Here is a 43,268-nt window from a genome sequence, read left to right on the forward strand (position 1 = left end):
TCTAGCTCGACTCAAGTCAGCTAAACCAGTCATTCCTTGCTCGCGGAAACGGTTGATCCATTTGTAGCCTGTTTTACGAGCTATGCCATAACGCTGGCACAGCTCGCTAATAGAAAATCGATGGCTAAGCCAATCTTCAATGAAAAGTTCTCTTTGGCTCATGATGCAAGTCTCTTCCCATGGCATAAGCTTCTCCTCTTCGAAGCTTACACATTAGCACTTGTTACCCATGTGCCTGGTTAGAACTGTTACCTATGAGCCCGGTCAATACCGCGCGCAGTAGACCCCTGCCTGCGCAGGGGTGACGAAATTTTAGGGTAAGACAAATCCAAAACGTACGTCATTCCTGCGTAGGCAGGAATCTAGTTTGGATGCGATCGAAATTACGATAGAACTCTGTTGCGATAATTATACGTGCTGACCCGCCACAAATCCTGATGACCAGCACCATTGGAAGTTGTAACCCCCTAACCAACCCGTCACGTCCATGACTTCACCGATAAAGTACAAGCCCTCAATAGACTTACACTCCATCGTTTTAGAAGAAAGGTGGTTAGTGTTCACTCCGCCCAGCGTCACCTCTGCAGTGCGATAGCCTTCGGTGCCATTAGGCGCAATCGTCCAGTTTTCTAGTGACTCACGAATCGCCACCAGCTCTTTCGGGTTGTACTGTTTAAGTGGCTTATCCGCAAACACCTTACGCTCAATCAGCACTTCGACCAAACGCTTTGGCAATAATCGTGCTAAGGTATTTTTCAGGCTTTGATTAGGATGTTTCTCTAGCGAGCGCGTCAGAAGCTCTTCAATATCTGCCTCTGGTGCTAGGTTCACCGACACGTTTTGTCCCGGCTTCCAGAACGAGGAAATCTGCAGCACCGATGGACCAGACAATCCACGGTGAGTGAACAGCAATGCTTCTTTGAAGAGCGTACCATCATTCGCCGTAATCTCTGCTGGAACGGCAATGCCAGAGAGCTCCGCAAAATCTTCTTTGTCTTCTTTGTGCAGCGTAAATGGCACTAAACCCGCTGTCGTTGGCACAACTTCAAGGCCAAATTGCTCGGCAATCTTATAACCAAACGGCGTCGCACCCAGTTTTGGCATTGAAAGACCACCCGTAGCCACCACTAAAGAGTCACATTCAATCGTGTCGGTATCGGCATGCAAAGAGAAGCCTTGCTCGGTTTTCTCGATGCTATGCACATCGGTTTGGTAGCGGAACTGAATGTTTGGAGACTCACACTCAGAGAGCATCATTTTAACGATGTCTTTCGCTGACTCTAGGCAAAACAGCTGACCGTGATCGCGCTCTTCAAACTCGATGCCGTATTTACTGACTAACGAGATAAAGTCCCAGTTAGTGTATTGCGACAGCGCCGATTTTACGAAGTGTGGGTTTTGACATAAATAGTTGTTTGCCGACACATCGTAGTTAGTAAAGTTACACTTACCACCACCGGAAATCAGAATTTTACGACCTGGTTTTTTTGCATGATCCAGCACCAGCACGCGACGACCTCGCTTGCCCGCTTCTGCTGCGCACATCAACCCCGCAGCGCCTGCACCAATAATCACCACATCAACTTTCTGATTCATCACGGTTTTCCGACAAAATTCAAATAAAAAAAGGATGTGCGTATTGCACATCCCTTCAACAATCTGGCGCTATTCTAGCGGCTTCATCGATTAAAGCCAACACTTCCAACGCTACTAAGCAGCCGGAGACTGACACCAAGTTCGTTGCGCCGTACACGAACGCAACCGGCTCACTATTGTCAGCTATCGTCTAAAGCATAAAGCCAGCAAGTAAGGTCACACCTGTCAACGCCACACAGAGTACAAACAACTCACGGACGCGATCACACTTACCTGTAAACACCGGATCATGGTGGTGATGGTATTCTTTGCTTTTGAGATAGTGATACAGCCTCACTTGCTTCGACATATTGCCGTGCGTCGTGAAAAAGCCACGTCCGTCGACTTGCTGATACAAGAGCGGATGTGCCTCACGCATGATGAAAATTAGTGCGCGTAGTGCTGTCAGATACCTCGCCATATTGACTGAGGTAATGAGCATCAATGCTAATAGAATAGTGTCTCCACTGATCATCTTTTCCTCCCTACGTCTTCCTAGACACCCAAGAGAAAAAGACAATCAATGGTCTTTTAAACGCTGATGTTACTCAGCAGGGGCGTCCATAATGGAAGAAGAACCCTCTTTTGCTAACGTTGCTAAATCCTTGTCGATGAAGAATAACGCCTGTCCATTTTCACCTACGAGTTCTAGCTTATCTAAGATCCCTTTAAACAATTTTTCTTCTTCATGCTGCTCCGCAACATACCACTGAAGAAAGTTGAACGTTGAGTAGTCTTGAGCCGAGAAGGCAACATGCGCCAGCTTGTTGATTTTCTCCGTAATCATCTGCTCATGTTTGTACGTTTCGCGGAACACATCGCCAAGGCTTTCAAAATCGTGACGAGGTGCCTCAATACTGCCCAAAATTGGCAGTGCACCGGTTTCGCTTACGTAGGTAAACAATCTTTGCATGTGCTGCATTTCTTCGTCCGCATGCTTACGAAGAAATTCTGCCGCGCCTTCAAATCCTTTGTCTTCACACCAAGCACTCATTTGTAAGTATAGATTGGATGAAAAGAATTCGAGGTTAATTTGCTCGTTCAGGTGTTGAACCATAGATGGAGAAAGCATTTACGACTCCTAATTTCGTAACTGGAATTAACGCCACTATAACATAACTAATTGAGGAGTCTTCTGATCTCATGCCCAAACCTGGCAACAACTGTGCACTCAGCGCTTACTTTGATTCTAGAAAACTTTGGCGACTTTGCTCACATTTTGTCGTCTTGTAATTGAGAAAATTATTGAGGGAGACTCGTTGTATTTAGTCACGACAAGGCAGAGTTTTATAGCTATGACGACCGATTTGGGATCACATCAGCATAATTTTCAGGTGTTAAATGCTATGTTTTTAGTAGGACGAACGTCAGGAGGAGTGCGTTATGGGTTACAAACATATTATGGTCGCATTAGATCTCTCAGAAGAAAGCAAAATGCTCATAGACAAAGCGGTCTCACTTGCGAAACCATTGGATGCCGAGATATCGTTTATTCATATCGACGTCAACTATGCCGAGCTTTATACCGGCTTGATTGACCTCAATATGGCAGAGACACAGCATCAGGCCATGGAAGCCTCGATGACTCAGCTAAGAGAATTTGCTGAGTACGCGAATTACCCGATTAAACATTCATTGGTTGGCAGCGGTGACTTAAGTAATGAGCTGCGCGATACCATTGGTGAATACAATGTCGATTTAGTGGTGTGTGGTCACCATCAAGACTTTTGGAGCAAAATCCTGTCGTCTACCAGACAGCTTATCAACACCTCACCCGTCGATATGTTGGTCGTGCCGATCAAAGACTAAAAATTGCAAAAGGCTTCTTCGGAAGCCTTTTTTGATCGGATCTCTCATCGTGACGAAAAGTGTTACACTGACGGCATTTGTTATTAAATGATAATTGTTAACTATGGGTTATCTCTATTCTGTTACCCTGCTTTGGGCTTTTTCTTTCAGCCTAATTGGGGTTTATCTCGCGGGTCAGGTTGATTCTTGGTTTTCGGTACTAATGCGCGTTGTCCTAGCGGCACTGGTCTTTTTGCCGTTCACTAAGTTCAAGCAAGTTCCCAACAAGCTCAAGGCCAAACTGATGGCGATTGGTGGTATCCAGCTAGGACTGATGTACTGCTTCTACTATCAATCATTTTTGCTGCTTTCGGTGCCGGAAGTGCTGCTGTTTACCGTTTTCACACCAATCTACGTCACCTTGTTCTATGACTTGCTCAAAGGTCGCTTTTCGCCATGGTACTTGGTGACGGCGGCAATTGCGGTCGCGGGCGCGGCGTTCATCAAGTTTGCTGGCATTAACGATAACTTCTTGATGGGCTTCTTGGTCGTGCAAGGCGCGAACCTCTGTTTTGCTATTGGTCAGGTGGGTTACAAATACGTGATGGAGCAAGAGCAGGTTGAGCTGCCGCAGCATAGCGTGTTTGGTTATTTCTATATTGGCGCGACGATCGTAGCCACCATCGCCTTCTCGATTTTTGGTAGCTTCGATAAGATGCCAACAACGGGCGTGCAGTGGGGTGTGCTTATCTACTTAGGAACCATTGCTTCTGGATTGGGTTACTTTATCTGGAACAAAGGTGCGACAATGGTCAACGCGGGCGCACTGGCGGTAATGAATAACCTTCTGGTGCCAGCGGGGCTTATCGTTAATATTGTGATTTGGAATCGCGATGTGGACTTGGTGAAACTGTCGATTGGTGGTGGGATCATCTTGCTATCACTCGTGGTCAACGAGCTTTGGGTCAAACCAAAAGCAGAAGCCCAGCTGGCAAACAGCTAGGCTTAGCTCGAAATAAAGATCTTATTAGTGCAGCTGTTCTGGCTGCACTTTCATTACCTGCTTTTCAACCGTGGCTGCCGCTAACTGGTACTTGTGCTCAAGTTTGCTCTGCTTACGTAACAACTTCTGACTTTTCTTCAGTACCTTACGCAATTTCTTCTGCGCTTTTTTCTGCGCTTTGAGTGCTTTTTTCGCACGCTTCAGTGATTTCTTATCGATAGCATCTACGCTCAACGCTTCGGTCATTTCCACGTTGGCCGCTGGTTTAGGCTCGGCTTTGTTGGCAATCTTGGTTAGTTTCGGCACAGTTGTGGTCGGCAATGCTTCAGCCAACACACCACATTGCTGCTGTTCAGCTATTGGCTTGCTTTGGCAAGATGCTGGCGGGATAGCCGCCGGTTTGCAAAGTGTGGATTTATCGGCGGATGAGCGTGAGCAAGAACGGCACAGGAACTTAGGTTCTGCGACCAAACGATGGATGTCACCAAGGTTGTCACTGATGTCACGACGATTTAACTTGCACAGTCGCTTCTTTCCAACAGATACGGTCATACCACTTAATCTCCAACTAACCACAACGAAAACAGGAATGATTCTTAGTTAGATATAACGTCAATTGGCAGCGGTTGCAAGTAACTTGCTCCAGTTACACCAGAGCAAGTTACTCAAAAAACATATAGGAAAGGATTAACTCATTGATGCGTTAACGTAAACATCGAAGCGATTTTTTTTGGTCTCAATCGCCATTGTCGGTTTTTTCTCATCCAGCCACTCGGCGTAGTCTGGACGTTTGACCACAACGCGTTTTGCCGCAAGCTTAAGAGCAGGCTCAAGCAGTCCGTCTGCATCGGTATCTGCGCCAACCAAAGATTGAAAAACACGCATCTCTTTTTTCACCAGCGCCGATTTCTTTTTGTTCTCTGGATGCGGATACATAGGGTCTAGATACACAACATCGGGCTTGATAAAGGCGTTGTCATCGGCAAGTTCACTTAAGGCATCTAGGCTCGACGCATGCAGCAGCGACATACGCTCACTGACCCACTCGCCAATTTCAGAGTCTTGTTTGGCGCGCTCAAGGCCATCATCCAGCAATGCGGCGACCACAGGATGGCGCTCTACCATCTGCACCTTGCAGCCAAGAGATGCGAGCACAAAGGCATCGCGACCTAGACCAGCAGTACCATCGAGCACCGTAGGTGTCGCCCCTTTGTTTAAACCTGCTGCTTTAGCAATAGCTTGACCTTTACCACCACCAAACTTACGCCTGTGCGCCACTGCACCACCAGCAAGATCGACGTAAATCGCGCCCAGTTTCGGTTCATCCAGCTTTCGAAGCTCGAGTCTTTGTTCGGTCAGCACCAATGCAAATTCGGAATCGTCAGACGCCACCAACCCCCAACGCTCGGCAAGTTGCTGAAGCTCTGGTTGACGTGGTTGATGTTCGCAAATGAGTTGAATGTGCAAAGTGAAACTCCGAAATAAGACAATGGGCGCCAGTGTACCTCAAGTCGATAGCACGACCAATAAGCGTGATCGACACAAAGACGACTGCGCAAAAATAGTGATAAGCTTGTGCACCAATGAAACGGCACGTGTTCAGCGATGTCGCCCACTCACTCAGACAAAGGATTCGATATGCACGGTACCAACAATCTCGACGATCTGGATAAAGCGATCCTAAAAACCTTGATGGAAGACGCCCGTCGCCCGTATGCCGAGATGGCAAAACAGTTTGATGTGAGCCCAGCGACGATTCACGTGCGTATCGAGAAGATGAAAGCGGCCGGGATCATTGAGGGTACTGAGGTGGTCGTGAACACCAAAAAGCTCGGCTATGACGTGTGCTGCTTTATCGGTATCAACCTATACGCTGCGCGTGACTATCACTCGGCGCTGGAGAAGCTCAATGCCTTGGATGAAGTGGTCGAAGCCTACTACACCACTGGGGCGTATAACATCTTCGTGAAGTTGATGTGCCGCTCGATTGAAGAGCTGCAGCACGTGTTGATCGATAAGCTGCAGGCGATTGAAGAGGTGCAATCGACGGAGACGCTGATTTCGTTGCAGAACCCGATTAGTCGAAATGTGAATCCTTAGGTTTGGTGGACGTTCAGTGAACACGCGCTGTTAGTAGATTCCTGCCTGCGCAGGAATGACGACATGGTTGAGTGTGATACCTTTTATTAGTGCGTCACCAAACCCAAAAAAGGCGCTCATCAGAGCGCCTTTTTACTATTTCAAGTGAGAGATTAAACCCACTTAGTCTTAGTTGCTTCTTTCACTGCAGACATAACCAGCGTTGGTAGTGATGCTGCCATGATGACACCAAATAGGTGACCTGCTGCCAGTGCTTCAGTATTGAAGATTAGCTGGCCTAGACCTGTGTAGATAACCCCTAGCGATAGAATCGCTGACACCGATACTGCACCTAGTAGGTACTTGTTGGTGAAAGGGTTTCTGCGGTATAGCGACGTAAATGTACGTGAGTCAAATAGATGCCATAGCTGAGCAAAGACTAGCATCGCAAATGCCATTGTCTGTGCGTAGTTCGCAGAGAAACCATTGGTCAGTGCCCAGTTGAACGCCATGTAGCTCATGCCACCCAGTGCTAGACCACGAGTTAGGATACGAGTACCTAGGTGGTCACTGAAGAAGCTCTCGTTACGTTTGCGAGGCTTACGCTCCATCAGATCTTTCTCTTCTGGCTCAACACCTAGCGCAAGCGCTGGTAGACCATCCGATACCAAGTTGATCCATAGAATCATTAGCGGTGTTAGCGGCAAGATAGCCTCTGGCCCCATCATTAGGAACGCAAACAGGATAACCGATACTTCACCCACGTTCGCTGTCAGAGCCTGACGGATGAACTTACGAAGGTTATCGAAGATTTGACGACCTTGGCGTACCGCTTTCACGATAGTGCTGAAGTTGTCATCCAGTAGGATAAGGTCACCTGAGTCTTTCGCTACAGACGTACCAGTGATACCCATAGCAACACCGATATCTGCACGGCGCAGTGCTGGTGCATCGTTCACACCGTCACCTGTCATCGCTGCTACTTCGTTGTTGAACTGCTGAGCCTGAACGATACGTAGCTTGTGCTCTGGTGTTACACGGGCAAATACTGCAACTTCCGGACAGATCTGACGAAGCTTGTCATCGTCCATCTCATCAAGCTCTGCACCCGTCACAACCAGATCTTTCTCGCTGCGGATGATACCGATATCACGTGCAATCGCTGCTGCTGTTAGCGCGTGGTCACCGGTGATCATTACCGTTCTCACACCTGCTTGGTAGCAGCTTTCAATCGCATCGCGTACTTCTGGACGCGGTGGATCCATGATGCCGTAGAGACCCAATACCGTAATATCTTTCTCTAGCTCTTCAAAGTCACGCTCTAGGTCTGCTTCTGTTAGCTCTTTGAAGCCAACGGCTAGCGTACGCAGTGCGTCTTGAGCAAAGTTTGCAATCGCAGCTTCGTAGTTTGCAACGATCTCAGCACTTGGGCTAGTCGCTAGCGCAAGGTTGCCGTCCGATGCTGTTGGTGTGTGCTCAACAGACGTACCGTCAACCATGAAGCCTGCTGCGTTGCGAAGAATCACATCTGGCGCACCCTTGATAGCAAGGAAGTGATTGCCTTCAGGACCTTTCACGATAACCGACGCCATCTTACGAGAAGAATCGAACGGGAATTTCTCAACGATAGAGTAGCCACCTGACGTTAGCATCTCAGACTGGTTCAAACCCGCCTTCGCAGCTGCCACAATCAGTGCACCCTCTGTTGGGTTACCACGAACAGCCGACTTGTCGCCATCCATGATGTACTCAGAATCGTTACATAGTGTCGCGACGACTAGACCCTTCATCATCTCTGGGCTTTGCTTGGCATCTGTGCTGTGCGATAGCGGCTTGAACTGACCTTCAGGGCTGAAGCCTTTACCGCTTACTTGCCAGTAACGACCGCTTGCATCGTACGCCTTCATTACCTGCATTTGGTTTTGAGTTAGCGTACCTGTCTTATCAGAACAGATAACCGTGGTTGAACCTAGCGTCTCAATCGCAGCCAACTGCTTAGCCAGAGCATTGTTCTTCACCATGCGAGTAGAACCCATGGTTAGAACAATAGTGATGACCGTCGGAAGACCTTCAGGAATCGCAGCGACAGACAGAGAAATACCTGTGTTGAGGATCTCTAGCCAAGGCATACCGTAGTAAAGACCGATAGCACACACAACCGCTACAACGCCTAGGGCTACTAGCATTAGCGTTTTAGCAATGGTGTCCATGCGCTCTTGCATCGGCGTCTTGGTTTCTTCAGTGTTCGCCATTAGGTCAGCGATGTGACCCACTTCGGTCTGCATACCTGTCGCAACCACAACACCTAGACCTGTACCCGATGTCACCATCGTCGTCATAAAGCCCATGTTTAGCTGGTCGCCAAGGCCTACGGTTTCGTCTTCGATAACCTTAGACGTCTTGTCTACTGGCTCTGACTCACCCGTTAGCGCTGCTTCGTCGATAGATAGACGGTTGGCCTCGAGGATACGTACATCAGCCGCTAGGATGTCACCTGTGCTGATTTTTAAGATATCACCTGGAACGATGTCGCTCGCTGGGATGTCAATCCACTCACCATCACGCTTAACCTGCGCCGACGGTGCCGCCATTTGACGTAGCGCTTCCATACCTTTCTGAGCTTTGAACTCTTGCCAGAAAGCAATCAATGCGTTGATAAAGATGATCGCTGTAATCGCGATCGCATCCACTAGGTGCCCGGTGAAATAGGAAACAATGGCACCGACGCCCAGAATGAAAATCAGTGGATTTTTAAATTGGTGGATAAACAGCTCAAGCGCAGATTTGCCAGCCTTCTCTTGCAGCTCGTTTTTTCCGTATTGTGATTGGCGCTCGGCTACTTCCTTTGAAGTCAGGCCTTGCTCCGCCGACACACCCTGCATCTGCTGAGTGTTCTCAACGGTTTCAGTAAACCATTTTTTAGTCATGGGGGTAACTCTCCAAGTAAATTCAGTCGACATCGGTAGAATGACAAACCGATAAAAAGCAATCGCTGAATAAAATGATGAAAATGCCCCGCCTTTAATTTGCATTTTTATTAACATTTAATGCGTAAGCGGAAAGCCAAATTAAGTTACCCGAAACTGAATATCCCTGTAATTAACTTTCGGAGAGCTGGCATGCACTCTAGGACGCTTCTTTGACTCAAAACAAACTTAGATTTTATTCGAGTCTCAAACGTAGCAAGGCTTTGTAAGCAAAGTTAAATAACACCTAATTTTGGCTGAAAGGATACTTCTGTTTTTTCGAAGTGTGAAAGTGGGTGACATTATTGGGAAGGTGATTGGGGGATACATTTTGGCAACCAAATGGGGCCGAGAGGGTTTTATTCAATAGTTATTCACTGGGGATATATCATTTGAATTGGAGGAATGACCACGTTGCGATGCGACGATAGGAGCTAGCATACGTTCTCCCCTTTAATAACGGGGCGCGTAGCCGGGGGAGTTAGAGGGGGGTGCTCTTGGGCTCTTTGCTTTTTTACTTTAATGGGCAAAAACAAGAAGAGCACCCCTCCCAGCCTCCCCTTATTAAGGGGAGGAGCTACTGGCTCGCTCGCGCGTCGCCCTGTTTTTCTCAATAACACAGTTTTGCGATGCGACACCAGGAACAAAGGGCTAACTAAGCACTAATCCCAGAATGACGCAGCAATGCATCAATCTCTGGCTCACGGCCTCGGAAGCGCTTAAACAGCTCCATCGGCTCTTCACTGCCACCCATCTCTAGGATGTTGTTTAGGAAGCTTTGGCCAGTCTCTTTATTAAAGATGCCCTCTTCTTCAAAACGTGAATAAGCATCTGAAGACAACACCTCTGCCCATAGATAGCTGTAGTAGCCAGCACTGTAGCCACCAGCAAAGATATGGCTGAAGCTGTGTGAGAAGCGGTTCCACTCTAGGCTTGGCAATACGGCGACCTTGGATTTCACATCCGCAAGGGTTTCTAGAACGCGTGCGCCGATGTCTGGATCGTATTCTGTGTGCAGCGTGAAGTCGAACAAACCGAACTCAAGCTGACGCAGGATAAACATCGCCGATTGGAAGTTCTTCGCTGCCAGCATCTTGTCGAGCATGGCTTTTGGTAGCGGCTCGCCGGTTTCATAGTGACCAGATATAAATGCCAGCGCTTCTTCTTCCCAGCACCAGTTTTCGAGGAACTGACTTGGCAGCTCGACCGCATCCCATGGCACACCGTTAATGCCAGACACAGCACCAGTATCGATCTTAGTCAGCATGTGGTGAATGCCGTGGCCAGTTTCGTGGAATAGTGTCACCACTTCATCGTGAGTGAACATGGCAGGCTTATCACCCACTGGTTTGTTGAAGTTGCACGTTAGGTACGCCACTGGGGTTTGCAGTTCACCTTCAGCATTGGTGCGGCGCACTCGACATTCGTCCATCCATGCTCCGCCACGTTTGTGCTCACGTGCATACAGATCTAAGTAAAAGCTGCCGCGCAGCGTGTCTTCACTATCGAAGATATCAAAGAAACGTACCGACTCATGCCAAGTATCCACACCTTCACGTTCAGTAATCTTCATACCGAAGACGCGATTAAGCACCTCGAACAAGCCACTAACCACTTTTGATTCTGGGAAGTATGGGCGCAGCTCTTCATCTGAGAACTGGAATAGGTGCTGCTTTTGCTTCTCGCTGTAGTAAGCGATATCCCAAAGGTTTAACTCAGTGACGCCAAACTCTTTTTCGGCAAATTGGCGTAGCTCTTCGACTTCACGTTCACCTTGAGGCTTGGCTTTCGTCGCGAGATCGTTCAAGAAGCCAAGCACTTGCGCCGGGCTCTCAGCCATTTTGGTCGCCAGTGATTTCTCACTGAAGGTACCAAAACCAAGCAAGCGAGCAATTTCATGGCGCAGTTTTAACTGCTCTGAAATGATATCTGTGTTGTCCCACTGACCCGCTGTCGGGCCGCGATCAGAGGCACGAGTGACGTATGCTTCATACAATTCTTGGCGCAGCGCTTGGTTATCACAGTAAGTGAGAACTGGAAGATAAGATGGAATATCGAGCGTTAATAAATAACCCTCGAGTTCTTTGGCTTCAGCGGCCGCTTTCGCTGCGGCCAGCGCCGATTCCGGCATGCCTACTAGCTCTTTCTCATCGGTGATGTGCTTAGTCCAGCCCATAGTGGCATCGAGCACATTGTTAGAGAACTGCGAGCCTAGCTCTGACATGCGCTTGCTGATCTCGCCGTAGCGATGCTGCTCGTTAGCAGGTAAGCCAATACCAGATAGCTCAAAGTCACGCAGTGAATCTTTGATGGTTTTTTGCTGAGCTTGGCTTAACGCCTCAAACTCATCGCTGGCTTTGATCGCTTTGTAAGCTTCATACAGACCTTTGTGCTGGCCTACCCAAGTGCCGTACTCCGACAAAATAGGCAAACAGCTTTCATACGCTTCGCGCAGCTCGTCGCTGTTGACCACAGAGTTCATATGGCTCACTGGTGACCAAAGGCGGCTTAGCTTGTCATCAATCTCTTCGATTGGCGCAACAACATTATCCCAAGTCGGATTGGTATTGCCTTCAAGCACCGCATCAATTTTCGCGCGGCAGGCATCAATCGCTTGCTCGACTGCTGGTTTCACATATTCTGGTTTAATTTGTGAAAAAGGAGGTAAGTCGGTAAACGTCAGTAGTGGGTTTGACATGCAGCGTCCCTTTTTAGTTATTGGGTTCCCTCACTCATTGGGTAGCAAGTGAGCGTAATTATTAAATAAATGTAGTCATTGGACTCGAATTTCAATCCTTACGATAAGACGAAGTTGTAAGATCTCTGCCGCTTCGGGAAAGAAGAGGTTATACTTCGTGCATTATTGTCTAACCGAGTCATTATTTTGCTGAGCTATCGTCACAGTTTTCACGCGGGCAACCATGCCGACGTCGTGAAGCACATAGTACAAAGTCTTATCCTTAATTCTCTAAAAAACAAGGAAAAGCCATTCGTTTATCACGACACCCACTCAGGCGTAGGTCGCTACGATCTTACCCATGAATGGTCGGAGAAAACGGGCGAATACAAGCAAGGTATCGGCAAACTTTGGGGTAACTCAGACATCCCAGAAGACATCGCCAGCTACATTGAGTCGATTGATACGCTAAATAACGGTGATGCTCTGCGCTACTACCCAGGCTCCCCACGTGTGGCGCGCGCGCATCTGCGCCCGCAAGACCGTATGGTATTGACCGAGCTGCACCCCAGTGACTTCCCGCTACTTGAGCAAGAATTCCATCGCGACCGTCAGGTTAAGATCTTTAAAGAAGATGGCTTTAAGCGCCTAAAAGCGAGCCTACCACCAGCAGAGCGTCGCGGCTTAGTACTGATAGACCCACCCTACGAGCTCGCCAGAGAGTATCGCGATGTGGTGACCGCGATTGCACAGAGCCATAAACGCTGGGCAACGGGTATCTACGCGATTTGGTACCCAGTGGTGAATCGCTACGACATCGACGACATGATTGATGGTCTGGAAGGGCTTGGCATTCGCAAGATCCTTCAAATAGAGCTTGGGGTGTCTCCTGATACCAACGAGCGTGGTATGACAGCTTCAGGCATGATTGTTATCAACCCGCCGTGGATGCTAGAGCAGCAGATGAAAGAGATCCTGCCATACCTTAAAGAGAAAATTGCCCCAGCAACAGGCCACTTTAAGGTGGAATGGATTGTTCCTGAATAAGCTCTGATATAAATCGGTGAACGAAACGAAAGGCGCAAGCATCTGTTTTTCATAACAAGCTTGCGCTTTTTTATTGTCTCGAACACCTTCTCTAGAAAAATATTTCGACTTTTTTGAAATTATTTTCGTCTTATTCAAACACCACTCGTCTTACTAGTGAAAGTACTGAAGCAGTACACCCAAATTACATCCTAGTGAGGAAACCAACATGATTAAGATTGTTAGCTTTAAGATTTGTCCCTTTGTTCAACGCGTGACAGCAGCACTAGAAGCTAAGCAGATCCCTTACGAGATTGAGCACATCAGTCTAAAAGACAAACCGCAGTGGTTTTTAGATATCTCACCGAATGGGCAAGTACCAGTCATGGTGACCGAGTCCGGCACGGCGCTGTTTGAGTCTAACGCCATCATTGAGTACATCGAGGATGAATATGGTTCGCTAGAGCAAGGCGTCACCAATGAGCAACGAGCGCTTGACCGCGCATGGAGTTACCTAGGGTCGAAGCACTATCTTGCTCAGTGCGGCACCATGAGCAGTAAAGATCAGCAAACTTTTGAAGAGCGCGCAGAGAAGCTGATCAAAGCATTCCAAAAAGCAGAGAACCAACTGTCGGGTGAGACAAAGTTCTTTAAATCGGATGCGCTCAGCAATGTGGATATGGCATGGCTACCGCTACTGCATCGAGCTGCCATTGTTAAAGCCCACTCTGGGTATGATTTCTTCTGTGGTCTACCTAAGATGCAAGCATGGCAGCAAAACATTCTCAAGTCGGGTCTGGTCGAGAAAACCGTATCAGAAGACTTCGATACGCTGTTTAGCAACTTCTATCTAACCAACACCTATCTGGCGGAAGGTAAAGATATGGCTACAACATCAGGCTGTGGAACAAGTAGCTGCTGTGGTTAATCATGACGCTCTGAGGGCGCTCGCCCTCAGACTCATCGACATTAATCGTTATTAGTCATAATCAACGCAACTTTTTCCCATTGGAGAAAGTTGCTAGACTCGATTTATTATACGGACAGAGATTGTGGCTAACGTTTTGGGTTGTTGAGTTCTGACAACATCGCCCCAATATGCTTTAGTACAAGCAATCAAAATATTTATAAGCTCTTGGAGAACGTAATGGCAACGCATTTTGACTATATCTGTATTGGTGGCGGCAGCGGCGGTATCGCATCTGCAAACCGTGCGGCAATGTATGGCGCGAAGGTTGCGCTTATCGAAGCGAAAGACCTAGGCGGTACTTGTGTAAACGTTGGCTGTGTACCTAAAAAGGTCATGTGGCACGGTGCACAAATTGCTGAAGCCATGAACCTATACGCGGAAGACTATGGTTTTGACGTTGACGTTAAAGGCTTCGACTGGAACAAGCTGGTTGAAAGCCGCCAAGCGTACATTGGTCGTATCCACCAATCTTACGATCGCGTACTTGGTAACAACAAAGTAAACGTTATCAAGGGCTTTGCTAAATTCGTTGACGCAAAAACCGTTGAGGTTGATGGCGAGTTATACACGGCTGACCACATCCTTATCGCAGTCGGTGGTCGTCCAACAATTCCAAACATCCCTGGTGCCGAGTACGGCATCGATTCAAACGGCTTCTTCGACCTAGACGCACAACCAAAGCGTGTTGCCGTAGTAGGTGCAGGTTACATTGCTGTTGAGATCGCAGGCGTTCTCAGCGCACTGGGTACAGAGACACACCTATTTGTTCGTAAAGAGTCACCACTACGTAGCTTCGATCCAATGATCATCGACACCCTAGTCGAAGTAATGGATGCAGAAGGTCCTACACTGCACACCCACTCTGTGCCAAAAGAAGTAGTTAAAGAAGCAGATGGCAGTCTGACTCTGCACCTAGAGAACGGTGAAAGCCAAAACGTTGACCAGCTAATCTGGGCAATTGGTCGTCACCCAGCAACAGACGCAATCAACCTAAGCGCTACAGGCGTTGAGACTAACGATCGCGGCTACATCAAGGTAGACGAATACCAAACAACCAATGTTGAAGGCATCTACTGTGTGGGCGATATCATGGAAGGTGGTATCGAGCTAACACCAGTGGCAGTTAAAGCCGGTCGCCAGCTTTCTGAGCGTCTGTTTAACAACAAACCAAACGCGAAGATGGACTATGACCTAGTTCCTACCGTGGTATTTAGCCACCCACCTATCGGCACCATTGGTCTAACAACACAAGAAGCTGAAGCTAAGTACGGAGAAGACAACGTGAAAGTGTACACATCAGGCTTCACAGCGATGTACACCGCTGTCACTAAGCACCGCCAGCCTTGTAAGATGAAGCTAGTATGTGCGGGCGACGATGAGAAAGTGGTTGGTCTACACGGCATCGGCTTTACGGTTGATGAGATGATTCAAGGTTTTGCCGTTGCGATGAAGATGGGCGCAACCAAAGCGGACTTTGATTCTGTTGTGGCTATCCACCCAACGGGCTCTGAAGAGTTCGTTACTATGCGCTAAAAGCCGCGCAGCACACTTAATACGATTTCAGCCCAGTTTCGACTGGGCTGTTCTACATCTAAAGTTTCGAACCACTACACACCTTTGCGTAATCGAGCAAACACTCATTCCTCCCTAGCTTGAGACGCCTCGCATCGCTTGAACCTCAAGCACAGGATTAATGGTTTTCACAGTAAGTAGCACATAGCCTTTGTTTTAGTTTTTTCTGCTAGCTAACAGATCTCATCCAGCATGAGTCTCTGCAAACTAGTCAAATTAAATAAAAGGAACGTGAAATGAAACCTTCTCATTTGTTGGCAGTTGCGACACTTATCAGCACCAGCTTGCCCGCTTTTGCAGTCAACCCGCAACCCGATCCAACCAACCCCACGGGTTACGTGTTACTGCGCAGTGAAGTGCAAGCCAGCGCAGCCGCCCAAACCAATGACCCTATGTATGCGGTATGGGCAAATGCCCTCTCCACTGCACCAAACACTGTCGTCGATGCGATTGACGCAGGATTGGCGACCAATCCCGGCAACGTAAAACGTGCCGAGCGCGTATTCCCGAGCTCGGAATGGGACTTTCTCACACAAATGGCCGCATCAGAATACACCTACCAGCGTTTTTTGCAGGCCATCGGTAAGTTTCCCGCATTTTGTGGCGACTACACGGATGGACGTGATGCCGATGCCATCTGTAAGCGCTCCATTGTCACTGCATTTGCCCATTTCGCCCAAGAAACCGGTGGACATATCGCACTGGATAACACTTGGGATAACCCGCTTGCTTTAGAGGAGTGGCAGCAAGCTTTAGTTCATGTGCGTGAGATGGGATGGTCTGAAGGTCAGGAAGGCTATACCACAGGTTGCGGACAGAATGACTGGCAAAACAAACGCTGGCCATGTTCACCCAATCAAGGATATTTCGGTCGCGGCGCCAAACAGCTTTCCTACCATTTTAACTACGGTCCTTTCTCGGAAGTGATGTTTGATGGTGATGCGACGGTACTACTTAACAATCCAGCTCTGGTTGCCGATTCTTGGTTAAACCTTGCCTCTGCGATTTGGTTCTTCCTAACTCCACAAGCACCTAAGCCCGCCATGCTTCACGTGATTGACCGTACATGGAAACCCTCACAGCGAGAAATTGACGCGGGGATTGGCTATGGTTTTGGCACCACTATTAACATCATCAATGGTGGCATTGAGTGTGGCGAGCAAAACAAAACCAAAGGCCAACCGGTTAACCGTATTCGTTATTGGGAGGGGCTAGCGGCACACTACCAGATCCCCATTGAAGCCGATGAAGCCAACACCTGCTGGCAACAAACACCTTATGGCAGCCTCAATCTCAATGGTGCGACCGATGTGCTCTACACCAACTGGGAAGCAAGCTGGAAGTACCATGCGAACCGCCCAGGTGGCGTCTCATTTGAATGTAATCTAGTGGGATATCAAACCGCCTATTCGGCACTGGTTCCTGGTGACTATGAAAAGTGTGTTACCAACTTCTACGGCTCTCACGCTAATTGGCCCGAGGTGCGTATTGTCGATACATTGCCATCTGATGGTGGTACCGGCGGCGGAAACACTGGTGGTGGCGACACAGGTTCAGACACCCCTTCTAGTATTCTCGTTTGGGAGGCCGGAGTCACTCAAGCTAAGGTTGGCGACACCGTGATTCATCAAGGCAAGTGTTTTACCGCCAAAAACAAACCTGGCGTATGGGAAACACCAGCGCAAACTAACTGGTTTTGGCAGCAAGTGAATTGCCCAGATTAAGAACATCACCAATATCTATAAATTACTGATTTATTATAGAAAACAGAGCAGCAGTTCGGTATCCTCTAGCCTGGTTAAAAAGGACGCATTGGCCAGACATTGAAACATGGACATCGCACAGAGCTGCTGCTCAACTTCCACTATATGGATGAGACTGAGCAAGCCACATATCTTGAACAACTAAAACACTCAGATCCCAAGCTGCATCTCGAGCTACTCAGTGAACAGAGCACCGCACATTCGGAGCTAACACAAATATTAGGTCGACACGCCAGTGTGCATGTCGATGACTCAGCGATTGCCCAAACTAAGCTCGGTTCCTATCGAGTTTGCGAGCGAATTGGGCGTGGTGGCATGAGCCAAGTCTATCTGGCCGAGCGATGTGATGGTCGATTTGAACAGTCCGTCGCCATTAAGGTGTTCGAGCCGCACCTGAGCAATATGGTTGGCAAAACCATGCTGTATTGGGAAGCGCAGCTTCTGGCGAAGCTCAATCACCCCAATATCGCCAATGTACTGGATGCTAACGAAACAGATTCCTCGGTATTTTTGGTGATTGAACATGTAAAAGGTCAATCACTCACGCAATGGCTGACCACTAGTCCCTGCAATAGCGTTAAACTAGCACTGTTTTTCGATATTACCGACGCCATACACCACGCTCATGCGCAAGGTGTGTTCCATGGGGATCTCAAGCCAGAAAATATCCTCGTCGACGAGAATGGCGACGCCAAGGTGATCGATTTTAGTATCGCGACTCATGATGCTCGCTATGCTGATCTGCACATTTACAGCGCCGACTATGCCAGTCCAACGCAAAAACAAACCGGTAAAGTCGATGCCTCAAGCGACATTTATGCCCTTGGAAAAATTTTCAACAAACTGTTTCCCAACCAACAGCACAAATCTGAATGGCAATGGGTCTATCAAAAGTGTACTCAGCCAAGTGCACTTCAATACTCTCGTATAGCGGAGTTGAAGTCAGACATTAAAGCACTTCAGCACAATAAGCCCATCTCCCACCCGGATGCAAACGCCCTTTATCGATGTGGCAAGCTTTTAAAGCGAAGACCACTCGCCAGCGCCTTGACGGTGCTACTCATGACTTCCGGCTTAGGCTTTGTTTCTGCGTTAATCAATAAAAACCTTGAACTCCAACAGCAGCAACGCGTCTCCAATGAACTATTACTCGAAATGACGCAGCTACTGTTTCACGGCCATCACAGTGATGCCACCTCTCTAAAAGCCATGCTGGACTTAACCAGCATGCGGCTACTGAGCCATCAAGATTTACCCATTGATATCAAACAGAAGCTGGTATTGGCGATGTTAATGCCAGAGCAAGGCTCTGCCGAACAAGAACAACAAGACATAGGTACAACCTCAGAATGAAACGTATGAATCCTGCCTGGGTGGCCATGGTAACCACCCTTGCGAGCACACAAATTTTCGCAACTGATATTCAGATAGGCCACTTTATTGATGCACCCGTCACAGGCCTCTACTACGAGACCAGCTCCAAGATTCGCGGTTACACCCAACAGGGACAATTTGAGTTTAAAGACGGCGATGAGGTTCGCTTTTACTTGGGCAGCAACAACCAACATAAACTGCTCGCCACAGTTGCCGCGCAAGAGGTGGTTACGCCTAATCTCGCTTCAACCACACCCAGCAAAAGCCTTAATATGGTTCGTCTCTTGCTTGGCATCGATACCGCTCCTAATCGCGACGACCTCATCAAGCTCGATAGTGACTGGCTGTCAACGGATAAGGTTCAAGCGCTACTCAACGCACTGGATCTCAACAACCTACCTGAGAGTCTCAGCATCTCGAATAAACCTCTCGCCAGCGTGCATGAAGCCGCCAAACACCTAGAAAGCAGCCAGCAATACATAGAGCAGAACTTTACCTCCAAACAAGTGCTCACAGCGCCATTAGACGTAAAGCTAGTCAACACAATTCTTAAACGTCGAGACTGGCGAGGAAACCTGTGTTTTTACGATACTGCGCGACGCGACGAACCGAATTATCACGGTCCAATTGGCAGCACCACCTATAAAATTGTTGATGGAGGCATAATTCTCTATCCGGATGTGGGCGATTACTATGGCAGCCGTGATGGCTCCGTCAGCAGCTGTGAAGTCAATGTCAGTCAAAGCTACCAAAAGCAAGAGTTTGAGAAGATAGACGACTATTCCGACTGGGGCGGACTCATCGCTTGTGCCCATACCGGCTGCACCCACCTAGACCTAAATGGATTCGATATCGAAGATTTTGATGATGAGGGCGATTGGAAGTACCGAACCGTGGCAATTAGCTACAACACCACCACCAAGCTACTGACTCAAAAGTCGCAAGGGTTGGGCAAGAAGGCTAAGGTAGAACACGACAATCTGACCGAGCACCTATGGTTTACCTCAGCTGTAGATGAAAAGCAGTCTATCGATTTCCAAGGCTATTGGCGCCAGCGTAATCTTGCGTCCGGTGACACTCGTTGTCTGTACATTGACAAGGATCACGTTCTACAAAGTAAGCGAGCAACATGCACTAAAAACCACCAAGACTATACCCAAGATGTCACGGCAGAGTTTGGCGATATGTGGTGGCTCAGCAGCGACGGTTCGAGTTCAGCAAGTATTGAGCAGCTCAACAGCGGAGTAAAGTGGTACAGCACCGATAACACACCTCGCTATAGCTTATGGGAGTTCTTACCGACTCAAAATCAGTGGAGCGAGGGCAAAATTTATCGCCGCTTTCAAGACATTCAAGTCGACCAGTTCGGCAAACAGCAAGCTCGCACCATTGCTGTGTTCGAACTGGAAAGATTAGCCAACAACTCATGGATATAGGAAAGCCAATGCAACTGACAGATATCATCGTCCGGTGGCACAACGGCGATAAGCAGGCTGAGGGGCTGCTGTTTCATTATGCCTATGAACAACTAAAGAGCATCGCCCACAAAGAGCGGGTGCGTGCTTTAGATAAATTTGGTGATAATGCAGAACACCACGAGCAAGAGGTAAACAACACCACAGCTCTGATCCATGATGCTTACGTCAAACTGTCCCAGCATGACGTCAGCTATCTGCAGAATCGGAAGCAATTCTTCTTACTGGTCTCCAAGGTCGTACGCCAAATCCTTATCGACCAATCCAGAAAACGCCTCGCACAAAAGCGCCAACCCACAACCGCGACCACGCGAGACCAACAGAACTTTGATCAACTGATGAGCTTTGATAGTGCTTTAGGAGAGCTTAAAAAACGCTTCCCACGCCAATCCGAAGTGCTCCAATTGCGCTACTTTGCTGGCCTTAAAAATAAAGAAATCAGTGACATGCTGCAATGCAGCCCCAGTCTTATCGAGAAAGACCTCAAGTTCTCTCGCAGTTGGATGCAGTCACAGATATAAATTATTTTTACGGTTTTTTGTGACAATTACGTTCCTTGTTGCTCATTCAGTAAACGGTTAAAAAAGGGTCATTAACCGAGTGAAACCAAACAAGGAACGACCCTATGAAACAACTTAGCGCAATCGCCATCGCGGTTTCTTTGATTCTTACTGGCTGCGGCGGTAGCGATAATGGTGATGCCGGCACCTCAACTGGCGGCGGTGAGCAAACTAAGCCTTCGTTGCAGCGACTAGCTCTTGATGGCTACTTGGTAGACGCTGATGTCTACATTGACCGTAACCGTAACAACATTGCTGAAACCGACGAGAAGTTGACGGCTACCACTGATTCACAGGGTAAGTTCACCATTTCGGAGGCCGATGCCGAGTTCCCAGTCATCGTTCGCGCCGTTGCAGGTCGCAGTTACGATACCGATAAAGGCGGCAGGCTGATCAACACATTTGAGATCGCGGCACCAGCAGGCACCGCAGTTGTCAGCCCATTCTCAACCATTGCCGTTCTCGAACAGAAAACGCTGGAAGAAGTCGCGACAGATTTAAATATCGACAGCACCACCCTAGATACTGACTACGTGGCTGCAAAGCAAGCCAACGCCAACGCGAAACAAGTGCATGCCATTGCTCGCTCACTAACGTTGCAACTAGATAATGATCTCGCCAGCTCAGAAGCGAACCTTTCTGATATCAAAACTCAGCTCACAAACATCCAAGATAAAATTGCAGAACAGGTAAATAACGACGTCGATCTAGACACCATCATCGTTGATGAAAAGGGTAACGTTAGCGAATCGCCAAAAACCGTCAAAGACATGATGGTCGGCTCAACCTATTACTATGTGTCGACCAATGATGACTATTTCCACAAAGAGGGGGTTTCAGAAATCACCTTCCACGAGAATAAAGTCAGCTTTATCGATGACAACGGCAAAGTCGGCGAACACTCGCTTACCTACACCGATACTGGCTACATTACTCCTGACGGCGAAGAGACCATCATTTTACTTGGTGAAAAGCTCAGTCTAACCGTGACGCCTCAAAACGATTTGTTTGTCGCTAGCCAAGTAAACTTTGGTGACAACGGCTACGAAAAGCGTGTGGTAACGGCATCAGAGTTTGCTGGCAAGACTTTGTATCACTTCTGGGATGATTCCACGTCTAACAAGGCGGACCCAGATATGGCGAAGATTACCCTCAACACGGATGGTAGTGGCGTGATTGTGGAAAGACAGGGACTCAATTGGCCAGAGACTGAAATGCAAGGATCATGGCGTATTAGTGACCAAGGCGACCTCGTCCTTAGTGCTAGCGACTTCGATGAAGATTGGGTGATCTCGTTCACTACATTAACAAGCCAAGGCTTGCATGTAGCCTACGAAGACAGTCGTAATCAATCTAAGCCGCTATTGTTTACTGAGAACCACGATCTGGCTGACAACCTATATAGAGAATGGCTTAAACTCGCGAAGTAACGCGAGATCCTCAAACTGCCCTGCGGGGCAGTTTTTACACAACTCTGATCCCCACTCCCTTTCTTAGTTGGCAAAACTTCCTTATAGTTTGTGAAGACTGTAAGGAGTTGTTAATGGACAAAAAACACGTTTATTTCTTTGATGCGATGCGCTGTGTGGCGGCGCTGGCGGTGATCATCATTCATGCGCTTGGGCCTTACCGTCATGAACTTGGACAAATCCCAATGGGCGAATGGGTAACAGCGATCACCTTTAATGGTTTTAGCCGCTGGGCAGTACCAGTGTTTATCCTTATCACTGGCGCTCTCATGCTTAATGATACGCGCCCTTTCGATCTTAAATACTACCTATCGCGCCGATTAGGCAAAGTGCTGATCCCATTTTTAATGTGGTCGCTGTTTTACGCCTATTTGTCAGGCTGGACGATTGAAGGTTTTAATGGCGAAACGGTAAAAGAGGTACTCGCTGAGAGTTATCATCACCAAACTTATTACCACCTGGGATTTTTTTACTACTTCATCCCACTTTACGCAGCTATTCCGTTTCTGCAAATCTTCGTTCGTAAATTCGACGATGGGGCGCTTTATGCGTTCACAGGGCTCTGGTTATTGACGACCCTGCTATTCTTGATGCGTATAGATGGCCCTTGGAGTGAGCAGTTCTGGCTGTATATGGGATTGCTGCCACTGGGCTACATTTTGTATCAAAAGCTGCCTGCCAGTCGCGGCGTGGTGGTGATTTCCGTCATCCTTGGCGTTGGTGCGATGGCACTAAGCAGCTACATGGTGGTGCAAGGCAGTATTGAAGCCGACCGCTATTATGTCGGCCGCTGGTTCTCATACAAGACGCTGAATACAGTTCTCGCGGCAAGTATGATTTTCATTGTCTGTAAGGCATATGCGGACAATCTAAAACCAAAAGTGAAGAAGGTGGTGAGCTTTATCAGTCAATACAGTTTAGGTATCTATATTCTGCACCCGCTGTTTTTATGGCCGATGAATGAGCTAGGACTGCACCATGGACACCCGATTTATATGATCCCTTTCTGGGTCATCATCAGCGGCAGTTTGGCGCTGGCCACCAGCTGGCTGCTCGCTCGCAGCGCAAAAACTCGCTGGTTGCTGCCATAACGTTTACTTCCCGACACACACCACGTTCAGCAAGGTGTTACCTTTAAGCGGTGACACCTTGCCGTTGGTAAATAGTCCCTTCTGACCATCTCCCCAATACGGCATTTGCATCGGCCACTGGTTGTTGTTCATGACCTTGGAACCAACAAGTGCTTGCCACTCACTGTTGCTCACTAAATGCATATCGAGATCGCTGCATACCTTAATGGCGCTGTTGTAGCTTAAACGATTCCAAGCCTTATCATGCTCCATATAGAACTGATGGTCACCGCCCGAGAGGTAAGGAACAGCATAGCGTTTGCCATCGACCTGTGTAGAGAGTCGAACGGAGAGAGAAAAAGACTTGGTTGTAGGCAGTGCTGGAATGGTTGTCGCTTTCTTGGCAGGTTTTGGCGCTGTCGATTGGGATTGAGGTGTTGGTTGGGACTTGTCTTGGCCAGACTGAGGCTTAAGGGCAAGGGTTTTCTCAGATGCTTGTGGTTTACTGAAGGCGGCTTTTACACCGGTAGGGTTGGAGGGCTTGGCAACGGAGGAAGACGAAGCGCTCACCATCTTCCCGCTGCGCTCAACCACACGAATAAATGCATCTCCGTAGCCGCTTACTCCTTTAACCTCGATTAAGTCCCGCTTGGCTTTATTCACATCGGTGTAAGGGCCAATCAAACAGCGGTAACTGCTCTGCTGTGGCAGCATCCAGACATCGGAGGATATCTCCGAGTACAGTGGCATTGCCTGCTCAAGAGGCATCGGCGTCTCGAGTATCCCACATTGAATCCAATAAACAGCGTCTTTAGACTCCGGAACTGTGCTACCCCAAACCCCACTGCCGATGGGGCAGTTTTCCGCTAACACTGGGAGTTGATTCGTAGAAGCTTGGCTAGCATCACACAGAGCATCGTCTGCCAATACGTTCGTCGACACAGTCAATACCCCGAGCAGAACACTACTACGCAGCCAGCGTGATGAAACGCTTGCTAATCCCTTAACTCTGCCGAAAGAGCCCATACCTATCCCCTGAACACTTCATCTGGAATTTGCGACACAAATAAAAAGAGTCGCAATCATTTGCGACTCTTAGTGTAGTGAGGATTGGGTTTAAAAATCAATCTCTCTCGATCACCCTTTGTAGATTTTCGGGTTAAATACATCACGTAACCAGTCACCTAATAGGTTGATTACTAGTACTAAAGTGATCAGAACCAGGCCTGGGAACGCCGTGATCCACCAAGCACCCGAGAAGATGTACTTGAAGCCGATACTGATAAGTGCACCCAGCGACGGTTGGTCAACCGGTAGACCAAGTCCAAGGAACGACAGCGCTGCTTCTGACATGATCGCGTTCGCCACCTGTACTGTTGAGATAACTAAGATTGGCGACAAACAGTTTGGCAGAATGTGACGGAACATGATGCGTGGTGCTTTAAAGCCCATCACGCGCGCCGCTTCCACGTACTCTTTCTTCTTCTCAGCCAGTACCGAAGCACGGATGGTACGCGCATACTGTGGCCATTCGGCAATACCGATGATCACCACCAGCATCAGCACCGCATATTGACTGAAGAACTCGCTGCCAAAGCTCGCCTTAAAGATAGCCGAAACAATGATCGCCACCATCATGGTTGAGAACGATAGCTGAACGTCAGCAAAGCGCATTAGGAAGCTATCAACACGACCACCGAAGTAACCCGCTGACAGACCAATAACGGTACCTAGAAGTAGCTGAAGACCTACAGCAGCAAAGCCAATCGTTAGTGATAGACGAGAGCCGTAAAGAATCGTCGACAGAATATCACGACCTTGCTCATCGGTACCCAGCGGGAAGGTTGCGTCGCCGTCTTCCATCCAAGATGGTGGCAACTCGGCATCCATAATGTCGATGGTACTGAGATCATACGGGTTATGCGGTGCAATCAACGGCGAGGCCAACGACATCACTAGAATCACCATAAAGACAGTGAAACTCGTCATCGCAACCTTGTCGCGCTTAAAGTAATACAGAAAATCCGATTGTTTGAAACGCTCCCAACGTGAAGGAACAGTTTGTACTGCTTGTGTCATGGTTATGCTCCTTTACCAGTTAGGTTTACAGTTGGGTTAATCAGGCCGTATAGCAGGTCGACAATAGTGTTCGTCACAACGAAGATAAGACCTACAAAGATAACGTACGCAGTAATAAGTGGCGTATCTACACGGTTGATTGCCTCAAGGAAAAGGAAGCCTGTACCAGGCCACTGGAATACTGTTTCGGTTAGAATGGTATACGCCACCATAGTACCGATTTGTACGCCACCTACCGTCAATACCGGCAGCATGGTGTTTTTAAGAGCGTGTTGGTAGTAGATCTTATGCAGCGCTAGACCTTTCGCCTTACCAAACTTGATGTATTCAGAGCTCAGCACTTCTAGCATTTCTGCGCGCACTAGACGAATAAACAGCGGCAACATAATGGAAGCCAGTGCGATACATGGCAGCACTAGATGCGCCAGACCATCAAGCGTTAGGAAGCCAGAGTCCCAACCAAACCAGTTTGCGGTTTCACCTCGTCCGTAGGACGGGAGCCAGCCTAGTTCGATAGAGAAGACATACATCAACATGATTGCGGTTAGGAAAACAGGGATCGAGATACCGATGCTACTGCCTGCCATCACAACTTTGGTAAAGAAACTCTTCGGGTTAATTGCAGAGTAGACCCCAAGAGGGATAGATAAACAGATTATGATTAACGTGGCACCCAGTACCAGCTCTAGCGTCGCCACTAATTTGCTCGCAATCACTTCAACCGCAGGGCGCTTGAAGAAGTATGAGTTACCTAAATCACCTTGTACCGCGTTACCAAGAAAACGCGCGTATTTCGTAATGAAGGGATCGTTGAGGCCCATTTCATCTCGCATCGCTTGACGCTCTGCTTCTGAAACCGACTGACCTACAAGTTCACGCAACGGGTCGCCCAGGTTATCCTGAATGGCAAACGCCACCAAACTGATCACAAACATCACTATCAGTGCCTGAAACAGGCGCTTGACCAGAAACGAAAACATTCCTTGCCCCTTATGTATCCATTACATTAAAAATTTCGTTCAGCCTAAAAAAACGCGCTCTGCTCGCTGAACAAAGCAGAGCGCGATTATCTGTCGCTTACTCAGCGAGAGAGTGCCGCTTACTTAACGACTAGATCACCAAAGTATGGGAAGTTCATGCCGTTGATGATTGGGCCAATCTCAACGTTAGACTTCGCTGCCCATGATGGATCTTGCCAGTGTAGAGGAACAAACGCCGCTTCATCGTATAGCGTTGCTTCAACTTGCTTAAGCATCGCGCTTCGCTTCGCTAGGTCTGTCTCAGAGTTAGATGCAGCAACAATCTTGTCCACTTCTGGGTTAGAGTAGTGACCACAGTTGTACTGACCACGACCCGTTGTTTCATCACGAGTCATTGTTAGGAACTCTGTGAAGTTCGCTGAATCTTCTGTATCTGGGTGCCAGCCGATCATCATCATGTCTGCTGCACACTTATCAAACTCTGGCCAGTATTGCGCTTTAGGCATTGTCTTCAGATCAACCTTGATGCCGATCTTAGACAGCATTGCTGCCGCAGCTTGAGCAATCTTGTCATCGTTCACGTAACGGTTGTTTGGCGCCATCATAGATAGCGTAAAGCCGTTCTCGTAACCCGCTTCCTTCATTAGCTCTTTCGCTTTCTTCAGGTCGTAGCGTGGTGTTAGCTCTTCGTTGTAACCCGCGTAACCAACTGGGCTTTGCTGACCTGCAGGTGTCGCAGCACCTTTCATGATCTTCTTAGCAATACCTTCGTTGTTGATGGCGTGAACGATAGCTTGACGAACGCGAACGTCTTTCAGCGCTTCGTTGCTGTTTTGGTTCATTTGGAACGTGATTACACGCGTACCAGGCATAGTGTATAGGTTGATGTTGCTCGCGCTATCCACACGTTTGTAGTCGTTTGGTGCTACTGGAGCAATCATGTCTACGTCGCCAGAAAGAAGTGCTGCTACACGCGTTGCTGCTTCTTTGATTGGTACAAGTGTTAGGTTATCAACGTTACCTTTTGATGCGGTATCCCAGTAGTTAGGGTTACGCTCAAACTCAACCTTGATGCCTTGCTCACGTGATTTGACCGTGAATGGGCCAGTACCAGAAACGTTAGTAGAAGCAAAAGAGTTACCGTGCTTAACGATTTCGCCTTTGTCTGTACCGTCTGCCGCTGTACCTGAGTAGAACTTGCTGTCCATTGGGAAGATGTACGTTGCCACGTTCTCAACTAGCGGGTAAGTACCGTCAGTCTTGATTTCGATGGTGTAGTCGTCAACTTTAGTCAGTGATACTAGCGGCGCAAAGATACCTTTAAAGTCAGCAGACTTCTTAAGACGCGCAAATGTCCATACTACGTCGTCAGCCGTTAGCTCGTTACCAGAGTGGAACTTAACACCTTTACGTAGGTTGAAACGCATAGTTTCGTTGTCGACACGATCCCAAGACTCAGCCAAACGAGGCTCAAATTCCATGTCTTGGTTAAAACGTACTAGTGGGTCAAATACCATGTGTGAAAGCTGCATCACACCGCCAGATAGCTGCTCTTGTGGATCAAGCGTTACTGGGTCAGCGTCGTATGCTACGGTGATGTTTGCCGCTGCAGCGCTAAAGCTCAGGCCAGCTGCCATCAAAGCCACTGCTAATTTACTTTTCATGGTTTTCATTGTGCATAACTCCTTCATGCGGGGATCCGGATCCCTTTTTGTTGTGTTTGCTTCTGCTTATATTTCCATTAGGAACTTATTTGGCTTACGCCGTTTTTACTACTTCTTCTCTTAAACCTGTAAATTCAGGCATCAAGGAAATCAGGTGTTGGCTGTATTCGTGTTGTGGGTCGGTAAACAATTGCTCGGTTGGTGCCACTTCCAGTAGCGTACCCATCTGCATTACACCCACTCGATCACACATCTGACGGATAACCGGCAAATCGTGACTGATGAACAGCATGGTGAGGTTCAGCTCTTGCTGAAGGTCTTTAAGTAAGTTCAAAATCTGCGCCTGAACCGATACATCAAGGGCTGATGTAGGCTCATCACAAATCAATAGACGTGGACGCGTTGCCAGTGCGCGCGCGATAGAAATACGCTGACGCTGACCACCGGAGAACTCATGCGGATACTTCACACCCGCCATCTTACCAAGCCCCACGTGCTCAAGCAGATCTTCAACAATCTGTTTGGTTTCTGACTCGTTTGCGGTCAGTTTGTGGAAACGAATTGGCTCAGCGATGATGTCGTAGATCTTCATACGCGGGTTCATTGAGGTGTATGGGTTTTGGAACACCATCTGCATCTGACGACGCATTGGACGGCGCTCTTTCTCCGACTTAAGTGAGGTTAAGTCGATACCCTCAAAGGTCACTTTGCCTGAGTTTGGCGCGTACAGACCCGCGATAACGCGAGCAATGGTTGATTTACCAGAACCTGACTCACCCACCAGACCAAATGTCTCGCCCTCATGAACCTCAAAGCTCACGTTGTTCGACGCCTGAACGTACTCACGACGGCTTTCGAACAAAGAATCTTTGGTCACAAAGCGAAGGTTTACGTTCTCTACGTTAAGGAGTGGACCGGTGTAGTCACGGTGATCTTGGCTTTGACCTAGCCAGTGGTTTTTTACATCAAGCGGCTCCATTTCTTGAGCTTCTTCGATGTAACTAACCAGCGGGAAGCGATCCAGTTTCATGTCTGAACGAGGAACCGCAGAAATCAGGCTACGTGTATATGGATGATCAGGGTCACCCAGTACTTTCTTAGTCGCACCAAACTCAACCAGGTCACCGCGATACATTACCGCCACCCGGTCAGTCACGTTAGAAACCACACCCATATCATGCGTAACTAGCATACAACCCACGTTGTTCTTAATGCACAGGTCGCGAATCAAACCTAAGATTTGATCTTGAATTGATACATCCAGTGCCGTGGTTGGCTCATCAGCAATGATTAGCTCAGGCTCTCCCGCTAGCGCGATAGCGATAACCACACGCTGACGCATACCACCAGAGAACTGGTGTGGGTATTGTTTAAGACGGTTTTCTGGTTGTGGGATACCCACTTGCTTCATTAGGTTAAGCGAGCGCTCATAGGCTTGCTCATCCGTCACCTTCATATTGGCGTGGATGGTCTCTTTTAATTGTTGCTCAACCGTGAAGAGTGGATTAAGTGAGGTCATTGGGTCTTGGAAAATAAACCCGATTTTTGAGCCACGAACTTTTCGCATCTGTTCAGGAGATAGACCGGAGATTTTCTCTCCATCCAAGAACACTTCGCCACCAGCGATCGTTCCTGGAGGTGATAGCAAATCAATGACCGCATTACCTACGGTCGATTTACCTGCACCAGACTCACCCACAACACCAACAATTTCGCCGCGCTCAATATTGAACGACAAATTTTTAACCGCGGCATGTACCCCATGGCGAGATGGGTATTCGATACGAAGATCTTTAACTTCTAATAATGACATTACCAGACCTCTACTGCTTTGGCAGTTTTCTGCCCCTGTCTGAAAAATTGAATCCATTCTTAGACAGCATTTTCTGCTGACTAATTACAAGTGCATCAATTTGGCAAATCTTTCACAGAAAAGCAACAAAAATAGGATAAAAATTCGAATTCAGGCAAATCTAAAGCAGTATAAACGAATATTTATGCACATTAACTACATATAGCAATGGTAAGACCTATTGAAAAACTTGATGTAGCACCAATAAAACCCACTAAAAAACGATCATAAATCGCTACACATCACGATATTAGCCACATTAATAACTAACCAGCTTCGAATAGTTATTCCACAATGATTTTAACACCATGGAAACATAAATTTTGTCACAAAGTCATTTGCAGAACTAAAGTCTAGATCTTAATCACACTTCCTAGCCTAAATGCTCAGATTTTGAAAGTGAGCAACATTTTACTCTACATTAAATTGCAACATAGTCAGTGCTATCATTATGAACAAAACTCTAGCTTTTCCAGAAAACGCAGAGCGAAGCACCATTTCTTATCTCACAAGAATCGTAGAAATGTTATTCAGCCTACTCCAAGAGACACATCAGGCTATTTATAGAAAGAAATAGTACCTAGAAGAGTAAGCTTTCGCGTTTTAATCACAGCAATCATATGAAACCAGACTAGCGAAAGTCATGAAATCGAGCTCATTAGCTCTCCTGAGTTCACTCACCTACGCCACTTCGGAGTTTTCCAACCATCGAAAACGATAAAACCCCGTCTTTTGACGAGGCTTTCGAATAGTGGTCGGTAGAGGGATGTGATTGGTTCGACACTCGACGGCAGGGCTTCCATGGGACTGGCCACCTAGCCTCCCACCCGCATGGGCTTTCCTAAACTTATGAAAACACATACGAAAAAGGCCTTGTCTTTCGACAAGGCCTTGAATGGTGGTCGGTGAAGAGGGATTCGAACCCCCGACCCTCTGGTCCCAAACCAGATGCGCTACCAAGCTGCGCTATTCACCGACAATTTTTATTACGCTTTGCAACGTAAAGGGGAGCACTTTAATTTGAAAGGCTACCAAAATTAATGGGGTGGCTAACGAGATTCGAACTCGCGACCACCGGAATCACAATCCAGGGCTCTACCAACTGAGCTATAGCCACCACAAATTTTGTTTTGTCACCGTTAATACGATAACTAAAATAGTGGTCGGTGAAGAGGGATTCGAACCCCCGACCCTCTGGTCCCAAACCAGATGCGCTACCAAGCTGCGCTATTCACCGACGATGTTCTTTTCAGAACGATTTCGTTTCGATTAAATCAAAACAGGAGACAAAAGTCACCGAAATAATGGGGTGGCTAACGAGATTCGAACTCGCGACCACCGGAATCACAATCCAGGGCTCTACCAACTGAGCTATAGCCACCACTATTTGTTGCCAATAATTATATCCGGATGGCACGCCCGAAAGGATTCGAACCTTCGACCTTTGGCTCCGGAGGCCAACGCTCTATCCAGCTGAGCTACGGGCGCATGCCCTATCGGCGGATGGGAATAATACGGATATCACACTATGTCGTAAAGTACTTTTTCAACTTTTTTTCTCGTTTGTTGTCTTTTTCAGCACTTTGGTACCGAAAATAGTAGCTTGACGATGTGATTCACCCCGTGAAGCTGAAAAGTTGTGGTTTATTGCAACAAGTTAACAGGATATAATCACCCAATGTTTACATTGATTTAACAGCTGTTAGATCAGCAAGCAGAATAAAATCGTATAAATGAATAGCAAGCACCGACTTGCTACCTTGTTGGATAGTAAAGTGAGTTTAATGGATATGTCTCGTCGAATCTTAACTGTGTTGGTCGCTGCACTAACTTTTTCTACTGCCTCTTTTGCAGCGGATGTGAGCCAAGAAGAATATGACGCTATCGCAGAGCGTATTAAACCTGTTGGTGGTGTTTACTTAGCCGGCAGCGAGCCAGTTGCTGCAGAGCCGACTGGTCCACGCGATGGTGCAACTGTTTACAACACCTTCTGTACAGCTTGTCACTCAATTGGGGTGAGTGGTGCACCGAAAACGGGTGATGCGGGTGATTGGGCTCCGCGTATTGCACAAGGCAAAGACGTGCTAGCGGATCACGCAATCAACGGCTTTAACGCAATGCCAGCAAAAGGCTCTTGTATGGATTGTTCGGATCAAGAAATCATCGATGCTATCGAGCACATGATTGCTGGTCTGTAATTCAGAAAAAGCACTCTATATAAAGAAGGGGCTCACTAACCAGTGAGCCCCTTCTTTATATAGAGTGCAAAATGTCGTTACTTCTTATTGAACATCGCACGAATATTGGCAATGTGCGCTTGGCCTTTTTGCATCCGCTCTTCGGCAGAGACTGGCTTTTTGGATTGCTCCCAATCGACATCATCAAATGGAAGCTCATCTAGGAAACGACTATGCTCGGGTTTGATGAGCTCACCAAACTGACGGCGCTCTTTACAAATAGTAAATGTCAGCTCTTTTTGTGCCCGCGTGATACCCACATACATAAGTCGGCGCTCTTCCTCGACGTTGTCCTCATCAATACTGGTTTGATGCGGCAAAATCCCCTCTTCCGATCCAATCAAATAGACATAAGGGAACTCCAAGCCTTTTGAGGCATGCAGAGTCATAAGTTGAACAGCGTCGCTATCATCATCTTCTTCACCGCGCTCCATCATGTCACGCAAAGTAAGGCGCTGAACCACCTCTTTAAGTGTCTTCTCTTCTTTATCGTAATTGTCGCCCTCTAAGTCTGCGACAATCCAGGAATAGAGATCCGACACGTTCTTCATGCGCATTTCTGCTGCTTTTGCGCTTGATGAAGTCTCGTAGAGCCAGTCTTCGTAATTAATATCACGAACTAAGGCGCGCACAGCTTCTACTGTGTTTCCACGCTCGGCATTGTCGCCAATGGTCACTATCCATTGAGTAAAGCGACGCAGATTCTCAAGCCCCCGACCAGTTAGGTGCTGCTCTAGCCCCAACTCAAAACTGGCTTCGAACAGGCTCTTGCTACGCATATTGGCGTAGCTACCCAGCTTCTCCAATGTCGCCGGTCCAATTTCTCGACGCGGCGTATTGACGATGCGCAAGAATGCATTGTCATCGTCCGGGTTCACCAACACACGCAGGTAAGCCATGATGTCTTTGATTTCGGCACGAGCAAAAAACGAGGTGCCACCCGAGATCTTGTAAGGTACTCGGTTTTGCATCAACGCCTTTTCAATCAAGCGCGATTGATGGTTGCCTCTATATAAGACGGCATAATCACGATAATCGGTGCGATTAACAAAGCGGTGTGCAATAAGCTCGCCCGTAACGCGCTCTGCCTCATGTTCTTCATTCTTGGCTTTGAGTACCTTGAGCTTTTCGCCATCAGGGATCTCTGAGAACAGTGATTTCTCGAAAACGTGTGGGTTGTTAGCAATCAAGATATTCGCCGCACGCAGAATTCGACTCGTTGAACGATAGTTCTGCTCGAGCATCACCGCTTTAAGATTTGGGAAATCTTTGTTAAGCAGAACCAAGTTCTGAGGCTTAGCACCGCGCCATGAATAGATAGACTGATCGTCATCGCCTACCACGGTAAAACGAGCTCGCTCGCCAACAAGCAGCTTAACCAGCTCATACTGGCTGGTATTGGTATCTTGATACTCATCCACCAGCAAATACTGAATGCGTTTTTGCCAGCGTTCGCGCACTTCTTGGTTGGTTTTAAGCAAAATCACTGGCAACGCAATCAGATCATCAAAATCGAGCGCGTTGTAAGCTTTCATCTGGATTTGGTACATCTCAAAACAGTAAGCAAATAACTGCTCTTGCTCTGATCGCGCACTGCCTTTGACCTGCTCAGGAGTGAGCAGGTCGTTTTTCCAGTTCGATATGGAACTCAGTAGCAAGCGCAACAAATCTTTATCGCCATCAAGCTGCTTTTCTGTCAGCTCTTTGAGCAAAGCCATCTGATCCTGATCGTCGAATAGAGAGAAGCCAGCTTTCAAACCCAGCGCTTTGTACTCGCGGCGGATAATATTCAGCCCCATGGTATGGAACGTCGATACCATCAAGCCTTTTGATTCATTCTTTCCTAAGGTTTGCCCTACACGCTCTTTCATTTCGCGCGCAGCTTTATTGGTAAACGTCACCGCAGCGATATTTCTCGCCTTATACCCGCAGTTTTGTACTAGGTAGGCTATCTTATTAGTAATCACGCGGGTTTTACCCGACCCTGCGCCGGCAAGAACCAGACATGGACCAGAGACGTATTTAACCGCCATATCTTGCTGCGGATTTAGCTTCATTGAAGTGCTCACTAGTGAAGTTTTGTAACGCGCACATAATAGACTGCGAATGCAGACAATGCCATGTCCCGTAGGTTTTTTTAACCTTTATAAAAGAAGGTTAAAAAATAAGTTGCACAAATATGCCCAGATTGTTTTATAATGAATGAACGTTCATTCACTGATAAGCGGATGGCTAATGATGGCAATCAATACCAACGACAAACGACTGCAAATCCTAGAAGCGGCGCAAAAAATGGTCGCCGAAGTTGGGATACAGGGCGTGTCGATGCAAAAACTCGCCAATAGAGCAGGTGTCGCAGCCGGCACAATTTATCGATACTTCGATGATAAGGACCATCTTTTAGAAGAGCTACGACAGTTTGTGGTGTCTCGCATGGCGAAGGCAGTACAAGAAGGCGTGGATGCGGACAAACCGCTCAAGGAGCAGTATCGCACCATGTGGTTAAACATTTGGCGGGTAGCAGCCTCCAATATCGACTCGTTAAAGACTCGCGTCCAATACGATTCGATTCCTTCAAAAAATAGTTATGAAACTCGGGAACAGGAACGAAAAATGTTTGCCCAAGTGGATAACCTATTCAACGAAGGAAAGAAACAAGGGGTTTTCAAAAACCTCGATAATGAAATTCTGTCTGGACTAAGCTTAGAAGCAAGCGTATCGCTTGCTCGCAAGCATGCTCTGGGTCTGTATCAACTTGATGATGCATCGCTGGAAGCTGCGATTGAAGCAAGTTGGGATGCAATTATTAAACACTAATGTGGAGTTCTCGTTAGAATGAAAAAGTGGACATTTTTCATGCTACTTATCGCAATACTGCTGTTCGGCAGTGTGATAGGTTTCAACCTGTTCAAGCAACAGAAAATTGCTGAGTATTTAGCTAACCGCCCGGAGCCTGAGTTTCCAGTCACCGTGACCACTGTTAAACCTGTAGATTGGGTACCAGTTATCGAAGCCATCGGTTTCGTAGAACCTAACCAAGGTGTCACGCTGACTTCAGAAACGAGTGGTGTGATCAGCAATATCTCGTTTGCATCTGGCTCTATGGTTGAAAAGGGTCAATTGCTGGTATCTCTGGACTCAGACGTAGAAAAAGCGAACCTTAAAAGTTCACAGGCGCGTCTACCTGCAGCGAAAGCAAAGTACGAGCGTTACCAAGGTCTTTACAAGAAAGGCTCTATCTCTCGTGAAGCTTACGATGATGCCGAAGCGAGCTACTTCTCTCTATCCGCGGATATCGAAAGCTTGAAAGCTCAGATTGACCGCCGTGAGATCAAAGCGCCATTCTCTGGTGTTGTTGGTATCCGTAACGTATTCCTTGGTCAATACCTACAACCAAGTGACGACATCGTGCGTCTTGAAGACACTAGCCTAATGAAGCTGCGTTTTACTGTTCCTCAGACAGATTTCTCTCGCGTTTCGATTGGCCAAGATGTCGACATCTTTGTTGATGCATATCCAAACCAACCATTTAAAGGCTCTATCTCTGCGATTGAACCTGCGGTTAGCATCCAAAGTGGTCTGATCCAAGTTCAAGCAGACATTCCAAACAACGATGGCAAACTGCGTAGCGGTATGTTCGCTCGTGCGAACATCATTCTGCCTAAGCTAGAGAACCAAGTGACGCTACCGCAAACTGCTATCACGTTTACGCTATACGGCGACAACGTTTATGTCGTGACTGATGTTGATGGCGAGAAGCGCGTTAAGCAGCAAGTCGTTAAAGTTGGTGAGCGTACTGGCGATATCGCCCACATCCTAGAAGGCGTGAGCCCAGATGACATCATTGTTACCTCTGGTCAGGTTCGTCTGAGTAACGACGTGAAAGTTAAAGTGGTGGAAAGTGATGCAACTGTCCCACCAGCTGAGACACCGATGCTGTAATTGGAGGCAAAATGCGTTTTACTGATATTTTCATAAAACGTCCTGTTCTTGCGGTATCGATCAGTTTCTTGATTGCCTTGCTTGGTTTGCAAGCCGTATTCAAGATGCAGGTACGTGAATACCCAGAAATGACGAATACGGTTGTCACAGTGACAACCAGCTACTACGGTGCGAGTGCCGACTTGGTGCAGGGCTTTATTACTCAGCCCCTAGAGCAAGCGGTGGCACAAGCCGACAACATCGACTATATGACATCGCAATCGGTGCTTGGTAAGTCGACAATTACGGTAAACATGAAGCTCAATACAGATCCGAATGCGGCGCTGTCAGATATTCTGGCAAAGACCAACTCGGTTCGTTCTCAGCTTCCTAAAGAGTCTGAAGACCCTACGGTAACCATGTCGACGGGTTCGACAACCGCGGTACTTTATATCGGCTTTACCAGTGATGAGTTGGCGTCGAGTCAGATTACCGACTACCTAGAGCGTGTAATCAACCCGCAGCTATTTACCGTCAACGGCGTATCGAAAGTGGATATGTATGGTGGTATGAAATACGCACTACGCGTATGGCTAGACCCACTGAAAATGGCCGCACTGAAGATGACGGCATCGGACGTAATGAACGTTCTGAATGCCAACAACTATCAGTCTGCAACGGGTCAAGCAACGGGTGAGTTCGTTCTGTATAACGGCAGCGCCGATACTCAGGTATCGAACACAGAAGAGCTAAAGAACCTTGTTGTGAGCTCAAGTGACGGTCAAGTGATTCGCTTAGGTGACATCGCAAAAGTGACGCTTGAGAAAAGTCACGACGTATACCGCGCAAGTGCGAACGGCCAAGAAGCGGTAGTAGCAGCGATCAACGCGGCACCAAGTGCTAACCCGATCAACATTGCAGCCGATGTGCTTGAACTTCTTCCTCAGCTTGAGAAGAACCTACCAAGCAACATCAAAATGAACGTGATGTATGACTCAACAGTAGCGATCAACGAATCGATTCAAGAGGTTATCAAAACCATCCTTGAAGCGGCATTAATCGTACTGGTGGTTATCACTCTATTCCTAGGTTCGTTCCGTGCGGTACTGATCCCTATCGTAACTATCCCGCTATCCCTGATTGGTGTAGCGATGGTGATGCAGGCGATTGGCTTCTCATGGAACCTGATGACGCTGCTGGCGATGGTACTGGCTATCGGTCTGGTAGTAGATGATGCGATCGTTGTTCTTGAGAACGTCGACCGTCACATCAAACTAGGTGAGTCACCGTTCCGTGCAGCCATCATTGGTACACGTGAGATTGCGGTACCGGTTATCGCAATGACACTTACATTGGGTGCAGTATATGCGCCGATCGCTTTGATGGGTGGTATCACAGGCTCGCTGTTTAAAGAGTTTGCCCTGACGCTGGCGGGGTCGGTATTTGTCTCCGGTATCATCGCATTGACGCTATCGCCAATGATGTGTTCGAAGCTACTCAAAGCGAACGAGACACCAAACCGTTTCGAGGAAAAAGTACATCATGTACTTGATCGCATGACCGCTCGCTACGAGAAAATGCTAACGGCAGTTATGCTGCACCGTCCGGTTATTATCGGCTTTGCGATCATCGTGTTTGCCTCTCTCCCTATGCTGTTCAAGTTCATTCCAAGTGAACTTGCACCATCGGAAGATAAAGGCGTAGTGATGTTGATGGGTACTGGTCCGTCGAATGCGAACCTAGACTATCTACAAAACACCATGAACGATGTGAACAAAATTCTGAGCGATCAGCCGGAAGTGGCGTTTGCACAGGTGTTTACTGGTGTTCCTAACTCAAACCAAGCATTTGGTATTGCGTCAATGGTGCCGTGGAGTCAACGTGAAGCAAGCCAAGCTGAAGTGGCGAACCGTGTAGGTGCTCTTGTCGCTGAAGTACCAGGTATGGCTGTGACTGCGTTCCAGATGCCTGAGCTTCCTGGTGCAGGTTCAGGTCTGCCTATTCAGTTTGTTATCACGACACCAAACAGCTTTGAGAGCTTGTTTACTATCGCGACTGATATCTGGAGTGACGTACAGCAAAACCCACAGTTTGTATACTCAACACTGGATTTGAACTACGACTCAGCGACGATGAAAATCAATATCGACAAGGACATGGCTGGCGCCTACGGCGTGACCATGCAAGATATCGGTATTACGCTGAGTGCTATGATGGCCGATGGCTACGTCAACCGTATCGACCTAAATGGTCGTTCGTATGAGGTAATTCCTCAGGTTGAACGTAAGTATCGTCTAAACCCAGAGTCGATGAACATGTACTTCGTACGCTCTGACGACGGTCAAGCTATCCCACTAGGTAGCCTTATCAGTATCGATGTGGTTGCAGAGCCTCGCTCACTGCCTCACTTCAACCAGCTGAACTCAGCAACGGTAGGTGCGGTACCGTCACCAGGCGTAGCGATGGGTGATGCGATTGCATGGTTTGAATCGATTGCAGAAAGCAAACTGCCAAGCGGCTACAACCATGACTACATGGGTGAAGCTCGTCAGTACGTAACTGAAGGTAGCGCACTGTACGCAACATTTGGTCTGGCACTGGCGATCATCTTCTTAGTACTGGCTATCCAGTTTGAGTCGATTAAAGACCCATTCGTTATCATGGTCTCGGTACCGTTAGCGATTTGTGGTGCCTTGATTGCTCTAGCTTGGGGCGCAGCGACCATGAACATCTACTCGCAGGTTGGTTTGATTACCCTAGTCGGTCTGATCACCAAGCACGGTATTCTTATCTGTGAGGTAGCTAAAGAAGAGCAGCTTCTGCATAAGAAGAGCAAGATGGAAGCGGTCATGGAAGCGGCGAAAGTACGTCTTCGCCCAATCCTAATGACAACGGCGGCGATGATCGCAGGTCTTATCCCACTGATGTACGCATCAGGTGCGGGTGCGGCTCAACGCTTTAGTATCGGTATCGTAATCGTTGCAGGTCTTGCCATTGGTACGCTGTTTACGCTATTTGTACTGCCAGTTATCTACACCTACTTGGCAGAACGTCATAAGCCACTACCTGTGTTTGTTGAAGACAAAGACTTAGAGAAAATTGCACGAGTTGACGAAGCTTCAGCTGCATGCAAAGAGAATCGCGTATAAACAGTTAATGTGATTCTACGTTGTTAATTGAAGATAACGTAATTAGAAAAAGGCCACATTGTGGCCTTTTTTATTACGCTAAATAACGACATTGCTCGGTGGATTACATAGAATAGTGGGATTACTTAAGGAGTTACCAGACATGTTTGACCCAAAGAAACTTGAACAGATTGCTAAGCAAATTCACGACTCTATGCCACAACCCGTGAAAGAGCTTGGTGCGGATGTTGATCAGAAAGTACGTCAAGTGATTCAAGGCCAATTGAATAAGCTTGATGTGGTTAGCCGTGAAGAGTTTGACGTGCAGACTCAAGTACTGCTTCGTACTCGCCAAAAGCTAACGGAAATGGAACAAAAGCTTGCCGAGCTAGAACAAAAGCTAGCTGACAAGTAACCATTTGTTCGCTGCATTCCGAGCATTAAGCTCAAATGACACTGACAAAAAAAAGGGGCTACCGATTGGTAGCCCCTTTTACTATGTTGTGTTTACTTTTTTATCTAATTTATGGTCGGCTTAGCCGCCTACAGCGATGCGCTTCATGTCTGTCATGTAGCCACGTAGCTCTTCACCGATGTACTCAACTGGGTGGTTGCGGATAACGTCGTTTACTTCGATTAGCTTGCCGTTATCTACATGGTTAGATGTCTCACCTAGGCCTTTACCGATTACGTCAGTACCTACTGATGGCATGAACTTCTCACGAAGAAGTGGGGTTGCAACGTTAGCGAATAGGTAGTTGCCGTATTCAGCAGTATCAGAGATTACTACGTTCATTTCGTATAGACGCTTACGTGCAATCGTGTTTGCAATCAGTGGTAGTTCGTGTAGAGACTCGTAGTATGCAGACTCATCGATAATACCAGATGCCGTCATTGCTTCGAACGCAAGCTCAACACCGGCACGAACCATAGCCACCATTAGGATGCCGTTGTCGAAGTATTCTTGCTCAGAAATTTCTACATCAGATGATGGGTAGTTTTCGAATGCTGTTTCAGCAGTTTCTTCACGCCAGCCTAGAAGGTTCACGTCATCATTTGCCCAGTCAGCCATCATAGTGCTAGAGAATTCGCCTTGGATGATGTCATCCATGTGCTTGTTGTAAAGCGGACGCATTAGGTCTTTTAGCTCTTCAGACAGGTCAAACGCCTTCACTTTCGCTGGGTTAGATAGGCGATCCATCATGTGCGTGATGCCACCAAATTTCAGTGCTTCCGTGATAGTTTCCCAACCGAACTGAAGTAGTTTACCTGCGTAGCTTGGGTCAATACCGTCAGCAATCATCTTCTCGTAACATACGATTGAACCCGCTTGTAGCATGCCACAAAGGATAGTTTGCTCACCCATTAGGTCAGACTTAACTTCAGCAACGAATGAAGACTCTAGAACACCTGCACGGTGGCCGCCTGTTGCTGCTGCCCATGCTTTCGCGATTTCAAGACCATCACCTTGAGGATCGTTTTCTGGGTGAACTGCGATAAGAGTCGGAACACCAAAACCACGCTTGTATTCTTCACGAACCTCTGTACCTGGACACTTAGGCGCAACCATGACAACCGTTAGGTCTTTACGGATTTGCATACCTTCTTCAACGATGTTGAAGCCGTGAGAGTAACCTAGTGATGCGCCTTCTTTCATTAGCGGCATTACCGTCTCAACCACGTTAGTGTGCTGCTTGTCTGGAGTTAGGTTAACAACTAGGTCAGCTTGAGGGATTAGGTTTTCGTAGCTACCAACAACGAAGCCGTTGTCTTTCGCGTTTTTGAACGATTGACGCTGCTCATCAATTGCAGTCTGACGAAGTGCGTACGACACGTCTAGGCCAGAATCGCGCATGTTCAAGCCTTGGTTTAGGCCTTGAGCACCACAACCAACAATGACTACTTTCTTACCTTTTAGGTAATCCGCTTCTGAAGCAAATTCAGAGCGATCCATAAAACGACAACGACCTAGTTGGTCTAATTGCTCACGCAAGTTAAGAGTATTGAAATAGTTAGCCATAGTTGGGCTCTCCTGTTGAATTCTGTCCATAGTGTCGATGCTTATCATCGAATGACTTCATACTAAAACAGAGACCAAATTGCTTAAAGTGATATATTCACAATTTGTTATTGCAATTAATGCAACTACCGATATCTTTAGTGTTATGAATATTAAAAGCCTTCAAGCTTTTATCCACCTTTGTGAGAGTAAAAGCTTCAGTAAAACCGCAACAGCGATGCATGTCAGTGCTTCTGCACTGAGTCGCCAGATTCAAAAGCTAGAACAAGACACCCATCAAAGCCTGTTCTTACGTGATAACCGCTCAGTAGAGCTAACGCCTGCAGGCAAGAAATTACTGCCGATCGCCGTTAACATTGTGAGTGAGTGGCAACAGTTTCAATCAGACAGCCAACATGGTGAACAGGAACTTCGCGGCAAGCTACGACTGTTTTGTTCGGTCACCGCAAGTTACAGCCATCTGCCCGAACTATTGGCAGAGTTTAGGCTGCTCTATCCCTATATCGAGTTTGAGCTCTCAACAGGCGATCCCGCGCAAGCAATAGATAAAGTCATTAACGATGAGACCGACATTGCTATCTCAGCTTTGCCCGAACTGCTTCCTGCAAGGTTGGAATTTGAGACCATCAGTGAGATCCCTCTATCTGTCATCGCGCCAGCAGGGGTCAGCAGCTTTGGCTCTGAACTTGCTGATGGCATGCCAGACTGGAATAAGATCCCGTTTATAGTCCCAGAAGCGGGTACCGCTCGCGAAAGAGCCAATCTATGGTTTAAAAAAATGCGCATTAAGCCCAACATCTATGCACAGGTATCGGGTCATGAAGCCATTGTTAGTATGGTGGCACTGGGGTGTGGCGTGGGCATTGCACCAGAGGTCGTTATCGTCAACAGTCCGGTTCGGGACAAGATCCAGCGTCTAAAGCTGGAGCCTATCAAACCCTTCAAGTTAGGGGTGGTATGTAAACGCTCAAACCTCGATAACCCACTGCTGTCCGCATTTTGGAAAGTCGCTGAGAAGGTCTATATTCAGCCTTAGTACAGCAGTGGTCGCATCAACAAATCTGTTGACTGCATATAGTTCTGTTGACTGCATATAGTGTGTACGGACGATATAAGTAGAAAAATACGAAAAAGGCTCTGACCTAAGTCAGAGCCTTGAATATAGCAGATGTAAAAAAGCCCCGTCTTTCGACGAGGCTTTAAATATGGCAGGGGTCGGCATTCCGGAGATTCGACCGGGCTGGCGACCCAGCTCCCAACACGTTGCTTTGAAAAAGCAAAAACGAAAAAGGCTCCGACCTAAGTCAGAGCCTTTGAATATGGCAGGGGTGGAGAGATTCGAACTCCCAACACGCGGATTTGGAATCCGCTGCTCTGCCAATTGGAGCTACACCCCTAAAGTGTTATCTAATCTATGCTATTTAATTTCTTAAATCAACACGTTAGATTCAAAAAAGCCTCGTCGTTAGACGAGGCTTCTTAATAAGTGGCGGAGTGGACGGGACTCGAACCCGCGACCCCCGGCGTGACAGGCCGGTATTCTAACCAACTGAACTACCACTCCGCAGTGGCATACTTGCTATTGCAAGTGTCCAAAATTCAAAGCCTGGCGATGTCCTACTCTCACATGGGGAAGCCCCACACTACCATCGGCGCTATTGCGTTTCACTTCTGAGTTCGGCATGGAAATCAGGTGGGTCCACAATGCTATGGTCGCCAAGCAAATTCTGTTTTGCCTTCAGATTTTCTGAAAATCTGAAAACAATAAATCCGGAAAGCTGTTAATGCGTTCTCTACACATTCAATTTGTTCTTGCTTTGAGTCCATCAAAACCCTTTGGGTGTTGTATGGTTAAGCCTCACGGGCAATTAGTACAGGTTAGCTCAACGCCTCACAACGCTTACACACCCTGCCTATCAACGTTCTAGTCTCGAACAACCCTTTAGGACACTTAAAGTGC

General features: G+C 47.6%; 33 protein-coding genes, 7 tRNA genes and 2 rRNA genes. 18 read left to right on the plus strand and 24 right to left on the minus strand.

Annotated features, from left to right (window positions below):
• The 4 genes from L4C42_RS21705 to ftnA form a co-directional block, all read right to left on the minus strand.
• The coding region (locus tag L4C42_RS21705; protein ID WP_429761737.1) for a helix-turn-helix domain-containing protein at window positions 1-186 on the minus strand (186 nt) is incomplete at its 3' end.
• 222 nt (window positions 187-408) lie between these two features.
• Window positions 409-1,596, minus strand: a complete 1,188-nt coding sequence (locus L4C42_RS21710) for a BaiN/RdsA family NAD(P)/FAD-dependent oxidoreductase (protein WP_353497429.1) — start codon at window positions 1,594-1,596, stop codon at window positions 409-411.
• 190 nt (window positions 1,597-1,786) lie between these two features.
• Entirely contained in the window at window positions 1,787-2,110 is a 324-nt protein-coding gene (uspB, locus tag L4C42_RS21715; RefSeq protein WP_353497430.1) for a universal stress protein UspB, read from the minus strand.
• Window positions 2,111-2,179: 69 nt separating this feature from the next.
• Window positions 2,180-2,707 (minus strand): non-heme ferritin, encoded by a 528-nt coding sequence (ftnA, locus tag L4C42_RS21720; RefSeq protein WP_042502012.1) that lies wholly within the window; start codon window positions 2,705-2,707, stop codon window positions 2,180-2,182.
• Window positions 2,708-3,018: 311 nt separating this feature from the next.
• On the opposite strand from ftnA, the gene L4C42_RS21725 reads away from it, so the two are divergent.
• Together L4C42_RS21725 and L4C42_RS21730 are read left to right on the plus strand one after the other, a co-directional pair.
• The gene (locus L4C42_RS21725; protein ID WP_353497431.1) at window positions 3,019-3,444 is read left to right on the plus strand and encodes a universal stress protein; all 426 of its coding nucleotides are present in this window, start codon (window positions 3,019-3,021) and stop codon (window positions 3,442-3,444) included.
• A gap of 103 nt (window positions 3,445-3,547) precedes the next feature.
• A complete protein-coding gene (locus L4C42_RS21730; RefSeq protein WP_353497432.1) occupies window positions 3,548-4,426 on the plus strand; it encodes a carboxylate/amino acid/amine transporter in 879 nt (292 codons plus the stop codon).
• A gap of 24 nt (window positions 4,427-4,450) precedes the next feature.
• Here the strand turns inward: L4C42_RS21730 and L4C42_RS21735 are convergent, their stop codons facing one another.
• Together L4C42_RS21735 and L4C42_RS21740 are read right to left on the minus strand one after the other, a co-directional pair.
• Window positions 4,451-4,978 (minus strand): hypothetical protein, encoded by a 528-nt coding sequence (locus L4C42_RS21735; RefSeq protein WP_353497433.1) that lies wholly within the window; start codon window positions 4,976-4,978, stop codon window positions 4,451-4,453.
• 135 nt (window positions 4,979-5,113) lie between these two features.
• The gene (locus L4C42_RS21740) at window positions 5,114-5,893 is read right to left on the minus strand and encodes a class I SAM-dependent methyltransferase (protein WP_353497434.1); all 780 of its coding nucleotides are present in this window, start codon (window positions 5,891-5,893) and stop codon (window positions 5,114-5,116) included.
• 171 nt (window positions 5,894-6,064) lie between these two features.
• Between L4C42_RS21740 and asnC the strand changes: the two genes are divergently transcribed.
• Entirely contained in the window at window positions 6,065-6,526 is a 462-nt protein-coding gene (asnC, locus tag L4C42_RS21745; protein ID WP_042502002.1) for a transcriptional regulator AsnC, read from the plus strand.
• A gap of 152 nt (window positions 6,527-6,678) precedes the next feature.
• Here asnC and L4C42_RS21750 read toward each other — a convergent pair whose 3' ends face one another.
• Together L4C42_RS21750 and prlC are read right to left on the minus strand one after the other, a co-directional pair.
• Complete coding sequence (locus L4C42_RS21750) at window positions 6,679-9,432, minus strand: cation-translocating P-type ATPase (protein ID WP_418641807.1); 2,754 nt, start codon at window positions 9,430-9,432, stop codon at window positions 6,679-6,681.
• Window positions 9,433-10,126: 694 nt separating this feature from the next.
• Entirely contained in the window at window positions 10,127-12,169 is a 2,043-nt protein-coding gene (prlC, locus tag L4C42_RS21755) for an oligopeptidase A (RefSeq protein ID WP_418641808.1), read from the minus strand.
• Between the two features lie 186 nt (window positions 12,170-12,355).
• Here prlC and L4C42_RS21760 point away from each other — a divergent pair, with 186 nt between their 5' ends.
• The 9 genes from L4C42_RS21760 (at window position 12,356) to L4C42_RS21800 (ending at window position 23,448) form a co-directional block, all read left to right on the plus strand.
• Window positions 12,356-13,195 (plus strand): 23S rRNA (adenine(2030)-N(6))-methyltransferase RlmJ, encoded by an 840-nt coding sequence (locus L4C42_RS21760; RefSeq protein WP_353498626.1) that lies wholly within the window; start codon window positions 12,356-12,358, stop codon window positions 13,193-13,195.
• 208 nt (window positions 13,196-13,403) lie between these two features.
• On the plus strand, window positions 13,404-14,102 hold the full coding sequence (locus tag L4C42_RS21765; protein ID WP_418641809.1) for a glutathione S-transferase family protein: 699 nt from the start codon (window positions 13,404-13,406) through the stop codon (window positions 14,100-14,102).
• A gap of 219 nt (window positions 14,103-14,321) precedes the next feature.
• Window positions 14,322-15,677 (plus strand): glutathione-disulfide reductase, encoded by a 1,356-nt coding sequence (gorA, locus tag L4C42_RS21770; RefSeq protein ID WP_418641810.1) that lies wholly within the window; start codon window positions 14,322-14,324, stop codon window positions 15,675-15,677.
• Window positions 15,678-15,952: 275 nt separating this feature from the next.
• Window positions 15,953-17,440: a chitinase gene (locus tag L4C42_RS21775; RefSeq protein ID WP_418641811.1), complete on the plus strand. Its 1,488-nt coding sequence runs from the start codon at window positions 15,953-15,955 to the stop codon at window positions 17,438-17,440.
• Window positions 17,441-17,539: 99 nt separating this feature from the next.
• Window positions 17,540-18,832, plus strand: coding sequence for a serine/threonine protein kinase (locus L4C42_RS21780; protein WP_353497440.1), 1,293 nt, complete (start codon window positions 17,540-17,542; stop codon window positions 18,830-18,832).
• Window positions 18,829-20,289, plus strand: a complete 1,461-nt coding sequence (locus L4C42_RS21785; protein ID WP_353497441.1) for a chromosome partitioning protein ParA — start codon at window positions 18,829-18,831, stop codon at window positions 20,287-20,289. The genes L4C42_RS21780 and L4C42_RS21785 overlap by 4 nt, the downstream gene beginning before the upstream one ends.
• Before the next feature lie 8 nt (window positions 20,290-20,297).
• Window positions 20,298-20,849, plus strand: a complete 552-nt coding sequence (locus L4C42_RS21790; RefSeq protein ID WP_353497442.1) for an ECF-type sigma factor — start codon at window positions 20,298-20,300, stop codon at window positions 20,847-20,849.
• A gap of 104 nt (window positions 20,850-20,953) precedes the next feature.
• Window positions 20,954-22,318, plus strand: coding sequence for a hypothetical protein (locus tag L4C42_RS21795; protein ID WP_353497443.1), 1,365 nt, complete (start codon window positions 20,954-20,956; stop codon window positions 22,316-22,318).
• Between the two features lie 113 nt (window positions 22,319-22,431).
• The gene (locus L4C42_RS21800; RefSeq protein WP_353497444.1) at window positions 22,432-23,448 is read left to right on the plus strand and encodes an acyltransferase; all 1,017 of its coding nucleotides are present in this window, start codon (window positions 22,432-22,434) and stop codon (window positions 23,446-23,448) included.
• 3 nt (window positions 23,449-23,451) lie between these two features.
• On the opposite strand, the gene L4C42_RS21805 is transcribed toward L4C42_RS21800, so the two are convergent.
• The 10 genes from L4C42_RS21805 to L4C42_RS21850 all read right to left on the minus strand — a co-directional run bounded on the left by L4C42_RS21805 (window position 23,452) and on the right by L4C42_RS21850 (window position 31,490).
• Window positions 23,452-24,453, minus strand: coding sequence for an SPOR domain-containing protein (locus L4C42_RS21805; RefSeq protein ID WP_353497445.1), 1,002 nt, complete (start codon window positions 24,451-24,453; stop codon window positions 23,452-23,454).
• A 111-nt stretch (window positions 24,454-24,564) separates the two neighbouring features.
• Window positions 24,565-25,506, minus strand: a complete 942-nt coding sequence (locus L4C42_RS21810; RefSeq protein ID WP_353497446.1) for an ABC transporter permease — start codon at window positions 25,504-25,506, stop codon at window positions 24,565-24,567.
• A gap of 2 nt (window positions 25,507-25,508) precedes the next feature.
• Entirely contained in the window at window positions 25,509-26,486 is a 978-nt protein-coding gene (locus L4C42_RS21815) for an ABC transporter permease (protein ID WP_353497447.1), read from the minus strand.
• A 119-nt stretch (window positions 26,487-26,605) separates the two neighbouring features.
• Entirely contained in the window at window positions 26,606-28,159 is a 1,554-nt protein-coding gene (locus L4C42_RS21820; RefSeq protein ID WP_353497448.1) for an ABC transporter substrate-binding protein, read from the minus strand.
• A gap of 85 nt (window positions 28,160-28,244) precedes the next feature.
• The gene (locus L4C42_RS21825; RefSeq protein ID WP_353497449.1) at window positions 28,245-29,963 is read right to left on the minus strand and encodes a dipeptide ABC transporter ATP-binding protein; all 1,719 of its coding nucleotides are present in this window, start codon (window positions 29,961-29,963) and stop codon (window positions 28,245-28,247) included.
• A gap of 938 nt (window positions 29,964-30,901) precedes the next feature.
• A tRNA-Pro gene (locus L4C42_RS21830) sits at window positions 30,902-30,978 on the minus strand.
• Between the two features lie 65 nt (window positions 30,979-31,043).
• A tRNA-His gene (locus tag L4C42_RS21835) sits at window positions 31,044-31,119 on the minus strand.
• A 43-nt stretch (window positions 31,120-31,162) separates the two neighbouring features.
• Window positions 31,163-31,239: transfer RNA gene (locus L4C42_RS21840), tRNA-Pro, on the minus strand.
• 68 nt (window positions 31,240-31,307) lie between these two features.
• A tRNA-His gene (locus tag L4C42_RS21845) sits at window positions 31,308-31,383 on the minus strand.
• Between the two features lie 30 nt (window positions 31,384-31,413).
• A tRNA-Arg gene (locus L4C42_RS21850) sits at window positions 31,414-31,490 on the minus strand.
• Window positions 31,491-31,786: 296 nt separating this feature from the next.
• Between L4C42_RS21850 and L4C42_RS21855 the strand changes: the two genes are divergently transcribed.
• The gene (locus L4C42_RS21855; protein WP_042501986.1) at window positions 31,787-32,200 is read left to right on the plus strand and encodes a c-type cytochrome; all 414 of its coding nucleotides are present in this window, start codon (window positions 31,787-31,789) and stop codon (window positions 32,198-32,200) included.
• A gap of 77 nt (window positions 32,201-32,277) precedes the next feature.
• On the opposite strand, the gene rep is transcribed toward L4C42_RS21855, so the two are convergent.
• On the minus strand, window positions 32,278-34,296 hold the full coding sequence (gene rep / locus L4C42_RS21860; RefSeq protein ID WP_353497450.1) for a DNA helicase Rep: 2,019 nt from the start codon (window positions 34,294-34,296) through the stop codon (window positions 32,278-32,280).
• Between the two features lie 181 nt (window positions 34,297-34,477).
• Here rep and L4C42_RS21865 point away from each other — a divergent pair, with 181 nt between their 5' ends.
• The 4 genes from L4C42_RS21865 (at window position 34,478) to ubiK (ending at window position 39,703) form a co-directional block, all read left to right on the plus strand.
• Window positions 34,478-35,056, plus strand: a complete 579-nt coding sequence (locus L4C42_RS21865; protein WP_353498627.1) for a TetR/AcrR family transcriptional regulator — start codon at window positions 34,478-34,480, stop codon at window positions 35,054-35,056.
• An 18-nt stretch (window positions 35,057-35,074) separates the two neighbouring features.
• On the plus strand, window positions 35,075-36,181 hold the full coding sequence (locus L4C42_RS21870; RefSeq protein WP_353497451.1) for an efflux RND transporter periplasmic adaptor subunit: 1,107 nt from the start codon (window positions 35,075-35,077) through the stop codon (window positions 36,179-36,181).
• 11 nt (window positions 36,182-36,192) lie between these two features.
• Window positions 36,193-39,309 carry a multidrug efflux RND transporter permease subunit gene (locus L4C42_RS21875; protein WP_353497452.1) on the plus strand — a complete coding sequence of 1,039 codons (3,117 nt, stop codon included), beginning with the start codon at window positions 36,193-36,195 and terminating at the stop codon, window positions 39,307-39,309.
• A gap of 142 nt (window positions 39,310-39,451) precedes the next feature.
• Window positions 39,452-39,703: a ubiquinone biosynthesis accessory factor UbiK gene (ubiK, locus tag L4C42_RS21880; RefSeq protein WP_042477776.1), complete on the plus strand. Its 252-nt coding sequence runs from the start codon at window positions 39,452-39,454 to the stop codon at window positions 39,701-39,703.
• Window positions 39,704-39,823: 120 nt separating this feature from the next.
• Here the strand turns inward: ubiK and ilvC are convergent, their stop codons facing one another.
• Complete coding sequence (gene ilvC, locus L4C42_RS21885) at window positions 39,824-41,308, minus strand: ketol-acid reductoisomerase (RefSeq protein WP_418641813.1); 1,485 nt, start codon at window positions 41,306-41,308, stop codon at window positions 39,824-39,826.
• A gap of 145 nt (window positions 41,309-41,453) precedes the next feature.
• Between ilvC and ilvY the strand changes: the two genes are divergently transcribed.
• Window positions 41,454-42,344, plus strand: a complete 891-nt coding sequence (gene ilvY / locus L4C42_RS21890) for an HTH-type transcriptional activator IlvY (RefSeq protein ID WP_353497453.1) — start codon at window positions 41,454-41,456, stop codon at window positions 42,342-42,344.
• A 284-nt stretch (window positions 42,345-42,628) separates the two neighbouring features.
• Here ilvY and L4C42_RS21895 read toward each other — a convergent pair.
• The 4 genes from L4C42_RS21895 to L4C42_RS21910 form a co-directional block, all read right to left on the minus strand.
• Window positions 42,629-42,705: transfer RNA gene (locus L4C42_RS21895), tRNA-Trp, on the minus strand.
• Between the two features lie 90 nt (window positions 42,706-42,795).
• Window positions 42,796-42,872 (minus strand) — tRNA-Asp (locus L4C42_RS21900).
• 40 nt (window positions 42,873-42,912) lie between these two features.
• Window positions 42,913-43,029 (minus strand): 5S ribosomal RNA (gene rrf / locus L4C42_RS21905).
• A 126-nt stretch (window positions 43,030-43,155) separates the two neighbouring features.
• Window positions 43,156-43,268: ribosomal RNA gene (locus L4C42_RS21910) — 23S ribosomal RNA — on the minus strand; the annotation flags it as partial.

It is taken from the genome of Vibrio wakamikoensis (genome assembly GCF_050337275.1).
Taxonomy (GTDB): domain Bacteria; phylum Pseudomonadota; class Gammaproteobacteria; order Enterobacterales; family Vibrionaceae; genus Vibrio; species Vibrio chaetopteri.

Bases quoted from the DNA above. Each gene is read 5' to 3' on its own strand.
- L4C42_RS21710 (WP_353497429.1), bottom strand. From the start codon at position 1,596: ATGAATCAGAAAGTTGATGTGGTGATTATTGGTGCAGGCGCTGCGGGG.
- uspB (WP_353497430.1), bottom strand. From the start codon at position 2,110: ATGATCAGTGGAGACACTATTCTATTAGCATTGATGCTCATTACCTCA.
- ftnA (WP_042502012.1), bottom strand. From the start codon at position 2,707: ATGCTTTCTCCATCTATGGTTCAACACCTGAACGAGCAAATTAACCTC.
- L4C42_RS21725 (WP_353497431.1), top strand. From the start codon at position 3,019: ATGGGTTACAAACATATTATGGTCGCATTAGATCTCTCAGAAGAAAGC.
- L4C42_RS21730 (WP_353497432.1), top strand. From the start codon at position 3,548: ATGGGTTATCTCTATTCTGTTACCCTGCTTTGGGCTTTTTCTTTCAGC.
- L4C42_RS21735 (WP_353497433.1), bottom strand. From the start codon at position 4,978: ATGACCGTATCTGTTGGAAAGAAGCGACTGTGCAAGTTAAATCGTCGT.
- asnC (WP_042502002.1), top strand. From the start codon at position 6,065: ATGCACGGTACCAACAATCTCGACGATCTGGATAAAGCGATCCTAAAA.
- L4C42_RS21750 (WP_418641807.1), bottom strand. From the start codon at position 9,432: ATGACTAAAAAATGGTTTACTGAAACCGTTGAGAACACTCAGCAGATG.
- prlC (WP_418641808.1), bottom strand. From the start codon at position 12,169: ATGTCAAACCCACTACTGACGTTTACCGACTTACCTCCTTTTTCACAA.
- L4C42_RS21765 (WP_418641809.1), top strand. From the start codon at position 13,404: ATGATTAAGATTGTTAGCTTTAAGATTTGTCCCTTTGTTCAACGCGTG.
- gorA (WP_418641810.1), top strand. From the start codon at position 14,322: ATGGCAACGCATTTTGACTATATCTGTATTGGTGGCGGCAGCGGCGGT.
- L4C42_RS21775 (WP_418641811.1), top strand. From the start codon at position 15,953: ATGAAACCTTCTCATTTGTTGGCAGTTGCGACACTTATCAGCACCAGC.
- L4C42_RS21785 (WP_353497441.1), top strand. From the start codon at position 18,829: ATGAAACGTATGAATCCTGCCTGGGTGGCCATGGTAACCACCCTTGCG.
- L4C42_RS21790 (WP_353497442.1), top strand. From the start codon at position 20,298: ATGCAACTGACAGATATCATCGTCCGGTGGCACAACGGCGATAAGCAG.
- L4C42_RS21795 (WP_353497443.1), top strand. From the start codon at position 20,954: ATGAAACAACTTAGCGCAATCGCCATCGCGGTTTCTTTGATTCTTACT.
- L4C42_RS21800 (WP_353497444.1), top strand. From the start codon at position 22,432: ATGGACAAAAAACACGTTTATTTCTTTGATGCGATGCGCTGTGTGGCG.
- L4C42_RS21805 (WP_353497445.1), bottom strand. From the start codon at position 24,453: ATGGGCTCTTTCGGCAGAGTTAAGGGATTAGCAAGCGTTTCATCACGC.
- L4C42_RS21810 (WP_353497446.1), bottom strand. From the start codon at position 25,506: ATGACACAAGCAGTACAAACTGTTCCTTCACGTTGGGAGCGTTTCAAA.
- L4C42_RS21815 (WP_353497447.1), bottom strand. From the start codon at position 26,486: ATGTTTTCGTTTCTGGTCAAGCGCCTGTTTCAGGCACTGATAGTGATG.
- L4C42_RS21820 (WP_353497448.1), bottom strand. From the start codon at position 28,159: ATGAAAACCATGAAAAGTAAATTAGCAGTGGCTTTGATGGCAGCTGGC.
- L4C42_RS21825 (WP_353497449.1), bottom strand. From the start codon at position 29,963: ATGTCATTATTAGAAGTTAAAGATCTTCGTATCGAATACCCATCTCGC.
- L4C42_RS21855 (WP_042501986.1), top strand. From the start codon at position 31,787: ATGGATATGTCTCGTCGAATCTTAACTGTGTTGGTCGCTGCACTAACT.
- rep (WP_353497450.1), bottom strand. From the start codon at position 34,296: ATGAAGCTAAATCCGCAGCAAGATATGGCGGTTAAATACGTCTCTGGT.
- L4C42_RS21865 (WP_353498627.1), top strand. From the start codon at position 34,478: ATGGCAATCAATACCAACGACAAACGACTGCAAATCCTAGAAGCGGCG.
- L4C42_RS21870 (WP_353497451.1), top strand. From the start codon at position 35,075: ATGAAAAAGTGGACATTTTTCATGCTACTTATCGCAATACTGCTGTTC.
- L4C42_RS21875 (WP_353497452.1), top strand. From the start codon at position 36,193: ATGCGTTTTACTGATATTTTCATAAAACGTCCTGTTCTTGCGGTATCG.
- ubiK (WP_042477776.1), top strand. From the start codon at position 39,452: ATGTTTGACCCAAAGAAACTTGAACAGATTGCTAAGCAAATTCACGAC.
- ilvC (WP_418641813.1), bottom strand. From the start codon at position 41,308: ATGGCTAACTATTTCAATACTCTTAACTTGCGTGAGCAATTAGACCAA.
- ilvY (WP_353497453.1), top strand. From the start codon at position 41,454: ATGAATATTAAAAGCCTTCAAGCTTTTATCCACCTTTGTGAGAGTAAA.